The sequence below is a fragment of the Limnothrix redekei LRLZ20PSL1 genome, assembly GCF_043235035.1.
GTDB lineage: Bacteria > Cyanobacteriota > Cyanobacteriia > CACIAM-69d > CACIAM-69d > CACIAM-69d.
This window is the reverse complement of sequence record NZ_JAZAQF010000088.1, coordinates 107,849-165,519: the sequence shown is the minus strand read 5'-3', so window position 1 is coordinate 165,519 and position 57,671 is coordinate 107,849. Positions and strand designations below refer to the sequence as shown.

Annotated in this window: 39 protein-coding genes and 1 other RNA gene (1 of these 40 cut by a window edge); 18 read left to right on the top strand and 22 right to left on the bottom strand. The window is 55.3% G+C overall.

Translation table 11 applies throughout. The features are described from left to right. On the top strand, positions 1-70 hold the end of the coding sequence (locus VPK24_RS17150) for a penicillin-binding transpeptidase domain-containing protein (protein WP_393015199.1). Its footprint begins 1,775 nt before the window's first position; only the last 70 of its 1,845 coding nucleotides appear in the window; the start codon falls outside the window, past its left edge; the stop codon is at positions 68-70. On the opposite strand, the gene VPK24_RS17145 is transcribed toward VPK24_RS17150, so the two are convergent. The 3 genes from VPK24_RS17145 to VPK24_RS17135 form a co-directional block, all read right to left on the bottom strand. Beyond that, complete coding sequence (locus VPK24_RS17145; RefSeq protein WP_393015197.1) at positions 67-411, bottom strand: hypothetical protein; 345 nt, start codon at positions 409-411, stop codon at positions 67-69. The genes VPK24_RS17150 and VPK24_RS17145 overlap by 4 nt on opposite strands. A 244-nt stretch (positions 412-655) precedes the next feature. Next, on the bottom strand, positions 656-1,111 hold the full coding sequence (locus tag VPK24_RS17140) for a hypothetical protein (protein ID WP_393015195.1): 456 nt from the start codon (positions 1,109-1,111) through the stop codon (positions 656-658). 449 nt (positions 1,112-1,560) lie between these two features. Further along, positions 1,561-2,826, bottom strand: coding sequence for an aspartate aminotransferase family protein (locus tag VPK24_RS17135; RefSeq protein ID WP_393015193.1), 1,266 nt, complete (start codon positions 2,824-2,826; stop codon positions 1,561-1,563). 455 nt (positions 2,827-3,281) lie between these two features. On the opposite strand from VPK24_RS17135, the gene rsmH reads away from it, so the two are divergent. The 3 genes from rsmH (at position 3,282) to VPK24_RS17120 (ending at position 6,977) form a co-directional block, all read left to right on the top strand. Continuing rightward, positions 3,282-4,190, top strand: a complete 909-nt coding sequence (rsmH, locus tag VPK24_RS17130; RefSeq protein WP_393015223.1) for a 16S rRNA (cytosine(1402)-N(4))-methyltransferase RsmH — start codon at positions 3,282-3,284, stop codon at positions 4,188-4,190. A gap of 617 nt (positions 4,191-4,807) precedes the next feature. Continuing rightward, entirely contained in the window at positions 4,808-6,532 is a 1,725-nt protein-coding gene (locus tag VPK24_RS17125) for a SpoIIE family protein phosphatase (RefSeq protein WP_393015191.1), read from the top strand. A 4-nt stretch (positions 6,533-6,536) separates the two neighbouring features. After that, on the top strand, positions 6,537-6,977 hold the full coding sequence (locus VPK24_RS17120) for an ATP-binding protein (RefSeq protein ID WP_099534557.1): 441 nt from the start codon (positions 6,537-6,539) through the stop codon (positions 6,975-6,977). 147 nt (positions 6,978-7,124) lie between these two features. Here VPK24_RS17120 and VPK24_RS17115 read toward each other — a convergent pair whose 3' ends face one another. Continuing rightward, entirely contained in the window at positions 7,125-7,907 is a 783-nt protein-coding gene (locus tag VPK24_RS17115) for a YebC/PmpR family DNA-binding transcriptional regulator (protein WP_393015189.1), read from the bottom strand. A 220-nt stretch (positions 7,908-8,127) separates the two neighbouring features. Between VPK24_RS17115 and cobN the strand changes: the two genes are divergently transcribed. The 3 genes from cobN to VPK24_RS17100 all read left to right on the top strand — a co-directional run bounded on the left by cobN (position 8,128) and on the right by VPK24_RS17100 (position 14,548). After that, entirely contained in the window at positions 8,128-12,042 is a 3,915-nt protein-coding gene (gene cobN, locus VPK24_RS17110) for a cobaltochelatase subunit CobN (protein WP_393015187.1), read from the top strand. Positions 12,043-12,604: 562 nt separating this feature from the next. Continuing rightward, the gene (locus VPK24_RS17105) at positions 12,605-13,126 is read left to right on the top strand and encodes a universal stress protein (RefSeq protein WP_393015186.1); all 522 of its coding nucleotides are present in this window, start codon (positions 12,605-12,607) and stop codon (positions 13,124-13,126) included. Between the two features lie 567 nt (positions 13,127-13,693). Continuing rightward, positions 13,694-14,548 (top strand): MBL fold metallo-hydrolase, encoded by an 855-nt coding sequence (locus VPK24_RS17100; protein ID WP_393015184.1) that lies wholly within the window; start codon positions 13,694-13,696, stop codon positions 14,546-14,548. A gap of 106 nt (positions 14,549-14,654) precedes the next feature. Here the strand turns inward: VPK24_RS17100 and VPK24_RS17095 are convergent, their stop codons facing one another. Next, positions 14,655-15,491: a 5-formyltetrahydrofolate cyclo-ligase gene (locus tag VPK24_RS17095; RefSeq protein WP_393015182.1), complete on the bottom strand. Its 837-nt coding sequence runs from the start codon at positions 15,489-15,491 to the stop codon at positions 14,655-14,657. Positions 15,492-15,626: 135 nt separating this feature from the next. On the opposite strand from VPK24_RS17095, the gene VPK24_RS17090 reads away from it, so the two are divergent. The 3 genes from VPK24_RS17090 (at position 15,627) to ssrA (ending at position 18,387) form a co-directional block, all read left to right on the top strand. Beyond that, positions 15,627-17,162 (top strand): flavin monoamine oxidase family protein, encoded by a 1,536-nt coding sequence (locus VPK24_RS17090; protein ID WP_393015180.1) that lies wholly within the window; start codon positions 15,627-15,629, stop codon positions 17,160-17,162. A gap of 162 nt (positions 17,163-17,324) precedes the next feature. Further along, positions 17,325-17,711 carry a DUF423 domain-containing protein gene (locus VPK24_RS17085; protein ID WP_393015179.1) on the top strand — a complete coding sequence of 129 codons (387 nt, stop codon included), beginning with the start codon at positions 17,325-17,327 and terminating at the stop codon, positions 17,709-17,711. A 277-nt stretch (positions 17,712-17,988) separates the two neighbouring features. Further along, positions 17,989-18,387: a transfer-messenger RNA gene (ssrA, locus tag VPK24_RS17080) on the top strand. Between the two features lie 162 nt (positions 18,388-18,549). Here ssrA and VPK24_RS17075 read toward each other — a convergent pair. The 9 genes from VPK24_RS17075 to VPK24_RS17035 all read right to left on the bottom strand — a co-directional run bounded on the left by VPK24_RS17075 (position 18,550) and on the right by VPK24_RS17035 (position 32,297). Continuing rightward, positions 18,550-19,614: a low-complexity tail membrane protein gene (locus VPK24_RS17075; protein WP_393015177.1), complete on the bottom strand. Its 1,065-nt coding sequence runs from the start codon at positions 19,612-19,614 to the stop codon at positions 18,550-18,552. Between the two features lie 195 nt (positions 19,615-19,809). After that, the gene (locus VPK24_RS17070; RefSeq protein WP_393015175.1) at positions 19,810-20,637 is read right to left on the bottom strand and encodes a glutathione S-transferase family protein; all 828 of its coding nucleotides are present in this window, start codon (positions 20,635-20,637) and stop codon (positions 19,810-19,812) included. 320 nt (positions 20,638-20,957) lie between these two features. Then, the gene (infB, locus tag VPK24_RS17065; protein WP_393015173.1) at positions 20,958-24,092 is read right to left on the bottom strand and encodes a translation initiation factor IF-2; all 3,135 of its coding nucleotides are present in this window, start codon (positions 24,090-24,092) and stop codon (positions 20,958-20,960) included. 109 nt (positions 24,093-24,201) lie between these two features. Then, positions 24,202-24,495 carry a YlxR family protein gene (locus VPK24_RS17060; RefSeq protein ID WP_393015171.1) on the bottom strand — a complete coding sequence of 98 codons (294 nt, stop codon included), beginning with the start codon at positions 24,493-24,495 and terminating at the stop codon, positions 24,202-24,204. Positions 24,496-24,499: 4 nt separating this feature from the next. Then, positions 24,500-26,047, bottom strand: coding sequence for a transcription termination factor NusA (gene nusA, locus VPK24_RS17055; protein WP_393015169.1), 1,548 nt, complete (start codon positions 26,045-26,047; stop codon positions 24,500-24,502). A gap of 116 nt (positions 26,048-26,163) precedes the next feature. After that, positions 26,164-26,628, bottom strand: coding sequence for a ribosome maturation factor RimP (gene rimP, locus VPK24_RS17050; RefSeq protein ID WP_099532892.1), 465 nt, complete (start codon positions 26,626-26,628; stop codon positions 26,164-26,166). Positions 26,629-27,330: 702 nt separating this feature from the next. Further along, the gene (locus tag VPK24_RS17045; RefSeq protein ID WP_393015167.1) at positions 27,331-28,896 is read right to left on the bottom strand and encodes an anthranilate synthase component I; all 1,566 of its coding nucleotides are present in this window, start codon (positions 28,894-28,896) and stop codon (positions 27,331-27,333) included. 385 nt (positions 28,897-29,281) lie between these two features. Further along, complete coding sequence (locus VPK24_RS17040; RefSeq protein WP_393015165.1) at positions 29,282-30,190, bottom strand: XDD3 family exosortase-dependent surface protein; 909 nt, start codon at positions 30,188-30,190, stop codon at positions 29,282-29,284. A gap of 1,207 nt (positions 30,191-31,397) precedes the next feature. Beyond that, positions 31,398-32,297 carry an XDD3 family exosortase-dependent surface protein gene (locus VPK24_RS17035; RefSeq protein ID WP_393015163.1) on the bottom strand — a complete coding sequence of 300 codons (900 nt, stop codon included), beginning with the start codon at positions 32,295-32,297 and terminating at the stop codon, positions 31,398-31,400. 665 nt (positions 32,298-32,962) lie between these two features. Here VPK24_RS17035 and csaB point away from each other — a divergent pair. Beyond that, positions 32,963-34,081: a polysaccharide pyruvyl transferase CsaB gene (csaB, locus tag VPK24_RS17030; RefSeq protein ID WP_449283923.1), complete on the top strand. Its 1,119-nt coding sequence runs from the start codon at positions 32,963-32,965 to the stop codon at positions 34,079-34,081. Between the two features lie 121 nt (positions 34,082-34,202). Here csaB and VPK24_RS17025 read toward each other — a convergent pair whose 3' ends face one another. Together VPK24_RS17025 and VPK24_RS17020 are read right to left on the bottom strand one after the other, a co-directional pair. Next, positions 34,203-35,921 (bottom strand): diguanylate cyclase domain-containing protein, encoded by a 1,719-nt coding sequence (locus VPK24_RS17025; protein ID WP_393015159.1) that lies wholly within the window; start codon positions 35,919-35,921, stop codon positions 34,203-34,205. A 595-nt stretch (positions 35,922-36,516) separates the two neighbouring features. Further along, the gene (locus tag VPK24_RS17020) at positions 36,517-36,882 is read right to left on the bottom strand and encodes a phage holin family protein (protein ID WP_099532886.1); all 366 of its coding nucleotides are present in this window, start codon (positions 36,880-36,882) and stop codon (positions 36,517-36,519) included. 3 nt (positions 36,883-36,885) lie between these two features. Between VPK24_RS17020 and VPK24_RS17015 the strand changes: the two genes are divergently transcribed. Genes VPK24_RS17015 through VPK24_RS17005 form a run of 3 tightly spaced genes read left to right on the top strand, consistent with a single transcriptional unit; the run spans position 36,886 to position 38,987 of the window. Beyond that, positions 36,886-37,035: a hypothetical protein gene (locus VPK24_RS17015; RefSeq protein WP_190528286.1), complete on the top strand. Its 150-nt coding sequence runs from the start codon at positions 36,886-36,888 to the stop codon at positions 37,033-37,035. A 41-nt stretch (positions 37,036-37,076) separates the two neighbouring features. Continuing rightward, positions 37,077-37,721: a pentapeptide repeat-containing protein gene (locus VPK24_RS17010; protein WP_190528288.1), complete on the top strand. Its 645-nt coding sequence runs from the start codon at positions 37,077-37,079 to the stop codon at positions 37,719-37,721. Positions 37,722-37,781: 60 nt separating this feature from the next. After that, positions 37,782-38,987 carry a 5-(carboxyamino)imidazole ribonucleotide synthase gene (locus VPK24_RS17005; RefSeq protein ID WP_393015156.1) on the top strand — a complete coding sequence of 402 codons (1,206 nt, stop codon included), beginning with the start codon at positions 37,782-37,784 and terminating at the stop codon, positions 38,985-38,987. 9 nt (positions 38,988-38,996) lie between these two features. Here the strand turns inward: VPK24_RS17005 and uvrB are convergent, their stop codons facing one another. Beyond that, a complete protein-coding gene (uvrB, locus tag VPK24_RS17000; RefSeq protein ID WP_190528292.1) occupies positions 38,997-41,000 on the bottom strand; it encodes an excinuclease ABC subunit UvrB in 2,004 nt (667 codons plus the stop codon). A gap of 469 nt (positions 41,001-41,469) precedes the next feature. On the opposite strand from uvrB, the gene VPK24_RS16995 reads away from it, so the two are divergent. Next, positions 41,470-41,952, top strand: a complete 483-nt coding sequence (locus VPK24_RS16995; RefSeq protein ID WP_190355651.1) for a hypothetical protein — start codon at positions 41,470-41,472, stop codon at positions 41,950-41,952. 290 nt (positions 41,953-42,242) lie between these two features. On the opposite strand, the gene gyrA is transcribed toward VPK24_RS16995, so the two are convergent. The 3 genes from gyrA to VPK24_RS16980 form a co-directional block, all read right to left on the bottom strand. Next, positions 42,243-44,864 (bottom strand): DNA topoisomerase (ATP-hydrolyzing) subunit A, encoded by a 2,622-nt coding sequence (gene gyrA / locus VPK24_RS16990; RefSeq protein ID WP_393015154.1) that lies wholly within the window; start codon positions 44,862-44,864, stop codon positions 42,243-42,245. A gap of 375 nt (positions 44,865-45,239) precedes the next feature. After that, complete coding sequence (locus VPK24_RS16985; protein WP_393015152.1) at positions 45,240-46,817, bottom strand: M10 family metallopeptidase; 1,578 nt, start codon at positions 46,815-46,817, stop codon at positions 45,240-45,242. A gap of 1,229 nt (positions 46,818-48,046) precedes the next feature. Continuing rightward, a complete protein-coding gene (locus VPK24_RS16980; protein ID WP_393015150.1) occupies positions 48,047-49,108 on the bottom strand; it encodes a HEAT repeat domain-containing protein in 1,062 nt (353 codons plus the stop codon). Between the two features lie 261 nt (positions 49,109-49,369). Here VPK24_RS16980 and VPK24_RS16975 point away from each other — a divergent pair, with 261 nt between their 5' ends. After that, a complete protein-coding gene (locus tag VPK24_RS16975) occupies positions 49,370-51,886 on the top strand; it encodes an HAD-IC family P-type ATPase (RefSeq protein ID WP_393015148.1) in 2,517 nt (838 codons plus the stop codon). 7 nt (positions 51,887-51,893) lie between these two features. On the opposite strand, the gene VPK24_RS16970 is transcribed toward VPK24_RS16975, so the two are convergent. Beyond that, positions 51,894-53,168 carry an acyltransferase family protein gene (locus tag VPK24_RS16970; RefSeq protein ID WP_393015146.1) on the bottom strand — a complete coding sequence of 425 codons (1,275 nt, stop codon included), beginning with the start codon at positions 53,166-53,168 and terminating at the stop codon, positions 51,894-51,896. A 133-nt stretch (positions 53,169-53,301) separates the two neighbouring features. Here VPK24_RS16970 and VPK24_RS16965 point away from each other — a divergent pair, with 133 nt between their 5' ends. Next, complete coding sequence (locus VPK24_RS16965) at positions 53,302-54,720, top strand: hypothetical protein (RefSeq protein WP_393015144.1); 1,419 nt, start codon at positions 53,302-53,304, stop codon at positions 54,718-54,720. 135 nt (positions 54,721-54,855) lie between these two features. On the opposite strand, the gene VPK24_RS16960 is transcribed toward VPK24_RS16965, so the two are convergent. Further along, positions 54,856-55,257 carry a CU044_2847 family protein gene (locus tag VPK24_RS16960; RefSeq protein WP_393015143.1) on the bottom strand — a complete coding sequence of 134 codons (402 nt, stop codon included), beginning with the start codon at positions 55,255-55,257 and terminating at the stop codon, positions 54,856-54,858. A gap of 68 nt (positions 55,258-55,325) precedes the next feature. Here VPK24_RS16960 and VPK24_RS16955 point away from each other — a divergent pair. Next, positions 55,326-57,671, top strand: a 2,346-nt coding sequence (locus VPK24_RS16955; protein WP_393015141.1) for a P-loop NTPase, incomplete at its 3' end; no start/stop codon positions are given.

Genomic DNA, 57,671 nt, shown 5'->3' with positions numbered 1-57,671 from the left:
AGCCGCCGAACAAATTGCCGGGGCAACGGTGGTTAACTATGTGCAATCGCTCGATCGCTGGCTTCCCTAGGGCGGACAGCTAATGCTCATCAGGTCTTCGCGGATCCAGGCCCGGCGATGAGGCGGCACGATCTCGCCCTGACCCGATCGGGACTTGGTGACCATGTGCCACTGATTGCCCTGGCCATCGGTGCGGGTCAGGGGATTGGGTTCCCACCGCTCATTTGCGTCGTTGAGCAAAATCACCGTACTGCTCGGATTGACCCGATCCACGATCGGGAATTGAGTGCCCGGGCCCGATCGCAAATTCACCGCTGAATTACCGCGAATCGTGCCGAAACAATTGGCTCCAAGGGATTGCCCTGAACTAGACGGGGCGATCGCAAGACTCAAAATTGTGGCAATGCCCATTGCTATTGGCAGAAGAAGACGTGATTGAACAAGAAGTTTCATAACCTGATTTTGGGTGGAATCTTGAATTTCTGAGGCTTCTAAAGGCTTAATCTAAGGAATCAGGCTCTGAAGAACCAGCAAAAAGCACAACGGAATTGGGCTAATTTTGGAACCTTGAATTCACCCCATAACCAACCATAATTTGAGATCTAGAATCTGAAATCTAGAATCTGAAATCTGGAATCTGAGATTAATTCTGAGATTAATGGTGACTGATCGGGAAAAAGTATCGCGTTTCTCCCTGCTGTCCAATCTGGTATTCTGCCCCAAATTCAATCGACATGCGATCGAGATAGGCGCGGGCTCGATCGGCCTCCAAACCCGATCGCATGGCAAATTCAAATAGGGTGACCTGGCCTTGTCCTTCAGCCAACAATTCCATCAGGCATTGGCGTAGCTGTTCCTGTTGTTGGCGCTCTTGATTTTTCTGTTGTGTTTGATGTTGTTTTTTAAGATCCCAAAGCAGCCAACCACCACCCGTCACAAAGGGCGCACCAAAAACAACACATCCCAAAATAGCGCTTTGGTTTTCGCGCTCCCGATCGGCAACAGTTTGCCCCGGTTCCAAGGGCGACAACGGAACCAAAAGAGCGACCAGCCAAAAGAAGCCGCCCAGGGTGAGAAAGCTGCCTGCCAGAATTTTCTTAATGATTTTCATGGGAACTTTTGCAAGATGCGATCGCGGAGGGGCTGGCCTGCTGGCAAAGGCAAATCACGACGGCTAAAAGGCCTCGCCCAAGGGGCTACCGCTGAATTTCGGCTGTTGAGTGATGGGCCGTTGAGTCAGGGGCTGCTTGAGCCTCCACACCTTGTTAGCAAATTTTATTGGCAGATTTCATCGGCAAATTTGGCGATAGACTTGGTAGCAAATTTTGGCGGGCAGTTCTAGCCACTTTAGCCACCAACTTGAGTTGCTGATCAGGCTCTGGGTTCGTTCAATCAAAAAATAAAAAACGGGATAAGCCATGCCTATCCCGTCAAATTGGGTTCTTGGGGATGGGCGAATCCAGCTTGTTTCCCGATCGCCCTGTTGAATCCAATCGATTAATCAAATCAACTAATCAAATTGACGCAATTCGCGCAATCACCATAGCCAGCCCGATCGCCCTAGGCCGCTTGCAAGGTGGCGATCGCTTGGGTGATGGCGGCCAGCGCTTCGTCAATTTCGGCAGCAGTGACGATCAGGGGCGGCACAAATCGCACCACCTGCGGCCCGGCCGGCACCAGCAGCAGGCCGGCGGCCATGGCGGTTTTGACCAGATCGATCGAGCTGAGGCCCGCATCTTCCTTCAGCACCAGGCCGTTAATTAGACCCCAACCGCGCACTTCCGCAATCAAGTTGGGATATTGAACCGCCAGGGCCTTCAGACCCGTCCGCAATTGCTCGCCCCGATCGCGCACATTGTCCAAAAAGCCCGGCGCGCCCACCGTTTGGCAAACAGCCATCGCCACCCCACAGGCAAAGGGATTGCCGCCGTAGGTGCTGGCGTGGTCACCCGGCTCAAACACATTGCACTTGGCCTTGCACAGCAGGGCCCCGATCGGGATGCCGCCGCCCAAGCCCTTGGCGGAAGTGAAAATATCCGGCTCAATGCCCAGGTTTTCGTAGCCCCAAAGCTGCCCCGTGCGGCCAACGCCCACTTGCACTTCATCAAGAATCAACAAAATGCCCCGATCGTCGCAAATTTCCCGAACCCGTTGGAAATAAGCCCGATCGCCCGGGCGCACGCCCCCTTCTCCCTGGAGCGCTTCCAGCATGATGGCAGCGACGCGGGGGCCGTTGGTTTCCAAGCGGGCGATCGTCGCTTCCAGGGCCGCAGTGTCGTTGTAGGGAATATATCCAAACCCCGGAACCAGAGGGCTGAAGTTCTTTTGATATTTGGGCTGGCCGGTGGCGGTGATGGTGGCCAGGGTGCGCCCGTGGAAACTGGCGTGGGCCGTGAGGATCACCGGTTCATCAATGCCCAACACCGTGTGGGCATATTTACGGGCCAGTTTGATTGCGCCCTCGTTGGCTTCGGCTCCGGAGTTACAGAAAAACGCCCGATCGGCGCAGGAATGTTCCACCAGCCAGGCCGCCAACGCCCCTTGTTCAGGGATGTAGTAAAGATTGGAAACGTGGTGCAGTTTTTGAATCTGCTGGCTCACGGCGCTGGTCATCACCGGGTGGGCATGGCCCAGGGTGCAGGTGGCAATGCCCGCCACAAAGTCCAAATAGCTGCGGCCCTCGGTGTCCCAAACGCGGCTACCTTCGCCACGCTCCAGGGCGATCGCAAAGCGGCCGTAGGTTTTCATGACGGCTGCGTCAAAGGCCTCGGTGGAAAAGGCAACTGGGGCGATCGAGGCGGGATCAGCGAGGGCTTGGGGACTCACGATGGTTGCTCCTAAACAATGGCTTTAACGGCAAATCCGATGAAGGGAACGGTAGGGATCGCCGTTAAAGGTTGGGTTGATTGTAGAGGAGGAAACCAAGGGCTTGCTAGATCTGATTTGGATCCCGAGGGTCGATCGGTCTGGAAATCTTGACTTGGGCCCGGCAACGGTTGACTAGGCGCGATCGACCCGCGATCGGCGAATTCCCACCCGGGCGGATAATGGAACTCCGTTGGTTGCCTTGGCCTCAGCCCGGTGGCTGCCAATGTTGCACCTTGCCAATGCTTGCCTCGCTGATGTTTGCCTCGCCGATGTTTGCTATGACCGCCGCTGCCATGAGTTCCGCGAGTTCTTCCCCTGAGCCTAGTCCCGTTGAGTCTGACCCTGTGGAGTCTGACCCTGTGGGGTCTGATCCTGTGGGGTCTGATCCTGCGGAGTCCGACCCTGATGAATCAATGAGCGGGAGCCGATCGGGGGCGGAGGTGCTTCCCGCTGGGCCGATCGACTGGGGCCACTTGTCCGTGCTCCGAGATGAATGTGTCGCGGGTTTGCAACCCCGATCGGGCGGGTGCTATCTGGATGCCACGCTGGGTGCTGGGGGCCACACAGCGGCCCTGCTGGCGGCCGATCCAGAGGTGCGGGTGGTGGGCCTTGACTGTGACGATCGCGCCTTGGCGATCGCGCAGGAACGGTTGGCCCCCTGGGGCGCTCGCGTCACCTTCGTGCGCAGCAACTTTGCGCAGTTCAACCCCGGCGATCAGCAATTTGACGGCATTTTGGCAGACTTGGGCGTTAGCTCCATGCAGTTTGACCAGCCCGATCGGGGTTTCAGCTTTCGCCACGACGGCCCCTTGGACATGCGCATGGACGATCGGCTCACGGAATCCGCCGCCGACGTGGTGAACCATTGGCAAGAAGTGCCCCTGGCCAACGCGATCTATACCTATGGTGAAGAACGATTATCTCGGCGGATTGCTCGGGCGATCGTGGAGCAACGGCAAACGCAGCCTTTCCAAACCACCCTCGAGCTGGCCAACGCGATCGCCCGCTGTGTGCCCGGTAAATATCGCCATGGGCGCATCCATCCCGCCACCCGCACCTTTCAGGCCCTGCGGATTGTGGTGAACCAAGAATTGGCGGTTTTGGAAACCCTGCTCGATCGGGCCCCCAATTGGCTCGCCCCCCAAGGCCGCCTCGCCGTCATCAGCTTCCACAGCCTTGAGGATCGAATTGTGAAGCACCGACTGCGAGAATCAACCCAACTCAAAGTCATCACCAAAAAGCCCATTTGTCCCAGCGACACTGAAATGGGTCAAAATTCCCGATCTCGATCCGCAAAATTGCGAATTGCAGAAAAAATCTAGCCGAATCAATGCCAATGAGTTTCTTTTGAACTTTTCCTGTATTTTTCTTTTATTTTTCTTTGGGGGCTGCTGAAACTTCTCGGCTACTGAAGGATTGATGAGCGGGATGATTCAAAACTCAGTGATTCCCTCCGTCCCAATGATTCCTCAAGCCAAAACTGAGTAAAAACTAGTCAGTTGCTCGGCCAGTCGCTTAGCCAGCGGATCTAGTCATTGGTTCGTCAACGGCCAGGGCATGGGCTGAATCAGTTGGTTTGTGTCTAGGATTTCACGCCCAGTGTTTCAGCACATCGGGTAGGCTAGGGTAGAACGTGGGAATTCCCCCCTTATCCCGAGTGAGCCTTGGCCCACTTGTATCGATCGCTACACCAGCCCCGAGGATTAATTCTCTTCCCAGCTTGGAAGGGGCCCGTTCCTCACTCAGGGATGGTGCGATCAACCGGATCATGGTCGCCAGAATTGAAAAGGCTAAGTAATAAAAACTAGCCTCCTTTCTAGCCCCCTTTGTCGATCGGGTAACCTTGTTTGCAACAACCTAACCCGATGCCCATCCCCATCCCTGGGGTCACCCCCACGACCCCAGCCAACCCTGTCCAGCAGTGCAAGTGGAGCACGCGATGAGCTTAGTCGTCCAAACCACACCAAGAGCAGAAACAAAACTCAAATTGATGGTGGTTGATGACGAACCGGATAACCTCGATTTGTTGTATCGAACCTTCCGTCGCGACTTCGCGGTTTATAAGGCTGACAGTGGTTTCAATGCCTTGGAAGTGCTCGATCGCGACGGGGAAATGGCCGTGATCGTCTCAGACCAGCGGATGCCGGGCATGAACGGCACTGAGTTTTTGAGCAAAACCGTCGATCGATTCCCCGACACGATCCGCATTATTCTGACCGGCTACACCGACGTAGAAGACCTCGTAGGAGCCATCAACTCCGGTAAAGTTTTCCGATATCTTACAAAGCCTTGGAGTCCCGACGAACTCAAATCCGTCGTGAACCAAGCGGCCGAAACCTATCGTGTGGTTAAGCGCCGCACGAACGAGTTAAACCGGGCCCTGCGCCGCGAATCCCTGTTCAACGCCATGATGAGCGCAATTCGGGAATCCCTGAATTACGACAGCATGTTGCCCACCATTGCCCAGACCATCACCACCACCCTGAATGCCCATTGCGCCTTGTTGCAGCCCGTGGAAGGGGGACAAGCCAAAGGGGAACCCCTGCGCTACCCACTCGATCGGGATGACTGGAGCCTGACCCACGAAGACGGGAAATTGCGGGATCCGGTGCAGGCGGCCCTGGAACACTTGACCATTCAGCAAACCCAAGTCAACACCGATGGCAGCGACAGCCCAGGGGGATCCATCGATGAGTTGCTCATCCCTTTGGTCTATCAGCAAGAATGTTTGGCCCTGTTGTCCCTGGTGCGCCAAGGACAACCCGGCTGGCAAACCGATGAAGTGGCGTTGATTTCGGAGCTGACGGAACAGGCGGCCTTGGCCCTTTCCCAAGCCCGTCTGTATCAGCGCACCGAAGCCCAAACCCAGCAGTTCCGCATGGAATTGGAAGTGGCGCGGCAGGTACAGGCGGACTTGTTGCGCCAACATTGGCCAGAAGTACCCGGGGTGCGTGTGCAAGCGGAATGTCAGCCCGCGCGCGAGGTGGGGGGCGACTTTTTTGAAGTCTTTATCCATCCTCAGGGGGATGTGTGGTTAGCGGTTGGGGATGTGTCCGGAAAGGGGGTTCCGGCGGCCCTATTTATGGCCAGTTCGATCTCTGTCTTGCGTCAAGAGCTGGCTCGGGCGGAGTCTCCGGAGCCAGATGAAGCGATTCGGCGGCTGAATCGGGCCCTGTTTGAAAATTTGTTTAATAGCAACCGATTCATTACGATTGCCCTAGCACGTTACACTCCCAGCACGAGACGCTTGAGCTATGCCAACGCGGGTCACGTCTACCCCGTGGTTTGGTCGCCCCAGATGGTTCAGGAAAAAGTCCTGGCCGGTGGCGATCTCAAGGAAATTGAGCCAACCTATCTCAAGGCTCGGGGAGTGCCGCTGGGTATCTTGCCGGAGTGGAAAGGTACGGGGGGGGAACAGACTCTAGAGCCAGGGGAGGCTCTGCTGATGGCCAGTGACGGAATTACGGAAGCAACAGTGGCGAACATACAACTCCTGGGAACAAGTGTGGTGAACGGTTCAATGTTGCAACAGGAGGGCCTGTGGGAACTGTTGAAGCAACAAGGAAGCCCGTTTGATCTCAAGCGCTTGTTGGCGACCTTGCAACAGGTTGCGCCCGACGAGCAAGAAGACGACCAGACCCTACTGCTGCTGGAGGTTCTGTAAACCGATGAGAACTGAAATCCAAGTCCCAAGCAACTTGAAGTTTCTAACCATTGTTGAGCAGTGGTTACTCGGTTCCCTGGAAATTGAGCTAGGCGATCGAGTGGATTGGGCCCGCCAGTCGAACCGTCTGCGACTGGTGCTGGCGGAGGCCTATTCCAATGTGGTGCGCCATGCCCACAAGGATCGCCCCCACTTGCCGGTGGAGATGTCGGTGGAGGTGCAGGATCGGGAGCTGGCGATCGAGATTTGGGATCGCGGCCAGGGCTTCAGTTTGGATAATTACCTGCCGCCAGTGCCGGAAGCCAAGCAGGAAAATGGCTATGGCTGGTTGATTTTGAACCGGCTGATGGATCGGGTGGAATATCGGTTGCAGGTGGATGGCAAAAACTGCCTGGTGCTGTTGGCGACGTTGCCCCCTCGGGAAGAGTCCCAATCCAAAAACTAGGTAGGACTACAGGCTATAGGGCTACAGGCCAGTGGACTACAGGTTAGTGGATCGAGCAGTCCGATCGGGTCAGCTATGGGGGCTAGTCTGACTCCTTGATGATCGCCCATGCTCGCCTGCGATCACCCCGGTTGTGGGGCCGATCGCCTAAGCCATCACTTCCGCCATCAGGTCGTCGGCCATTTCAAAGTTGGTGGCGACGCTTTGTACGTCGTCTAAGTCTTCGATCGCGTCCATCATTTTGATCAGGGCTTTGGCTTGATCGCGATCGGTCACGGCGACGGTGTTGGTGGGAAACCAACGAGTTTCCGATTGCCACACCCGAAAGCCACGCGCCTTCAGCACCGATTCCAAATTTTCCAAGTTATCTGGGGCCGTTTTGACTTCAAACCCCACGAGGTCAAATCCCTTTTGGTCTTGGCCAGAGAAGGGATCATAGGATTCTCCTTCCCCCTCGATCGAGGCTTCCAGCAGCGCATCTTCCTCGATCGCCTCGCCCACGATGGTGACTATGCCCTTGTTTTCAAACATCCAACCCACGCAGCCGGTTTCCCCCAGGTTGCCGCCGTTTTTGCTGAAGGCCACGCGCAGGTCAGCAGCGGTGCGGTTGCGGTTATCCGTGAGGGCTTCAATCAGCACGGCCACGCCACCGGGGCCATAGCCCTCATAGCGAATGGCTTCCAGTTCCGCCCCTTCCCCCGCCAGCCGACCGGCTCCCTTGGCGATCGCCCGATCGATGTTGGCATTGGGCACGCCGGCCGCCTTGGCCTTGTCGATCGCTGTCCGCAGTTGGAAATTGCCGGCAGGATCCGCACCGCCGCGCGCCGCCACAATAATTTCCCGCGACAGCTTGGTAAAGACACTGCCGCGCACCGCATCCACCCGGGCCTTTTGGCGTTTAATATTTGCCCATTTACTATGTCCGGCCATAGCTCCAGCTAAATCGATGAAAGATTGAACAAACTCAGGACTAAGATCGGTCTTTGGCGAGACGAATCAAAGATCGCCTTGAAATTTTAAAGGCCGATGCGATCGAACGGGATTAAGTTGCCCAATTTTCTAAACGCTCTTGCCTAAACGCTCTTGTCTAAACGCTCTTGCCTAAACGCTGCTCATTGTTCCACTAGCGCTCACGACGATCAAAAGACCAATGCATAGGATTGCTGCGTTGCCCGGTGGCTGGGAACCGAATACAGAAGGCGTTATTTTTGTTGAGCAAACTCCGGCTCCGATCATTGTTTTGACGGCCAAAGATACGGATATTCAAACGCTGTCGATCGCCCGTCGATCGTTGCCGGAAAATTTTCCAGCCATCCGCGCCACTAACCTCTTGCAACTGCAACAGCAACTGACGATCGATACCTATGCTGAGGACGTTTTGTCGCAAGTGCAGGTGATTGTTTTGCGCTTGTTGGGGGGCCGTGCCTATTGGAGCTATGGGCTAGAGGTGGTGCGAGATCTCGCCGAGCGATCGGGCATTGGGCTGTTGGTTTTGCCCGGAGACGATCGCCCAGATCCTGACTTGGTTTCCCATTCAACGGCTCCCTTAAGTTTGTGTGACCAGATTTGGCGCTATTTGAACGAAGGAGGCGTGGAGAATGTTCAAAATGCGCTCTTGAAATTATCAGATACCTATTTTCAAACGCAATATCAACCTCCCAATCCTCAGCCGATCGAACGTTGGGGCTTTTACCAATATCCTAAAAATAATGCTCTTGAAAGCTCATCAGTTTCTAAACCGATTGGAACCGTTGGAATTGTTGGAATTTTATTTTATCGAGCCTATTATCAAGCGGGAAACTTAGCGGCGATCGATCAACTATGCCATGCCCTGTTGGCGGTGAATTTACAACCAGTGCCCGTCTACGTGGCTTCGTTGCAAGATTCAGATATTCAGGAAGAGGTGGGTTCCGCCTTGGAATCTCAGGCGATCGACCTGTTATTGGCTTCAACGGGATTTGCAATCACTAAGGCCCAATCTACCCTTGGCCAGGCGCAACCCCATTCCCTTTGGCAGCGGTTAAATGTGCCTGTTTTGCAAATTATTTTAAGCAGCGGAACCCAAGATCAATGGGTTGCCAATCAGCAAGGATTATCCCCTCGAGATATGGCAATGCAGGTGGCGCTGCCGGAGGTGGACGGTCGGGTGGCAACTCGGCTGGTGGCTTGCAAATCGGTGCAACAGCGCGATCGGGATTTAGAAACAGAAACGATCGCGCTTGAACCCATTCCCGATCGCTTGGATTTTGTGGCAAAACTGGCGGCTAATTGGGTGAAGTTGCGGCGATCGGCTCCTGGCGATCGCCCGATCGCCATTGTGTTGGCCAATTATCCAAATCGAGATGGGCGCTTGGCCAATGGCGTTGGCTTAGATACGCCCCAAAGTTGTGTTGATTTTCTGTGGGCGTTGGCGCGATCGGGCTATGACTTGGGTGATTTAGAACAATTGCCAACAACCGGTGACCAACTCATTCAGCAACTGACCCAAGGAACGACCAATGATCCTGAGGGCTGGACGGGGCGATCCATTCGCCAACATCTATCATTCACGAACTACCAAATCTGGTTTGAAACCTTGCCGATCGAGGTGCAAGAGGCCATCAATCAGCGCTGGGGATCCCTGACCAACCCGAAACCAGATCATGAACAATGGTTCCCCAAAACGGCGATTGAAAAAGAGCCGGTGATTCCCATTTCAGGGTTGCAATGGGGCAAGGTTTTCGTGGGTATTCAACCGGCCCGAGGATACGATCGGGATCCTAGTTTGAACTATCACGCGCCAGACTTGGAACCCACCCATGAATATTTAGCGTTTTATGAGTGGTTGCGATCGCAATTTGCCGCTCAAGCGATCATCCATTTTGGGAAGCATGGCAATTTAGAATGGTTGCCCGGAAAAGGCATTGCTCTCTCAGAGAATTGTTTCCCGGAAATTGCCCTTGGGCCGGTTCCTCATTTCTATCCATTTATTGTGAATGATCCCGGTGAAGGCTCGCAAGCCAAACGACGGGCCCAAGCGGTAATTTTAGATCACCTAACCCCACCGTTAACTAGGGCAGAACTGTATGGCAATTTGAGCTTAATTGAGGGCCTGATTGATGAATATTATGAAGCACAAAGTTTAGATCCCAAGCGAACTCGGGTGATTGCTCCTAAATTATTGAAACTGATTGAAGATAATCAGCTCGATCGGGATCTCAAAACCAAACTAGGAGCTGCTAATTATTCCTTAACTCAGGAATCAAACTCAGCTCAGACCGTTCTCGAAAACCAATCAGCCATTGAAGATCTGATCGCTGCCCTGGATGGCTATCTTTGCGAACTAAAGGAAGCCCAAATTCGGGATGGCTTGCATATTTTTGGGCATTGTCCCACGGGTGATCAATTGCGTGATTTGACCGTGGCGATCGCCCGTTCTGCCCAAGGCAGCCAAGGGGGACTGACGCGGGCGATCGCCCAAGATTGGCAACTGAGTTTCGATCCCCTCACGGCCGATTGGGGCGATTCGTTGCCGGAGGTCGATCGCTGGCCCCACTTAGCCACCTGCCGCACCTTGGGAGACGCGATCGCCGTTCTGGAAACCCAGGCCAGCGAAGCCGTGGCGGCCCTTATTGCCGATCGCCCCTGGCCGTCCGTGGGATCCCACACGAATCAGGCTTTGGCTTGGGTGCGCGATCGGCTCCTGCCCGCCCTGCGCCAAACTCCCCAGGAAATTGATCGGCTCTTGCAGGGACTTAATGGCGAATTTGTGCCGCCGGGGCCATCGGGGGCCCCCAGCCGGGGCCGCGCGGACGTGTTGCCCACCGGCCGCAATTTCTACTCGGTGGATTTGCGATCCCTGCCCACGGAAAGCGCTTGGGAAGTGGGGCGCAAGGCCGCCAACACCCTGATCGAACGCTATGTTCAGGAAAATGGCGATTATCCAACCACCCTCGGGTTGTCGGTTTGGGGCACTTCCACCATGCGCACCGGAGGCGATGACTTGGCTGAAGCGTTGGCGCTGTTGGGGGTGCGGCCCCGCTGGGACGGGGCGGCGCGGCGGGTAGTGGGTGTGGAGGTGTTGCCCCTGTCCGTGATCGGGCGGCCCAGGGTGGATGTGACCCTGCGAATTTCTGGATTCTTTCGGGATGCCTTCCCCAACCTAATTGAACTGTTCGATCGGGCGGTTTACCTAGTTGCCGCGTTGGATGAAGCCGTTGCCGACAACCCGATCGCCCAGCGCGTGCGTCAGGAAACCGCCCAATGGCAAGCCAGCGGCCTGACCCAGGAGCAGGCCAGCACCCGCGCCCACTACCGCATCTTTGGTTCCAAGCCCGGAGCCTACGGCGCAGGCCTTCAGGGCCTGATTGAGGCTCAAAACTGGCAAAGCGACCAGGACTTGGCCCGGGCCTATCTGAACTGGAGCAGCTATGCCTACAGTTGCGCGGGTCGTTCGGGCCCCGTCAGTGGCGATGCGCCCAGCAATGGCCTGGCGGCCCCAATCGGGCGATCGGCCCCGGAAGCCTTTGAGCAGCGATTACGGGAAATGCAAGTGGTTTTGCAGAACCAAGATAACCGCGAGCATGACCTTTTAGACTCCGACGATTACTATCAATTTCAAGGGGGCTTAACGGCCGCCGTGCGCGTCATTTCCGGGCAACAACCCACCGTCTATTTTGGAGACCATGCGCAACCCGATCGCCCCCGCACCCGATCACTCGCGGAAGAAATTGCCCGAGTGTATCGATCGCGCGTTGTGAACCCCAAATGGATTGCCTCTGCCATGCGCCATGGCTACAAAGGAGCCTTTGAGATGGCCGCCACCCTCGATTATCTGTTTGCCTACGATGCCACGGCCCGCTGTGTCGAAGACTTCATGTATGACGGCGTGGCAGAGGCCTATCTGCTCGATCGCACCGTTCAGGACTTTGTGCGCCAAAAAAATCCCTGGGCCCTGCGGGATATGGCAGAGCGTTTGCTAGAAGCCCATCAACGCGGTTTATGGATCCCTGCCGATCCCCAGCGGTTAGATCAACTGCAAGCGATCGCCCTGGAAGCGGAAGCCGATCTAGAAGCTCGCTCATAGTACGAGGGCGATCGACTGTTGCATCGCCCAAAAAGTCCCATGATTCTTGCTGATCCCTACTATTTTAGGAGTTCCGAATCACCATAAATCTTCATAAAATGCCATATTTTTCTTGAGGCAGAAATTCAATAAAATGAAAATTTTTTGTTAAAATCAAACCCTTGCATCAAATGCTGATTTGAATTTTTGCTGAAAAGTGATTAAAGCAAAAAATAAAATATATGCCAATAACTAAAAAGCGAAACTACGATCCAAATAATGAACTTATTGATGAGTTTATTGATGAATTTAATTGACTACAAAATAATAAGACTTGTTGCTCACAGAATTATCAATAAATATGGCAATTTCTAGACATTAAATTGAAAATCAGAGATGCTAGAGATAATCTTTAATTCAGCATGAAACTTAACAAGCACTTAACTATTTTTTGGTATGACTAAATTCGGCGATCACTAATCATTCTGGGGCTGCCCCTGTTTTGATTTGTAGCGATCCCTCATTAACTCTGGCTGACGCGGCCCGCTTTTTTGATCCCAGCCAGCCTTCAAGGAGCCTAGCCATGTATCACAAAATTTTGATTGCCATTGAAGATCCTTCCGTTGACCATGCTCCTTTTCGTCAGGGGATTGACCTGGCTGAAAAACTAGGCGCATCGGTCATGTTGCTGCATGTGCTGTTTCCCGGCGAAGGCAGCGCCCCCATGCCCCCCGGCGACGATTTATTTTTTGTGCCGGCTTTTCTGCCTGATGATGCTTTGCTGCAGCGCTATCACGAAGCTTGGCAATCCTATATTGACGAAAACCTGAAACAGCTCAAAGTCTTGGCCGATGTGGCCGCGGAACGCCAAATTCCTACCGAGTGGTCTCAAAACCACGGTTCGCCCGGTAAGGTCATTTGTCAGCTTGCCCACACCTGGGAAGCGGATTTGGTGGTAGTGGGGCATCGTCGCCAATCAACCCTGAGTGAGCTATTCATGGGCAGTGTCAGTAACTATGTGCTGCACCATTGTCCCTGTGCGGTTTTGGTGACCCAGGATGTGTCGGAGGAAGCGAACCCCAGCGAACCGGTGGCTAATCCGTAGGCTTTTGCAGCGCCAGAAGAAGCGCGGAACCAGCGCCCGATCGGAACGTTAGGGTTTCGTTGTCTCAGGGGCTTGAATTTTCGACTTCTGCGATCGAGCCAATTTTGGGTTGAAGGTTAGGGTGGGATGGCCAAAATCTGAGCCTTGGTGCAAACATGCGCTAGATTTTGGCCCGCTCCCGATAATTTGCACGGAACAGCGCGATCGGGAATGGAACTAGGTAGTTAGTGCCCATCCTCGCGGTCTATGCTAGGCTCAACAGGAGGTGTTCTGGGGCCATAAGTTTGCCTCATAGCATCGGGCAATTTGCGTTAAGCATTCTCAGCAAACCCTCGATCCGCACGATCAGTCACGATCAGCTCAGTGATCAACTTAGTGTTAGTGATCAACTCAGATCCGCAGCGATTAGGCTTTTCAACCGATCGCGCAGCTCGATAACCCTGGCTAGAGAATACTCAGTTGCTCGATTGGGTCAGTGCCTTGGTGCTGCACTCACTAAGAGAATTGCGATCACCTAGCCCGTCCAATCCGGATCTGCTTGCTCCGGTCTTGTTTGATGTAGGCAATATGGAGATTGCGCTTTCACCCGATTTTCTAGTCCGTTTCTGGGGCGTGCGAGGCAGCATTCCTGCACCGGGCAAGTCCACCGTGCGGTATGGCGGCAACACGTCCTGCGTGGAGTTGTGTGTTGGCGGGCGGCGCTTAATCTTTGATGGCGGTACGGGCCTGCGGTCTTTAGCTGAGTCAATGGCTCCTGGCGAAACGCTGGATGCCTTTCTGTTCTTCACGCATTACCACTGGGATCATATTCAGGGTGTGCCGTTTTTCACGCCCCTGTTCACGTCGGGCAATCGGCTGACGGTATATGGGTGTCAAACGAATACGGGCGAGCCGCTGAAACATCATTTTTGCGATCGAATTCTGAATCCCCATTCCCCAATTCCCGTGGGACAAATCAAGGCAGAGGTCGATTTCTATGACCTAACGGCTGGGGATCAGTTTGTGGTGGATGGGGATATTGAAATTGAGACGGGGCTGCTCAACCATCCCAACGGAGCCATGGGCTACCGGATTACCTGGAATGGAAAAACGGTGGTCTATGCCACGGATACGGAACATTTGCCCGATCGGATGGATGAGCACGTGGTGCAACTGTCTCGTGAGGCAGATGTGCTGATTTACGATGCCATGTACACCGACGAGGAATACAACAACCCCCGATCGTCCAAGGTGGGTTGGGGTCACTCCACTTGGCAAGAGGGAGTCAAGGTGGCGGAAGTGGCGGGCGTAAAGCATCTGGCGGTCTTTCACCACGAGCCAAACCACAGTGATGATTTTCTGGATGAAGTGGAACGGCAATTGAAGGAGCGATCGCCCGATTCTTTCCTGGCTCGTGAAGGGATGGAGTTCAAAATTCCCTGACTCGAAGCAGATCAAGAATTTCAGACGCATCAATCGCATCAATACTGCGCCTGACCCAGCATGACTGAGTCAGGTGCGATCCAACTTGGAAATTGCAACTAAAACCTTAACCGCCGCTGACCGGTGGAATTAAAACCAGTTCATCCCCATCCCGCAGCAGGGTACTATCGGGCACAAACTGAAAGTTAATGCCGAAGCGGGTCATGTTTCGCCAATGTTCCAGGTTGGGGTGTTTTTGGATCATCAGATCGCAAACTTCACCGGCCGTGATGCCAGCAGGCAATTCCCAAATCAGCTCTGATTTGCCGAATGTTTCTTGATAGACGGCAAAAAGTTTGATCGTGATCCGAATTTGGGTGGGGCCGTGGGATTGGGGGTGAATCACCTGGCTTTCGGTGCAAAAGGCTTCAAATTGCCGATCCCAAGGATCCGTGGGTAGCGCGTCCAATAAGGCAAAGTCGAAACATACGCCGATCGTGTGGGTATTGGAGCGCACCTCCGCCAAGAGTCGATCGTAGTATCCTCCCCCGTAGCCTAGCCGATAGCCCAGGCGATCGGCCCCAACGCAGGGGGCCAAAACTAAATCCGCCGCCGTTGGTTCCACCACGGGCGCATCGCTAGCGGGTTCCTGAACCCCATAGGCCCCCGGTTCCAGCGGTTCGCCCGGTTGCCAGCGATGCCAAACCAGCAATTCCCCTTGGCAACGGGGCAACACCCAAATTTTGTTGCGTCCCAACTCCGTTTGCGCCAAGGGCAAAATATCCGGCTCCAAACGATGGCTCACATAGGCAAAAATCACCTGTGCCGTTTGCCACTCTGGGAGGGACTGGATCCGATCGCGCAGGGCCGTGCTGAGGTTGTGCCATTTGTTTTGCGGCATAACCTGGCGTTGCAGTAACAGCGCTCTACGTAGCGGCTTTTTTTCTGGATTGGGACGATACATGGCAGAGCGGACCCAATGCAAGCGCGGGTCTTCGATGGTAACCCAATTACCGGGCCCGAATCATGGGAATCAGTGGGTAATTCAGGAAGATTAACGGAGATGGCTAGAAGCTGCCGCTGATTAACCCTGGTCAACTTGGAGAGGGTTAATCAAGGGCTGGAGTTGGCGGCCTATCCTGGAAAAAAACAAGCGGCAAAGGGTGGCGCGTTGGCCATGAAGCGCGATCGATTCTTGCGGTTAATGCTGGGTGGTGCGGCCGGTGCTAGTTTGGTGAGTTGCGGTCAGGGATGGGGGCTGAATGCTCAACAATCGTCATCCAAACAAGTCCCATCACCACAATCTCCATCAATGACAGGGCTAACGCAGGCTGAATCGTCCCGCCGGGTCTTGATTATTGGGGCGGGAATTGCCGGGTTGGCCGCGGCCCGTCAGTTGCGATCGCGCGGGTGGGATCCGGTGGTGCTGGAGGGGCGCGATCGGGTTGGGGGGCGTTTGTGGTCTTTGCGACCCTCGGCCCTGAAGGGGGTGGCGCTGGACTTGGGAGCCAGTTGGATCCATGGCATCCAAGGCAACCCGATCGCCGCCTTGGCTCAGCAGTGGCAAATTCCCACCGTGGCCACGGATGTGGAAAATCAGTGGCTCTATGACTGGGAGAGCCGGTTAGTGGATGATGCCCGGCACGATCGCCTAGAGCAGGTGTTAGGGCAGGTGTTGGCTCAACAGAACCGGTTGCGAGAAAAGCGTTCCACCGATCGCCCGCTGTTGGCGGACTTGCAAGCCTTGGTTCAGCGGGCTAACCTCACGGCCGACGATGAACGGGCGGTGTGGATGTTGCTGAAGGGGTCGATCGAGCATGAATATGCTGGATCGATGGCGGAGCTATCGGCCAATGAGTGGGATGCGGGTGACGGTTTTGAGGGGGCAGATGTGCTGTTCCCCACCGGCTACGACTCGATCGCCCGTCGCCTATCCAGTGGTTTGACATTGCAGCTCAACCAGATGGTGCGCCGAATTGAGCATGATCAGCAGGGAGTCAAAATCACCACCGATCGCGGTGAATGGGTTGGGATCGCGGCCGTGGTGACCTTGCCGATCGGGGTGTTGCAGTCGGGTCAAGTGACCTTTGCCCCGGCCCTACCCGACACCCACCAAAGCGCCATCAATCGACTGGGAATGGGCATTTTGAACAAAATCTATTTAGAATTCCCTCGCTCCTTTTGGCCCTCAGAGCCAGATTGGATCGGGTTTGTTTCCGATCCGCCGGGTCTGTGGAATGAGTGGGTGAATTTCCAGCGGGTCAGCGATCGCCCCATTTTGTTGGGGTTTAATGCGGCGCAACAGGGCCGCGAGCTGGAAGCTCTCAGCGACGGGCAACAGGCCGCCAGTGCCCTTAAGGCTCTGCGACGAATGTTTGGCCCCAAAATTCCTGACCCAACGGCGGTTTGGGTGACTCGTTGGGGTCGCGATCCCTTTGCGGGCGGCTCCTATTCCTTCCTGCGAGTGGGGGCCACCCTGAGCGATCGCGGTCAACTGACCAAACCCGTGGCCGATCGCCTGTTTTTTGCTGGGGAAGCCACCTCTCGCAATCATGCGGCCACGGTTCACGGAGCCTATCGATCGGGTCAACGGGCTGCGGATCAGATCATGGCAATTCATCACGCTTCTGCCTAGGTTCTGCCTAGCAATTCACGGCCCTGAATCTGAATTGGTTAAATTGCGAGAGCCTTTGGCTGGCTTTCATCCCGATTTCTTTGTGCTTGGGTATGGCTTTCGGAATTAAGGGAAGGCCGAATTCATTAAAATTCGGTGTCAAGAAAATCTGGTGTGAATCAAATGGAACGCTGGTTTTTAGGTGGGGCTGGATTTTTAGGAGCAATGGCGGTGGCGGCTGGGGCCTTCGGTAGCCATGTGTTAGCGGAAAAACTGAGCGATCGCGCCTTGGCGATTTTTGAAACGGCTGCCCGCTATCAACTCATCCATGCGCTGCTGTTGGGTATGGTTGCGGTGGCGATGGGCGCGATGCCCAAACCCGTGGCCCCGAGCCTCCCGATCGCCGGGGTGTCTGCCCTGCTGGGGATGATGCTGTTCAGTGGCAGCCTTTACGCCCTCAGTTTCGGCGCGCCCAAAATTTTGGGTGTCATTACCCCGATCGGGGGCGTGGGTCTCATTGTCAGTTGGCTCGCGTTTGGGCTGGCAGCTTTCCAGGGCGCAAAACCGTAGCCACAAGTAGGGAAATTTCGCCCCGATCGCCCAATTGCCCTTGCCCGATCGCCCGCCAATCGCGATAGAATACAGGAGCATTCAACGATGGCTATCTACTCCCATAGCAGCCAGCTCAAGAGCACCTAGGAACAAATTAATTGGGAATGCACTAATTAATGCCTTGATTCCTGAAAGCTCAACTTAGTTTGCTGTTGCCCTCCTGGAATGGCCGTTGCCAAACCTAACCTGGGGCGATCGCAACCCTAAGAACGCTGGAAAACACTGCTAACACCACGGGGCTGTCACGGTTTCGACGTGCTGGGAACAGGTACTGAGTGATGCAGGCCGAGAGCGGGCTAACTCTCGTAAATCAATGGCTCAAAAAAGTAGATGCGAACAACATCGTTCCTTTCGCTCGCAAGACTGTGGCTGTTGCCTAAGTTTTGTAACACCTCTAACTAGACGGTTGAGCACTCGCTGTCCGACTCCGTTAAGGTCACCGAGTTTAACCCCAACGGATGCGCTGTCCGGTCTTCTTCGGTTGGCCTGCTAGCAAAGACTTTAATCGAGGCATCCTACCGCTAGGGATTAAGTAGCGGTTCCCGTCTCAAGGGTCAGCGAGACTAAGCCTGTGAATGAACAAGGTATAACTACTTGGTGCGGACGATGGGTTCGACTCCCTCCAGCTCCACTCCGTTACGGTTAATCACTGATCGCTAATCAGAAACTAGTGATCTAAAAGCTGGTGATCTGGTTAACAAGACAACGAATTAACTCACTCAAAACCCGACTTGGCATCGCGCTAGGTCGGGTTTTGCTTTTGTTCAATCAAATGGTTTAAACCGATGCTCTGAACCTAGTGGCCGTCGCCATCATTACCGCTATCGCTGTGGCTGTCACTATCGCTGACCATATCGCCCCAATCATCATCATCGGCGGCTTGGTTTGCTGTTTCGGGATTGCTGCTGGTTGCTTCGGTGGGCGCTGGTTCGGTGGAGTCTGGTTCCGTAGACTCGATCGCCTCAGATTCCGTAGACTCGATCGCCTCAGGCTCAGTAGGGTCGCTTGCGATCGGCTCAGATTCCGTAGATTCGATCGCCTCAGGAGACTCGCTCTCCTCAACAGCCGCCGAATCCGTCACCCATTCAGGGGTATCCAATGGCTCAGCCGTATTCACTGGCTCTGTGGCATCCAGTGGCTCGAGATCACCAGGAATCGGGGAATTCTCTGGGGCGATCGCGGCGGCTTCTTCCTGGGGTGCATTGGTGGCTGCTGGAGGGGCCGGGGGCGTTGCTGACTCTGGTTCAGGAACCTTGGCGGGCGCGACCACTGGAGCATTTTCCAAATCCGGTAAGACTTTGGTGAGCCGGACACTGAGGCGCAGGAAGCTGCTGGGAACGTTGCCAACGGGAAAAGGCTCGATCGCGCTGAAGGCGGTCTGCGGAGTGAGCAATACCCACAAAGACACGAGGGCGACGGTGAGCAGCAGGCTGCCCAAAAGCGCCCCCAACCACACCACCAACAGCCCGATCGCCCGTTGATCCAGAGGGGCAATTTCCGCCGCCAAGGGGGAGAGTTGATCCAGCCGTTGCAAAGCCCAAAGCACCAAAAGGGACGCAACCAGCGCGATCGCCTTGGTTTCCCAGCCGGCCCAGCGTTGCAAAATTCGTTGCTGCGTTTCGTTGAGGCGATCGGCCCGCAGGCTCACCAGCAAAACCGAAAAGGGATAAAACGGGCGCAACCACTGCATGGCCACAATCGGAGCAGTTCCCAACAGCCCCACCAACAGCCAGTCCCAGCCACCCGGCAGCAGAGGATCCCCCGCCGCCAACCCCAGTAAACACAACTCCGCACAGAGGGGCAGCGCTGCCAACCCCGCCAAATGCACCCAAAGATACGGATCGCGTTTTGGCCCCTGCACGATCGACCTCCTTCCCTCTCTGTTTGGTTTGTTCTGCGTGTTAGTTGCTCAGCCGGTTGCATGAAAGCCGGTTGAATGAAAGCCAGTTGAATCAAGGCCGGTTTAATTAAGGCCGGTTCAAGTAAGGCTAGTCCAGTCCAAATTTGTTGGGCTACGGCCGGTTGAATGACGGCTTGTTTAATCAAAGTTCATTCATCAAAGTTCATTCATGGACAACCCGATCGGCCCTGCTTCTTCGGCTAAGGCGCTATCCAACGGCTGGGCAAGCTTTGTAACCAGCATAGACGCTTTCTGCTCGGTCTCCTTGTCGGCAAAAAAGCGTGCTGACATGCGCTGGTAATGGTCGCAGAGGTTGGTTTTTTGGCGGGCAAAGTCCACGATCGGGCTGGAATAGGGTGGCTCAATGAAATTCCCGATGTGACCGTAGGCTGTGGCATCCAGCGTAGTTGGGCGATCGCCCATAAAAAAGGGCTTATCGGCCAGAAAATTCGAAAGGGCCTGCAAATCTGCCGTAATGAGTTGATATAAATCAGCGTCACTCAGTCGGCCCAGGCCCTGTTGCGTCATCTGTTGCAGAATGCTTTGGCGAAATTTCTCCGCAAAGGCCACGCTCTGGGCCTTGCTCCAATGACTGGGAACCAGGGTCAAGACTAAGTTTTGGTAGTCTTGCCAGTTTTCTTCATCGCGGTAGCGAATCGCAATTCCACCCCAGTAGAGATGTTCCTTAATCAGGCGACGAAAAGCTAAGGCGATCGCGCGATCGGCCTGGCTCAAACCGGCTTCTAAATCAACACCTTGGGTTTGGCGAAAGCGCTCAATAATTAACGCTGTGTCACCCCATTTTTGCCCTGCTTCTTCAATAAAAGGAATTTTGCCATAGGGGGCCTGAGCCAGATCCTGGGCAGTGGCTAAGGCTGTTTGGTAGGGCAACTCGGCAATGCGTAACCAAGTTTCCAATTCCATGCAAGCCGGACTGACGCTAGCCAGCCCCCAACGTGATGGAGCAGTGTAGAGCGTAATCATTCAAAGCAATCAAAAACAGCAAAAATAATCAGCAGGTTCAGAATGGCTCAATGACGATCCAGAACCACCTTGGGTTTCGGTTTCCCCACTGTACTATTCCGTCAGTTTTAACAGACCTGACGCGATCGGGTTGTGATGCCAGACAAAAGAATCAGCCCCGATTAGCACATGGTTGGTGACTAGTCGGGGCTGATCAAAACCCAGATCAAGGGTGATGGGCGATCGAATCAGAATCAGAATCGGAATCGATCGGGCTGTGAACTCGATCGCCCTCAACGAAGCAATCAGCTAACTCGCTGATTAACCTTTCGCAAAATGCCCTAGAGGGACAGGGTGCGACGCTTGGCCACCAGACGATAGGCCTCGATGATGTCGCCCATTTGCCAGTCGTTGAAGCCCGAGGAGTTCACACCGCACTCGTAGCCGCTGTTCACTTCCTTGGTGTCTTCCTTGAACCGCTTCAGCGAATCCATGCGACCTTGGAACACCAACTCCTTGCCACGGCGCACCCGCAGCAGACAATCGCGAATCAGCTTGCCCGACTGCACATAGCAACCGGCCACCGTGCCGCGACCCACCGGGAACACGCCCCGAACTTCCGCTTGACCCAGCGGTTCTTCCACCTCTTCCGGATCGAGCATCCCTTCCATGGCGGCTTGGATGTCGTCCAGCAGTTTATAGATCACGCTGTATTCGCGGACATCAATGCCCGCTTCATCGGCGGAGCGACGAGCACCAGGCGCGAGGGTGGTGTTAAAGCCCACAACCACGGCGCTACTGGCGGCAGCCAGATCAATATCCGTTTCGGAAATTTCACCCGGTGCAGCCAACAACACGCGTACTTGCACTTCGTCTTGGGGCAGTTGTTGCAAAGATCCCAGAATGGCTTCCAGGGAGCCTTGTACATCGGCCTTGAGCACGAGGTTCAGTTCCTTTAGCTCGCCCTCTTGAGCCTGGCCAGAGATGCTGGTGAGGCTGACGCGACGGGAAGCCATGGCCTGTTGCAGACGGCTTTGGCGCTGTTGGTCGCTGCGCTGAGAGGCGATCGCGCGGGCATCTTTTTCGTTGGCGAAGACTTCAAATTCTTCCCCAGCGGCCGGGACTTCGCTAAGACCCAACACCTCAACGGCGAAGGAAGGGGTGGCGGCATCAACGCGATTACCGCGATCGTCAATCATCGCCCGCACCTTACCCAGGGCTGGGCCGGCGAGGAGGATGTCGCCAACTCGCAGGGTTCCGTTTTGCACCAGCAGGGTGGCCACCGGACCACGGGCCCGATCGAGGTGGGCTTCAATGACCGTCCCGCGCGCTAGGCGATCGGGATTAGCCATCAAGTCTTCCACTTCTGCCACCAACAGCAGGTTCTCCAGCAGGTCATCCAAATAGAGACCCTTGAGGGCGCTCACGGGAACCATGATCGTGTCCCCACCCCACTCTTCCGGCACAAGGCCGCGCTCGGCCAGTTCCTGCTTCACCCGATCGGGGTTTGCGCCTTCCTTGTCAATCTTGTTAATGGCCACCACGATCGGCACTTCCGCCGCGCGGGCATGGCTGAGAGCCTCGATCGTTTGGGGTTGCACCCCGTCATCGGCCGCCACCACCAAAATGGCAATGTCTGTGACCCGCGCCCCCCGAGCACGCATGGCCGTGAAGGCTTCGTGACCCGGCGTATCCAAGAAGACCACCTTCTTGCTGCCGCCCTCTTGGTCTACCTGCACGTGGTAAGCCCCAATGTGCTGGGTAATGCCACCGGCTTCCCCTTGGGCCACCTTGGTTTTGCGGATCGAGTCGAGCAGGGTGGTTTTCCCGTGGTCTACGTGACCCATGATGGTGACAACCGGCGGTCGGCGCTGGAGGCTTTCCAGGTCGGCCACATCGAGCATTTCGGTGACCTTGCGGGCTTCCGATTCCTTCTCGGCGGTTTCCACCATCACCCCCAACTCCTCGGCCACCATGGTGGCCGTCGGAACATCGAGGGTTTGGGTAATGCTGACGGCCATCCCTTTCAGGAACAGGCGCTTCACCACTTCCGTTTCTGGAACGGCCAGCTTTTCGGCCAACTCGGCCACCGTCAGACCCTCCGTGAGGGTAATCAGCTCCGGTCGTTCCTTCTTGACCTGTTGTTCCCGACGTTCCCGTTGAGGCGGGCGCGAGGCCCCCTTCTTGGTAACCGGTTTGGGCTGCGGAGCTGGCTTCGGCGGGGTAACACCCTTGGGCTTCGGCGGCCGGGCGATCGATAGGCTGACCTGGAAGGGAGCCGGCTGACCGTCCACCCCTTCCATCATCAGTTCATCATCTTCTTCGAAGTCGTCCTCGTCTTCGAATTCCACCTGGTTACGGCGCTTGTTCTTGCCAGCCTTGTCCTTGGCAATTCTGGCCCGCTCTTCCTCTTCCGCTTCCCAATCTTTGCCCTTCTTGGTGGGGCGATTCAGGGTTGGTCGATTTAGCTTGTTTTCATAATCTTCGCCGCTGCTGGCCGGACGTGTGGGTTTTTCCAGCAGTTTGGCCGTGGGGGCTGCGGCCGCGCCGTCAGCGTTACCGTCGGCTGTTGCTTCGGCGGGGCGCACGGGCTTGGGCCGGCGCAACTCCACAATGGTTGGTGGGGCCCCTTTGCCAGGGCCGCCGGCTGCGGGGCCTTTGGCCTCGCCGGGTCGGGTGGGACGGGATGGACGACTGGGCGCACCCGCGCGAGGTTCAGCGGGTTTATTTTCGGCGGGCTTTGCCGGCCGCGACGGCGGCCCTACCAGCTCGGGTTTCTTGACCGGGCGCGGCGTGGCGGCAGTGCCGGGACGGGGTGGGGTTTTCAGTTCGGCTTTCTTTTCGGCAATGGGTTCCGGAGTTGCTGAGGCGGCGGGGCGATCGCCCGTGGCAGCGGGCCGGCGAGGGGCACTGGGTTCAGCCAGATCCAGGTCAATCGAGTCCGTGGGGGGCACTGCGGGCGGATCGGGCGGCTGGGCAGGTGCATTCACAGGAGTAACGGTTTCGGGCTTGGCCGCCTCAGGCTTGGCTGCTTCGGGGCGAGCGGGTTCGGCCCGCTTGGGCGAAACGAGTTTCGGGGGGGCAGGACGGCTGACGGGGGGCGTGGCTTCGGGGGCTGCTCCTTCGGTGTTGGGGCGTAGCTTTGGTTTGCGAATCTCGAGAATTTGCTGCTTTTTTTGCATAGCCGGTGCTGAATCGCGCCCTTCTGTGGGCGTATCGGAGGGGGACAAGTCAGGAGGGTTGGAGGAGGCTGGATTCACCGAGGGGGCAGAGGATTGGCCAGGACTGGAGGGCGCAGGACGATTCGCAAACTGTTGACGAGCGGCTGCGCGGATTTGAGCGGCTTCAGATTCGGTGATGGTGCTGCTGTGGCTTTTGAAGGGAATGTTTAGTTGCTCGCAGATCACCAAGATCTCGCGATTTTCCAGATGTAGTTCTCTCGCTAAATCGTAAATTCTCACGCGGCCTGTGCTCATCCAGTTTCCTCGAATCCTATTGCGTCACGACATCATAGCCCACCGTCATTTGAAACATTTCGATCGAGCCGTCTAGTCCCCTCCTATTATGACGTGCGATGGGGGCGGTTCACTCTGGTGGGGTTGGATTTCCCGGAGAGTCCGGGGGGGGAGCCAGGGGGATTAACCGTTGCCAAAGCAGGTCATAAAGGGGGTCTGGGACAGGGGCCTTGAGCGATCGCCCGATTCGATCCTTGCGCTGGGCTGCTCGGAGGCAGTCTGCACAGGGGCAAAGATAGGCCGATCGCCCCATGCCTTGGTCGAGTTGCACCGAACCGGAGTGGGCCACCCGCACGATGCGCCAAAACTCCGATCGATGGGCCACCCGACGACAAATCAAACAACGGCGATAGTTGGGCGGCAAGGGATCAATTGGCCTCCTGATCCAGCGCCTCGCTATCCGGATCGTCGCTGTCGAAGTCCTCGTCTGTGGAGTCGTTCTCGGTTAGATCATCAGGGTCTTGATCGTCGCTGTCTTGATCATCATCAGCATCTTGATCATCGTCGTCAGCATCCGCCGCCGAGTCCAGAGGAGCGTGCTCTTGATCGTCTTCAAGATCATCGTCTTCAAGATCATCGCCATCAAATTCATCATCTGTTTCATCATCTGCGGCTGCCGATGGGTCGATCTCCCCAGGGCTGAACTCAGCGTCCTCGTCTGCAAAGTCATCGGTTTCCGGTTCCTCCTCTGCAAAGTCGTCGGCCGCTTCGGCCGCTGCCAGGGCGAGGGCTGCCTCCCGTTCCGCCAGATAGCTGGCCATCTTGGCATCTTCTTCGTCGCGATCGTACTTAGCCACATCGCGAATATCGATTTTCCAGCCCGTGAGTCGAGCGGCCAGGCGCACATTTTGCCCTTCTTTCCCGATCGCCAAACTGAGCTGATCATCACCCACCAGCACGTGGGCTTGGCGTTCCTCGGGATTCATCAGACGCACTTCCACCACCCGGGCCGGGCTGAGGGCGTTGGCGATGTAGGTGGCCGGATCCGGTGACCAGCGAATCACATCGATTTTTTCGCCCCGCAGCTCGTTCACAACCACCTGAATTCGCGACCCCCGGGCCCCAATGCAAGCCCCCACAGGATCCACATCTCGCTCCACCGTGTCAACGGCAATCTTGGTGCGCGGGCCCACATGGCGCGAGGGCGGGTTGGCTTCCCGGGCCACGGCCACAATTCGCACAATGTCATCTTCAATTTCCGGCACTTCGTTGGCGAACAGGTAAACCACCAACCCCGCATCGGCCCGGGAAACCAAGAGCTGCGGCCCCCGCTGGGATCCTTCGCAAACTTTTTTGAGGTAGACCTTGATGGTTCCGTTGGCGCGGTAAGTGTCGTTGGGCAACTGTTCCCGTTTGGGCAGTTCCGCTTCCACTTCCGGCTGGCTGTAGCCGCTGGTGACGGCCACAATGACCGATTGGCGCTCGAACCGTAGGATGCGCCCTTGGAGCACCGTGCTCTCTAGCTCTTGGAATTCCTCTTGAATCAGCTTGCGCTGTTGGTCGCGCAGCTTTTGGGCCAGCACTTGCTTGGTTTGGATGGCGGCCATGCGCCCAAAGTCATCCCGATCGGGGGTGACATCCAAAATCACCGTGTCGCCCAGTTGAGCTTCGGCGGCCACTTCTTGCACATCGCTGAGGGCAATTTCGTGGTCTGGGTCGGCCACTTCTTCCACAATGCTCTTGGTGGCCAAAACCCGAAAGCCTTCTTCTTCCGTATCCAACTCCACATCGAAGTTGTCGAAGTAGGTTTCGTCAAAAATATTGCGCACATCCAAGCTTTGGGTGCGGCGATAACGCTCATAGCCCTTGAGCAGGGCCTCACGCAGGGCGGCTTCAACGGCGGTTTTCGGCAAGTTGCGTTCGCGGCTGATGCCGTCGATCATTTCTTGCAGGCCGGTTAGGCGAACCATGGACATGGGTGTGGGGTTCCTAAGGATTCGTAAGGGTGAATGGGGAGTGGTGAAGCATTCGGCGCAATCGCGGGCGTGGGGATGGGCAATGGGGCGATCGCGCAGGATAGCCGGCCGCTGAGCTACTCGGCTCCGTCGGCCAGGCGCACCCGTTCCACCAAATCGCGCGGAATGCTAATCACTCGGCCTTTTTGGTTGATGCGCAGGGTTTCCGCGTCGCGATCGAGCAAACTGCCCTGCCAAAGGGATTTGCCCTTGTGTGGCTCGCGGGTGGTGACGGTGACTTCAAACCCCTTGAAGGAGGTGAACTCCCGATCGGTCTCCAAAAACTCCGACAGACCAGGGCTAGACACTTCCAGCACGTAAGCTCCGGGGATGGCATCCGCCTCATCGAGCACCGGCTCCAAGGCCCGGCTCAACCGTTCGCAGTCGTCCAGACTGGTATCGGCGATCGGGTTGCGGAGTTCGAGGCGCAAAACAGGGGGGCTTTCGTTGGTGTGGAAGGTTGCCCCCACGATCTCCAGTCCCAAATCGGTGGCGATCGGGGTGGCAAGTTCCAAAATGCGGGGAATTGCGGGATGAGCCATGAAACCAAACGATAGAGCGGGCAATGGCCCCCAACCGCATGATCAGTGATCCGGCCCGAAGGGAAACAGGGCCGATCGCGCTTGCGGATCTGTTCCCAGAATCGTGCCTAAGTATCGTGCCTAAGTAACGACGCTCTGAGATGAATCCGGCAAGATCACCGTTGGGGACATTGCCCTTGAGTGAGGGCATGGGGCGTGGTCAGACAGAGCGTAAAGCAATCAAAGTGCAAAGCAATGCTGATCACGACCCACGGAGGGAGCTGATCCCCATTGGGCCATAAAAAAAGCCGGTTCACTGTACCGACTTGCAACGCGCCAATTGACCTTTCCTTGCCGCTGGCCGGGAAAGGCTGGTGGGCAAAGGCTGGAGGCGATGGGTCTAGACACCCGCACAGCAGCCGCAACCGAACGCAATGGAGGTTGAGATGCTGCTGTGGTGGGGCCTGGGGCCCAAGCGTTTGCGGTTGCCGCACTGTTACCCCAAGCCCAAAGCGGGAAGCTAAGGCTCAAAGCCGGGGACTTGGGGAAGAGCTAGGCAGCGCTTGCCTCAGTCTATCACGGAAGAATTTGGGTCTAAAACTCCGCCCTGTTGGGGCATGCCAAATTCGCCCAACGGGATTGGCTGAACGGGATTGGCTGAACGGGATTTGGAACTAAACCCAGTAAGCCTGCATGATTTAGCCGGCATTAATTTAGCCTGTATTAATTGGGCTGATTAGGATCAGGGAACGGCACCGGCTCGGCTCGGCCAGCCCCATCCAACCCCAACACCCGTCGCAGGGCCGCCAATTGGGCATGGGCCTTCGAGAGCGATTCCCACCACTCCCGATCGGGGTCGGAGTCGGCCACAATCCCCGCGCCCACCTGGCCCCAAACCAGTCGATCGCCCAATTGCGAATCCCCCGATCGCGCCGTGCGGGGAATCAACAGTGTCCGAATCAGAATATTCAGATCCAAATTACCGCCCGCATCCAGGTAACCACAGGAGCCATAGAACAGACTGCGGCGCACCGGCTCCAGAGCTTCAATGATCTCCATGCAGCGCACCTTGGGACAACCGGTGATTGTGCCGCCGGGGAAGGTGGCCCGAATCAGGTCGATCGCCGTGCGATTGGGTGCAAGTTGTCCCACCACATTGCTCACCAAGTGCATCACGTGGCTGTAGCGCTCCACGGTCAAGAACTCATCCACCTGCACGCTGCCCCAATCGCAAACCCGCCCCAGATCATTGCGCTCCAAATCTACCAACATGGCATGTTCAGCCCGTTCCTTGGGGTGATTCAGCAATTCCGCCTCGTTGGCCAAATCAGTGGGGCGATCGATCCCTCGGGGGCGAGTTCCCGCGATCGGGCGAGTGCTGGCCTGGCGATCGCGCAATTGCACCAACCGTTCCGGCGAACAGCTCACTACCTCGCCCCAAGGGGTTTGCCAGTAGCTGGCGAAGGGAGAGGGATTAATTTGGCGCAGGGCCTGATAAAGCGTCCAACCGCTGGCGGGGCAAGGAACCGAAAACCGCAGGGACAAATTAGCCTGGAAAATATCCCCCGCGCGGATGTGCTCTTGGGCTTGGCGAACAGCGGCGGTATAGGCGGTTTGGTCGCTGGTGAATTGAGGAGTGAGGGTGCTGGTTGGTTTGATCGCCCCCGACGATTCCGCCAGCGGGGGCGCTGCGGTAGCTTTGTCTAGTTGGGCCACGAGCCGATCGAGATCCGCCGCCACCGTCGCCGCCAGCCACAATCGATTGCCCCCGTGATCCAACACCGCAAAGCAATCTGGTTCATACCAAAAGGCCACGGGAAACGGCAACTCATCCGATCTCAATTGGGGCAACTGCTCCACCTCCCAGGCCAGGTCATAGCCCAGCCAACCCAGCCAACCTCCCCGAAACGGCAACGCTGGCCCCGGCTCATCCCGGGAATCATTCAGCCGCTCCGCTGCCCCACCTTCCGCCAGTCGATCGCCCAACATGGGCAAAATGTCCCCCACTGCCGGAGTCCAAATTCTTCCCGATCGGGGACGACCCGCACAAATCGAATAGCGAGCCAACTCCTGGGCCGCCGCACACCACTGCTCCGGCGCAGGGGGACTTTCCAACAAAACTGCAATTTCCCCCTGGGCCAGCTCTTCCGCAAACAGGGCCGCAAACACCGTCGCCCCCGAGCGATCGGCCAGCGGGAGCGATCGCCAGTGCCAGGGAGCCAACGGCCGGGCCGTTAATTTCGCCAAGCCAGAATTCACCGTTGCGATCACTGAAGCCGCCGAATTCATCCAGTTGATACCTGTCGATTTTTGTGGAATCGCTCTATTTTGAAAGACTTTACCGATACTTTTCGGCAATTTTTGGGTTCGCCATTCCCCAGTTTCTGCGACTCTCTGCCCCGATCGCCCCAGAATCCGCCCCGATCGGCACTTTCCTGGCCCAAGCAAAAACGGAGGATTCCTCCAGGGAAACCCTCCGTTCTGAGTTGGTTAAGCTCACCGAATCAACTAATCTAAAGCTCCCGAATCTAAAGCTCCAACGCGCAACTCAGCCCAGTCAGCAGGCAAATCAGCAGGCAAATCAGCAGGCAAGATTTAGCGATGGACTGGCAATGGATTCGCCATCAACGAACTGATAAACCGTTGAACCGTTGAACCGTTCTTTGGCCGACCTTTAGCCGACTTTCACCGTAGCCCGTTGCCGACGGCTGGCCACCGCAGCGCCCACAGCCGCCAAACCCAGCAGGGAAACCGGTTCCGGCGTGGATGCTTCCTTCTTCGGAGCCAAGTTGCCGCGCACGGCCATTCCGTCGTTCAGGCATTCTGCAAAGACGTGGGCCACAAAGTCACCCACCATTCCTTCGCCACGGGTGAACTTAAAGCCAAATGTCTGGCGAGTTGCGCCATTCGCACTGCTTTGGGGCGGTGTTGCACCACCCAGCGCACCATTCAGGTTGAAGCCCAAAGCCGACAAAGCCGCGCTATCAAGTGCTTCAAACACTGACCCCACCACCTGTTGCCCTTGGGTCATCACACCCAAAGAAGCGTCTTTGAAGTAGGTCTTGGCTTCCGCATCGGTCAGCTCACCCGCACCGGGCAAACCACCCCGATCGCTCACATGCTTCGATTGCTCGGCGTAGGAACCAAACCCTTGGTTACTCAGACCAACGTTTTGGCCCGAAACGGCACTGTACAGACCCAAAGGCTTCACCGATGCATCGTTGTTACTGGCAAAGCGCACGCCGAACAGGCTGCCCTGAGCGTTCAGTAGCGGGCTGCCGGTGAAGTTAAAGAACAGGTCTCCCCAGGCGATCGAACCGTTGGTGACTCCCCCGGTTGCCATACCCGTCAGCGGCAGGCGGGCATCAATTCCCACATAGATGGTCTCGCCATCTTGCTTGATCCCCAGACCATACATTTCAAACATGCCGCCGACATTACCGTCGCTCACGCCATCTTTGAAGGAGTCAATCCCATAATTCCAGCCGTTGTAGACCGTGCCGGCATGGGCTGCTTGTAGGCCCATTCCGAAGGTGCAGAGGGTGGCAGTGGCAACACCGGCAAAAATCTGCTGAATTTTCATGGTCTTTAGTGCTCCCAAAAGACGCTGTAGTGGAGTGAAGTACGGTTAATCATCCTGCTCAATTAAATTTTGAGCCTGCTTTGCGCTGGTTAGATGCTCAACATCGGATGTGCTTGTTATGTCCATTAAAGTCATAACTTCCGGAAAAGTTTTTAAAGATTCTGTGAATTCAATTTTTACTTAATGAAGCTTCCATGAAAAGCCGATTTAGTTATCTGTCTTGTCTCTAATCCTTTGCGGAGTAAGAGCTTGAGCAATTTTTAAAGATCATAGCCAGTAAAAAAGATGACATTCAAATCTACACATTTGTCAAGGTTGCCAGGCGAATAATTTGAAATCTAGTAACTTGAAATCCTGAAGCCTGCAAAAGAATTTTAGGCGAGATTTATTTATGTGTGATCACTTGAATTAAGCTGAAAATTTATTTCAAGGTGACTTGCTTAAAATTTGAATGAGATGGCTAAAAGACTAAATTGGAATGAGATTGTTTTAGATGAAAATCAAGATTTTCTTGATTTAGGTTTTTTTGAGTTTGATTCTTAAGAATACATTAAATTATCTCAAAAATAAATTCAAGAGAAAAACAAATCGCTTTAAGATAATTTTGGATATTTTTGTATATTCTTTAATAAAGATTTGATCAGGCTTTTGATCAAAATATATCAAGCATTTCAAATAATCCAAAGCCAAAAATAATCAATCTCTAATTGAACCAGTGTTTCGGAAGGCATGAAACTTTGGAGCGATCGAGCTGTGATTGTTGATTGAGTTCATGGGAGCAAGTGATCTCGATCATTGTCTTTTTGTTAGAGGCACATAACTAAAATTGATACTTGCCAAGATGAGCTGATCTTGGCCGGGGCGATCGAGTCAGCAAGCAACAAAACAGTATTCATTAATAAATGAACAGACTTTCATTAATCTTTTTGACGATGCCTTTACGTAAAACTTCGGAGATAGTCGCCCTAATTACCCGTTCCGAACTTCCGCTCCCAAGCCTCAAGACCAAGACGCTCAGGGGGCAATTTCCAGTTCAAAATGCTCCGCTTAAATCAACGAGGGCGATGAGCTGGCTTTTGGGAAACTGCCGCTCGATCGCCCCGGGTTGATGAATTGCTGAACTTTGTCGGGTATGGCTCAGGCTCAAACTAAGCCAATGTTGCCAATATCAGCCCATTAGATTGGCCCTTTCGACCAGTCAGTTAAATTAGCCAACCTTGGCCGCACGGTAGCGACGAGTAGCCACCGCAGCGCCCACAGCCGCCAAGCCCAACAGGGAAACGGGTTCCGGCGTGGGTTCCGGCTTCGGTGCAAAGTTGCCCCGCACAGCCATCCCATCGTTCAAACATTCTGCGAAGACGTGGGCCACAAAGTCACCCACCATCCCTTCGCCACGGGTGAACTTAAAGCCAAAGGTTTGCCGTTTTGCGCCATTGGCATTGCTTTCCGGGGGCTTGGCACCGTTCAACGCGCCATTCAGGTTAAAGCCCAATGCCGACAGGGTGGCGCTGTCGAGGGATTCAAACACTGATTCCACTACCTGTTGTCCTTTGCTGATCACGTTCAGCGACGCGTCTTTGAAATAAGCCTTGGCTTCTGCGTCGGTCAGTTCGCCCATGCCAGCGATGCCCTTGGCACCGGTCACGTATTTCGACTGATCCGCATAGGATGCAAACCCACGGTTTTGGCTGGCAACATTCTTGCCGCTGACTTGGCTGTAGAGGCCCAAGGGCTTCACGGCTGAATCGTTGGTGCTGGCAAAGCGAACGCCGAACAGATTTCCTTGGGCATTCAGCAGCGGGTTGCCACTGAAGTTAAAGAACATGTCGCCCCAAGTGATGGATTTGTTGAGTGCGCCGTTATCGAGCTGGCCGGTAATGGGCAACCGTGCATCGATGCCGACGTAGATGGTTTCGCCATCTTGCTTAATTCCGAAACCATACATTTCAAACATTCCACCCAAAGAGCCGCTCACGCCGTCTTTGAAGGAATCAATGCCATAATTCCAGCCGTTGTAAACCGTGCCTGCGTTGGCTGCTTGCAAACCAACACCCAGGGTGCAGAGGGTGGCGGTTGCGATGCTGGCTAAAAGTTGTTGGGGTTTCATGGGGTCTCACTCCTAAGAAGCAGTTGATGAAACGGTGTCGGTTTATTTGGGTTGCACCCTGGTTACTGGCTGAGTAACTGGCTCATCAATCTAGCTCTATTAAAGAACTAATCTCTTGGTTTGACGTTGAAGATTGAATGAACTGTGGTTGTAGTTGATGAAGCTGCGATAAAAACTTGCAAATCCTTGAAAAATAAGGAGTTCAGCAATGTTGGACTAAATAATTAAAGATTTGAAGAAGCGGTGTAAAAAATGTAACCTCTTCTGAGGAAGCTAGGATTGGGGTAATTCTGAAATAATTTGCTTAATGATGATGAATGGACTTCAAAGGGGCTTATTGAAATAAATTATTGATATGAAATTAATGGGAACTATTGCGATGAGTCGTTGCAGCCAATTAATGGCTGATAATGGCTGAAATTATTGCTTTAAGTTGCAAAGAACTTCTTAGGATGATTTTAAGCTTTTCAAGAAAATTATTCTTGGAATGATTCGGGATTTTTATTGCATTATTCTTGCAAATGGACGAATGGAAAAAATTGACTAGGTTTTATCAAATTTGGATAGGTTTGCCGGCTATGGAGACTGGAAGTAGAAAAATTGTGGTTTTGCCTTGACGCTGGGGGCTGGAATCTCGGTATTTTAAGCTCGACGCGATCGAAGGGATGGGGTCTGTGCAGCGAGTTGTTTTGTGTGGCTATTACGGTCAAGGGAATGGGGGCGATGAGGCCTTGTTGGCGACGCTGTTGCAATTTCTGCCGATCGGGGTGGAGCCGCTGGTGCTGTCGGGGAACCCTGTGGAAACCCGCGATCGCTATGGGGTGATGGCGGTGGATCGGATGGATCGATCGGCTCTCTGGGGTGCGTTGCGATCGAGTCAGGCCTTGGTTTGGGGCGGGGGCAGCCTGATGCAAGATGCCACCAGTTGGGCTAGCCCGCTTTATTACGCAGGGTTGATGGGGGCGGCGCGTCAGTGGGGACTGCGGCGGGTGGCTTGGGCCCAGGGAATTGGCCCGTTGCGGCGCGGGTGGGTGAAGGGCATTGCGCGATCGACCTTTCGGGCCTGCGATGGGGTGACGGTGCGCGATCGGGAGTCGGCCCAATTGCTCAAAACCTGGCAAGTCAAGGGGTTTGAGTTAGCCCCGGATCCGGTTTGGGCCTTGGCCAGCGTGCCGGTGCCGGAGATTGCGCCGGGCCCCAAGGTGGCGGTGGCCTTGCGATCGCACCCCAGCCTCACGCCCGATCGCCTGGAAAAATTAGCTGTAGCGCTCGATCGCTTCCAAAGCCAAACCGATGCTCTGATTGTGTTTGTGCCCTTCCAGCCGATCGCCGATGGCGCAATTGCCCAGCGCCTGGCCCAACATCTCGGGCCCGCTCGATCGCGCATTGTTAGCTACAGCGATCCCCGACAACTGAAGGGCCTATTTCAGCAAATGAACCTCACGATCGGGATGCGACTCCATGCCCTGATTATGGCGGCGGCGGAGGGGTCTCGCTGTTGGGGTCTCAGCTATGACCCCAAGGTGCGGGTGTTGCTGGAGTCGGTGGGTGCGCCGGGGTGGACTCTCTGCGACGAATCGGTTGGTGGCATTGAAGTGAACAAGAAAGTTGGCGCAACACCGCCAGCGCCCCTTGCATCCTTGCCGACGAATCCTGAAGCGATCGCCGCTGCTTGGCTAACGGCCTATGAACAACCCAACCCGATCGCCCCGGCCCAAGTGGCGCAGTTGTGCGATCGGGCCCAACTGCACGGGCTGATGTTGGCCCGCATTCTGCGCGATTAATTTTGCGCGATTAGATTAATTTTGCGCGATTAATTTTGCGCAATTAGTTGATCCCTGAATTGTTTATTTGCAAGTTTTTGCTGGATTGTTGGCTAGCAAGAAACTCGTCAGGGGTGGGCCATTAACTGGCACTAATTTTGAGTTCACAGATGCCTGGATATACTTCCTGGCATCTTGCTTGGCCAGTCTCCTGACCAATTTCATGACCAATTTCCTGATCGATTTCCTGACCAATGTTTTGACTGATGTCCTGATCAACCTTGTTGCCCAATTCCTCGCAACCTTCGCAGACGGCCCGGGACAGGGCCGCAACCCGAAACTGATTGCGACCGGCATATTTTGCTTGATAAAGAGCTTGATCAGCCCATCGCAATAGCTCATCTGGGGAACTGTCGGGCAAATGGGGCGAGGCGATCGCAAAACCCATGCTCAGGGTGATGTGCTCGCTGACGGAGGATTGGGCATGAGCCAACGCTAATTGGGCGATCGCCTGCTGGATTGTTTGGGCGATCGCCTTGACCTGCTCCAAGTTGGTGTCTGAAAAAACGATCGCGAACTCCTCGCCCCCATAACGGGCCACCAAGTTGGCTGATTCTGAGACCGCGTGGCTTAAGGCCCGGGCAACCTGCACCAAACATTCATCTCCCGCTTGGTGGCCATAGGCATCGTTATATTGCTTAAAGTGATCCACATCACACAGCCCTACGCCAATCAGGCGGCGATTTTGGGCTAGGCGTTGCCACTCGCGCAACAGGTAGTGATCAAAGCAGCGACGATTGGGGATTTGCGTCAGCCCATCCAGCTTGGCCAGCACTTCCAGTTGCAGGTTGGCCCGTCGTAATTCTAATTCCGCTTTTTTGCGCTGAAGCAAAACCCCCATTTGGGCCGCCACGGCTCCCATGAGCTTAATCAGGCGACCATCGCAGGGCATGGCCACGCGGTGAAACAAACAGAGCACCGCCAAAATTTGCCCATTGGCAATGATCGGCACGCTCAAGTTGGTGCGCAGCCCCGCCCGCAGCACGAGTTCTTGTCGCACGAAAAAGGCATCTTGAATTTTGGTGGCATCCTCAATCCAAAGGGGGCGGCCCGTTTGCCATACACGACCCACCACACCGCGATCGCGCTCAAAAACAAAAGATTGGCTTGCGTCATCAAATTCACTGAGGGCCAAGTCTGAGATGGCATAGTGCGATCGCGTCATCACCAGGTGGTTGCGGTTGGGGTCGGGCATCCAAATTTCGCCATAGTCCCACCCGATCGTGTGATAAACACAGTCCAAAACCGCATGAAACGCCCCTTCAATCTCCGTGGCTTCCGTAATGGCCTGGGTCAGGGCCAGCAAAAGCTGCATCTCCATCTCAACGCGATGGTAGTCCCGCATATCCCGCTGAAGCTGTTGGATTTGCGTTTTCAGTTCTGCTCGTTGCCGCTGAAGGATTAATTGCCGCTCTAGCCGAACGATCGCCTCATGCAAGTGGAGAGGACATTCCAAATAGTCCGCACCACCCAGCCGAAAGAACGCAATTCGCTGCTCTGGTTGGCTGACTTGCCCGATCGCTACCCAAGGACAGCCCAGATTTCCCAATCGTTGGAGCGAGGGGCCCCAAACTCCCGTGGTCAGGTTGGGCCAAAGGCCGGGCCCAATCACCAACAGATCCAATGGTTGGAACTGGGGATGGTGCGAACCGTTGTGTAAGACGCTGGACAATGCCGAGTGTCCAGTCTGAAACCGCACCTGATAGCCCCGGTGGGTCAGGGTTTGGCACAGTTCCCGGAGTGGCTCCGGATGTTCATCAACAATCCAAATTGCCGCCGATAGCCCAGAACAAAACGACATTGGCTCATTACAACGGTGGGTTGAGGAAGGCAGGATTGGGAAATCGCAGTGAGAGATGGGGATCACTCGGCAGGGCCAAGCAGCTTCCTAAGTTCAAACACAGTCTGAAAAACCGAATGAAACCCCGAAAAAGTCCCCAGAAAACTCTTAGTCAGCCCTAGGAAAATTCCGAGAAAATGTCAAAAAAACGCCAGAAAGACTCTAAAAATGCCTAAAATATCAAACTAGCGCCATTCGCCTGCTGACCGAAAAAGGACGATCGCGCGGCGGATCTTCACAATAGCAATTAATCCCGATGAGTCACCCAAGGGCTTGATCCATCGGGATTAATGTTGGGATTGCTCAGGAATCGACGAAAATCGATCCACTGAAGTTCTAAGATAACCGGCTCTTTGGCTGTTGGGCCTTCAGGGCATGTCTGGAAAGCGCAATCTGAAAAACCCAACCTAATTGAGGCCCGCTTTAGAGGATGCTTAAAAAGTATTCTTTGACACGGGCAAGCACCAATAGTCGTGGGGACAAGGGGCTTAAGCCCCTTGTCTAAGTCGATCACTGGGGCGTACAGAATAGCAATTTTGGCTTTTCAGACATCCTCTTAAGATTCAGGTTCCAGACCCAAGATGCCAAAGAGGCTGTGCAGGCCGCTAGAGGCGATCGCGAGGACGATCGAACCAATCAGGGCGGGAATGAAGCCCTCGATCGCAAAACCAGTGGGGCTGAAATAGGCCACCAGCATCAGGCAAAAGGCATTAATCACCAAGGAAAAGAGGCCCAAGGACAGAATGTTCAGCGGCAAGGTGAACAAGAACAGAATGGGGCGCACGGTGGCGTTAATTAGCCCAAAAATCAGAGCGGCGATCGCGGCGGTGGTCCAGCCTGCCAAATGAATGCCGGGGACGAGTTGCGCCGTCAGGGCCAGGGCCAGGGCCGAAATGATCCAAGTGATGATGAAGCGTTGCATGATGTGAGTTCTAACTCCTCTGCGGTCTCCGGGGCGACCCTGAGCGAGGCCATGGCAGCACTGGCGGGGCGATCGGGGCCGGCCGTTTGTGCTTCCATCCTAGTGGCTTGGTTGGGGTTGGCGAGCGTTGGGATTGGTCGCAAAGACCGCTAATCTGATAGGGAGAATCCCGCCATAGGCAGGGCCTGGAAGCCATGATTGTTCAGAAGAAATTTTTGATCGGCCAGTCGATCGCCCGGTTGGTTCCCGTTGGGCTGCGCGCCAAAGTCGGCACTGCCTCCGGTTCCCCAGCGGCGATTCAACCGGACGGTCGGAGGCAATTGGGCGGGCAGGGTCTGGGCCTGTGGGCGGTGTTGTTGTTGATTGGAACGTGGGTGATAGGTTTAGCGATCGCCCCGTCAGCGGCCTGGGCCCAATTCAAGGAATATGCGCCGCCGGTTTCCTACAGCAATGCGGAATTGTCTGGGCAAGATTTTTCCAATCAACGGTTGCAATCGGCGGAATTTTCCAACGCCAACCTAACGGATGTGACCTTTGAAAATACGGAAATGCCCGGTGCATCCTTTAGTGGATCCTTCCTCAAAGACACGAATTTGCATGGAGCCGATTTAACCAATGCATTCATGGATTCCGTGAAGTTCATTGGCACCGATCTGAGCGATGCCATTTTGGTTGAGGCCATTTTGTTGGGATCCAGTTTTCAGGATGTGAACATTCAGGGGGCTGATTTTGAGCTGGCCATTCTGGATGGGGCACAGGTCAAACAGCTCTGCGCGATCGCCCGGGGGACGAATCCTCGCACGGGCATCGACACCAAAGAATCGCTCGGCTGTCCTTGAAGGTTAATCAATGGATTGCTGAAGCGCTGATCGAGAGATGTTCCTTTGGGAGTAAGAAAAATGACCCTCGTAGAGGTTGCAGCGGCGGCGGAACCCATCCAGCGGCCGGTGCGGACAATTGGTGTGATTGGCGGTGGCCAATTGGCTTGGATGATGGCGGAAGCGGCCCCGAAATTGGGCTTGTCGTTGGTGGTGCAAACTCCGAAATTGGATGACCCGGCGGTGGCGCGGGTGGGATCGGCGGCGGTGGTGCAAGGGGCAGTTGGGGATGCTGCCGTGACGCGCCAATTGCTCGATCGGGTGGATTTGGTCACCTTTGAAAATGAGTTTGTGGATTTGGCGGCGTTGGGGGAATTAGCCCGATCAGGAGCCTGTTTTCGCCCCAGCCTCAAGAGCTTGGAACCCTTGCTGGATAAGTATGATCAGCGCTGTTTTTTGCAGCAAATTGGCTTGCCGGTTCCGGCCTTTGCGGCCATTGCCGATCGGGCGCAGGCGATGCAGATCGATCGGTGGGAAAACGGTCAGCCCTTAACCTTTCCGGCCGTGCTGAAAACCCGTCGCCATGGCTATGACGGCCAAGGTACAAGGGTGGTGGCCGATCGGGCGGCATTGCTGGCGGTTGGGGATCAGTGGCAATGGCAGCCGCTGATTTTGGAAGCCTTTGTGCCCTTCGAGCGAGAATTGGCGGCGGTGGCGGCCCGATCGGCGACGGGCGAGGTGGCCATTTACCCGATTGTGGAAACCCAGCAGGTGAACCAGGTTTGTCGGCGGGTGATTGCGCCGGCCCCCATTCCGCCAACCGTGGCCACCCACTGCCAAGAAATCGCCCATCGCCTGTTGTCGCAAATTGGGGCGATCGGGATTTTTGGGATTGAGCTGTTTGTGACCGCCGAGGGTCAGGTGTCGGTGAATGAAGTGGCTCCCCGCACGCACAATTCCGGCCACTTCTCGATCGATGCCTGCCACACCTCCCAATTCGAGCAACATTTGCGGGCCGTGGCGGGGTTGCCCCTTGGGCCGGTGGGTTTGCACTGTGCCTGTGCGGCGATGGTGAATTTGTTGGGCTTTGAGGTGGCCACCAGTGACTATCAGGAGCAGCGCGATCGCTTGGCCGCGGTTCCCCACAGCCGAGTGCATTGGTATGGCAAAACCAGCGCCACCCCGGGCCGCAAGCTCGGCCATGTGACCGTGTTGGCGGATAGCTTGGCGGAATTGCAACGGGCGATCGATCGCCTGGAATCGATTTGGTATGGATCAGACGATTAAGCAGCCCGCTTAATGCCGTTGTCCCAGCAGTCGATCGCGCAAATGCTTGATTCGATCGCGATATTTGGCGGCCTCTTCAAACTCCAAATTTTTGGCCGCCTCCTTCATTTGGGCCTCCAATTTTTCAATCAACATCGGCACATCATCCAAGGACAAATCCGCCGCATGTTCGTAGGCTTGCTCCAAATCTTTGGCACTGAGCCGCCGGGACAAATCCAAGAATTCCAGAATTGAATTACCGGATTTCTTGATGATCGGTTGGGGCGTAATGCCGTGTTTTTGGTTGTAGTCGATTTGGATTTTGCGTCGCCGCTCCGTTTCGGAAATCGCCTTGTCCATACTGTCGGTCAGCCGATCGGCATAAAGAATCGCTTGACCTCGCACATGGCGCGCCGCCCGGCCAATGGTTTGAATCAGCGATCGCTCTGCCCGCAAAAACCCTTCCTTGTCCGCATCCAAAATGGCGACTAGGGAAACTTCCGGCAAGTCCAATCCTTCTCGCAACAAATTCACCCCGATCAACACATCAAACTTGCCCGCTCGCAAAGCTTGCAAAATTTCAATGCGTTCGATCGACTGAATTTCCGAATGGAGATATTGCACCCGCACCCCGCGCTCTTGGAAATAATCCGCCAAATCCTCCGCCATTCGCTTGGTTAAGGTGGTGATCAGGGTGCGTTCTTGGCGATCGACTCGCTGGACAATTTCCGCCAACAAATCATCCACCTGTCCTTCCGTGGGACGCACAAAAATTTCCGGATCAATCACGCCCGTGGGCCGAATGACTTGCTCCACAATTTGCCCTTGGGAAATTTCCAACTCCCAATCTCCCGGCGTGGCAGAAACAAAGATGCATTGATTCACCTTGTTCCAAAATTCTTCGGCCTTGAGGGGGCGATTGTCGGCCGCACTGGGCAAGCGAAATCCATGATCAATCAGCACCTTTTTGCGAGCCTGGTCACCGTTATACATCCCCCTTAATTGGGGAACGGTCACATGGGACTCATCAACAATCAGCAACCAATCTTCCGGAAAATAATCAATTAAACATTCCGGAGGTTCGCCCGCTTGTCGTCCGGCCAAATGACGTGAGTAGTTTTCTACGCCGTTGCAGTAGCCCACCTGCGCCAGCATTTCCAAATCGTATCGAGTGCGTTGGTCAATGCGTTGGGCTTCTAGGAGTTTTCCTTCCGCTTCTAAGGCGATTTTCTGTGCAGCCAATTCCCGCGCGATGGCTTGAATTGCCTCCTCCAGGCGATCTTCTGGGGTCACAAAGTGGCGAGCGGGATAAAGATTCACCGCCTCTAGGCTCTGCAAAATTTCCCCAGTTAAGGGATCCACATAGCGAATCGCTTCCACTTCATCGCCAAAGAACTCAATCCGAATAATTCGATCTTCATAGGCGGGGCCAATTTCCAACACATCGCCCTTGACGCGGAATTTTCCTCGGCCAATTTCCACATCATTGCGCTCGTACTGCACAGAGGCCAGGTCTCGCAATGTTTGCCGCAAATTTAATTCATGGCCCACCCGAAAGGGAATCGCCGCATTTAAATATTCCGTGGGAATTCCCAACCCGTAAATGCAGCTAATGGAGGCAACCACAATCACATCCCGTCGTTCAAAGAGCGATCGAGTGGCTGAGTGCCGCAACATATCAATTTCTTCGTTAATGGAAGCCGTTTTTTGAATGTAAGTATCGGTGACGGGAATATAGGCTTCCGGTTGGTAATAGTCGTAGTAGGAAATGAAATATTCAACGGCATTATTTGGGAAAAATTCTCGCAATTCGTTGCACAACTGGGCCGCGAGGGTTTTGTTGTGGGCCAAAACCAGGGCCGGGCGATCGAGCTGGGCAATGGTGCTGGCGATGGTGAAGGTTTTGCCGGTGCCGGTGGCTCCCAACAGGGTTTGGTATCGCTGACCCGATCGCGCGGCTTCCACCAAACGGGCGATCGCCTTCGGTTGGTCACCCGTGGGCTCAAATGGTGCTTGCAGTTCAAAGGTGGTCATGGGTTGTCCTTCGCCAACAGGGGATCTGGCGCTAGTTTCTGGAGTCGGTGGGGAGATTTGAGAGAATGCTGAATCGCACAGCGGCTCCTGGATTCCATGAATGGCCATGGTTTTGCAGGGAAAGGGCGGTGCTTTGCTTTAAAGCTGCTTATAAGAGCAATGATTTTTTTAATAATCTTTTTATAGCTCCGCTAAAATATAACTGTAGAGACAACGCAATCTACCCGCCCGAACGCGCTCGAATTGGCAGCGCGGCATTTCCGCATTGGGCCAGTTCGCGCCGTCCGTTCGCCAGCCCTGTCTCCCTTGCTCGATCGCCCTTGTCGATCGAAGCCACCGCGATCCACGCGCATTTGATAGGATGACCTGGGTTTGACAGTTCAATTTATAAAACTGGTTATCAAACTGGGCTTCGGCTCCTATCAGCCCCTTCCAACGGCACTAGTATCGGCATCTGAGGTACGTTTTCATGAGCAACCGCAACGTCACCGACACCAACAACCGCGCCCGCGACGATCGCGATGAAGTGCGCCTCGACGATCGCGACGATCGCGAGCAACGGGCCCTGCCTGCGGTTGTCCGCAAGCGCCCCCTCGCCCCCACCTATGGCCACCGTCCCGTCGGCGAAGATACTGTTAAGTTCATCGAAAGCGACCTGCCCAACAATCGCCCCGTTGAAGTCAGCCACCTGTCCTTGGTTCAAAGCAATCTACCGAAGCATCGCCCCGTGGAAACGAGCGAGCTGAAGGTGGTGGGCACGGTGGCCGCCTACGGTGCGCGCCCAGTGTCGGCCAGCAACTTGGAAGTGGTGGAAACCATCACTCTGTCGGGCCATCGCCCGGTGACGGCTAACACGCTGGACATTACGACCAGTGATTGGCTGCCCAGCAACCGGCCAATGGCTTCCAATGATTTGGGCGAAGATTCCAATCTGATGGGCTATCTCGACTAGGTTTGGTTCCGGGCGATCGCCCAGCCTGATGCGCCGGTTGATGTTGGCTCTGATCAAATTGAATCAAATTAATCAATTTGGTCAACCGGAGCGCCGGTTCAAACTTGTACGGTCAGCGTTTAGCCGTTAAGCCAAGGTTTGGCAAAGCGAAATGGGGGTGTGGTTTTTGGCCATACCCCCATTTTGTTGATGGAATTTGTTGATGGGATTGGTTGATGGGATTTATGGGATCGATTGGGGATCAATTTTGGCCTAGGTTGCCCTAGGCGCATTTGCCCAGCAGCAATTGCCTAGGAATTTTCGTCCGGTTGAGCAACTTGATCCTCAGAGTCGGTGTTGCTATCGAGGCTGTCGCCGCTTGTGTCTTCCGGCGGCACGAGGGCCACGGCGGCGATCGAGTCATCCACAATTCGCTGCACCATCACACCCGTTGCGCCCCGCGATTGAATCGGGATCGCGTTCACCGACTGCCGAACGATCGTGGCACGTTTCGTGGCAATCGTGATTTCGTCGGAGTCATTCACCACCAACAGCCCCGCCAAAGAATCGTCAATGCCCTTGGCGGATTTGAACTTGGTGGCAATTTTGCCCTTGGTGGCGCGGTTATAGAGCTTGAATTGCTCCACGGGGACGCGCTTGCCGTAGCCGCGAGCGGTGATCACCAACACCCAGGGGCCGGGGCTGCTGGTTTCGGTGCTGTCGTCGCTGGTTTCCTCGATCGGTTCGTTGTCGTCGGCCGCATCATCGCCGGCCTGACCGACCCGCGAGGCGATCGCGGCGGGCAAAATATCAAGCGCCACCAACTCATCACCACTGCGAAGGCTCATGGCTCGCACGCCGCGTGCTGTCCGCCCCAGGGGCCGCAGTTGATCCCGATCGGCTCGGAAGTGAATCGCCATACCCGATCGAGAGCCGATCAAAATACTGTCTTCCTCGCGGGTTAGGCGTACCCAGCGCAGTTGGTCGCCTTCTTCGAGGGAAATGGCGATTAGGCCGTTGGCGCGGATGTTGCCAAAGGCCGAGAGCACGGTTTTTTTGATGTAGCCCTGTTGGGTCAACATCACCAGGTACAGGTCTTCCGAGAATTCCGAAACGGCGATCACCGAGGTGATTTTTTCGTCGTGGGGAATCGGCAGCAACTGGACGATCGCCGTGCCTCGGGCAGCGCGGGAGCTGGCGGGAATTTGATAGGCGCTGAGGGCATAAACCACGCCCCGATCGCTGAAGAACAGGACTCGATCGCGATCGCAGCAAGTCAGGAAATGCTGTACCTCGTCGTCATCCTTCATCTTCGCGCCGGTTTTGCCCCGGGTGGCGCGGTTTTGGGTCTCGAAGGTGCTCACGGGCATCCGTTTGATGTAGCCCTGCTCCGTAATCACGATCGTGGCGCGATCGTTGGCGATCAGGTCAATTTCTTCCAGTTGGGCGCTGTCGCGGGAAATGGTGGTGCGGCGCGGCGTGGCAAAGCGAGCCTTCAGGTGGCTCACTTCCTCTTCAATGATCGTCAACACCCGATCGCGCCGGGCCAGGATGTCTTGCAAATCCGTGATTTTGGCTTGCAATTCCTGGTGTTCTTGCTCGATCTTGTCCGCTTCCAAGGCCGTCAGGCGGCGCAGTTGCATCTGCAAAATCGCGTCCGCTTGGGCTTCCGAGAGGCTGTAATCGCTCATTAGCCCCTGCTTGGCGGTGGGGGTGTCCGCCGCGTGGCGAATCAGGGCGATGATCGTGTCCATGTTGCTGAGGGCGATCAGGTAGCCTTGCAGGATGTGGTCGCGCTCTTCGGCCTTGCGCAGTTCGTAGCGGGTGCGCCGTTCGATCGCCTCCACCCGGAAGTCCAAAAAGACCTGCAAAAAGTCCTTCAGGGTCAGGGTGCGCGGCTCGCCGTTCACCAGCGCCAACATGTTGGCCCCAAAGTTCGCTTGGATCGGTGTGTGCTTGTAGAGGTTGTTCAGCACCACCTGCGCCCGGGCATCGCGCTTCAGCTCAATCACGATCCGCATTCCGTCGCGATCGCTCTCGTCGCGAATGTCGGAAATGCCTTCTAACTTCTTGTCGTTCACCAACTCCGCGATCCGCTCAATCAGGGCCGCCTTGTTGGTTTGGTAGGGCAGCTCCGTGATGATGATCGCCTCGCGATCGGGTGCGCCGCGCCGCTCGATCGTCTCCACACTGGCCACACCGCGCATGGTGATCGAGCCACGCCCGGTTAAATAGGCTTCCCGAATCCCCGACGTACCAAAAATCTGTGCCCCCGTGGGGAAGTCCGGCCCCGGAATCCAACGAATCAGTTCCTGATTGGTAATTTCGGGATTGTGGATCAGAGCGCAAAGACCATCCACCAATTCCCCCAAGTTGTGGGGGGGGATGTTGGTGGCCATACCGACCGCAATCCCGGAAGAACCATTCAGCAACAGTTGTGGCAGCCGCGCGGGCATCACCGTTGGCTCTTGCTGGGAACCATCGAAGTTGTCGATGAAATCAACGGTTTCCGACTCAATGTCTTGCAACAGCGACTCGCTGGTCAGGGCTTGCAGCCGACATTCCGTGTACCGCATGGCGGCGGGCGGATCGTTGTCGATCGAACCGAAGTTGCCGTGACCGTTAATCAACGGGTGGCGCATCGAAAAATCTTGGGCCATCCGCACCAGCGCGTCATAGACCGCCGTGTCGCCGTGGGGGTGATATTTCCCCAGCACTTCCCCCACCACCCGGGCGCATTTCCGGAAGGGGCGATCGGCCGCTAACCCCAACTCATGCATGGCGTAGAGAATCCGGCGGTGTACCGGCTTCAGACCGTCGCGGGCATCCGGCAGCGCCCGCCCCACGATCACGCTCATGGCGTACTCCAGGTACGATCGCGACATTTCCTGGCGTAGGTCGGTCGCGACAATCCGGTCTTCGGCAGTACTCATAGGTCTCTGGTGCAGAAAGTGCCTGAAAATTTATGGCCTAAAAACAAGTGCCTAAAAACGGCACGACCCCAAACGAAAGACCTAAGGGGGCCAATGACCCGGCTTTCATTCGGGATCAGATACACATCAAGGGCTAGTACACATCAAGGGCTAGCAAATCGTTCGCATCGTGGTGGCGCAAAAGCCCCAAAGGACAGACCGACGGCAAGCCTCATTTAGAACGGCCTCGGTTGGGCGAAATTGCCGTGAAATCGAGATTTCAGCCTCCCATTTTACCACGGGCAGCCAGAGGAACTGTGGCATGGGCCCCGGGTCGGGATCGGATGGTGCTTGGCCAGTGCCGCAAGCGACTGCTCAGACATTCCCCTAGAGCGCTCAGGCTAGGTGAAAGTCAGCGATCGAGAGTGCGCCGGCCACGATCGCCAAAGTCTCATTGCTGTTGGCCACTTGCACCAACGTGTTCGTTCCCTGGGGGCGCAGGGCGATCGCGCTGGGGGTCAACCCATTGACCAGATAAATGCCATCAATGCCCGACTGAAAATCCTGAATCGTGTCTTGGCCCATGCCCGTGCCCAACACGAATCGATCGGCTCCGTCGCCCCCCAACAACAGGTCATTTCCAAACTCACCAAACAGCACATCATCGCCCGCGTCCCCCTGCAGCCAGTCGGCATCGCGGCCGCCGTTGAGCTGGTCGTTGCCCAAACCGCCAATGAGGGTATCGAGGCCCGCGTTGCCCTGGAGTTGGTCGTTGCCCGCTTCGCCGCTCAGCCAATCATCGGCCAACCCGCCCCAGAGGGTGTCTTGGCCGAGGCCGCCGCTGAGGCTGTCGTTGCCCCCGCGCCCCAAAATCACGTTGTCGGTATCGTTGCCAAGCACCTCGTCGGCTCCATCAGTGCCATTGAGATTTTCCAGGGTGACCCCAAAGGCGATCGACTTGCCCCGATCAAACATTGGATAGAGAGGTTGGTAACTGGGATAAATATCAAAAAAGCGACCCTTCCGTCCCGTTTGGGTGGTTAACAAGCCGCCGGGTTTCAGATCGAAATAGTAGCGATCGGAGGCTGGCAGCGATCCCATTTCCAAGGTGTCAGTTCCGCCCCCATCCCAAATGGCTTCCACCCCTAAAAACGAAGTGGCATTCCAGGTGTACAAATCATTGCCCGATCGCCAACTGGTATTGGCCCCGTAGAGATATTGCAGGGACTGAATGTCGTAGTTCATCAGGGTGCGGGAGTTTTGAAAGCTACTAAAATCCCGCCCGTTGTAGGACATCACCGTGTTGTGGCGATGATCCAATTCCGGAGCCAAAACCGCCACATTAGAAGGCGCTTTACCGGGCACATCCCCCGCTTCGCTGCCATATTCCCGAGGATGTTTCAGCCCCATGGCATGGCCCAATTCATGAATTAAAGTGCCATAGCCAGCGCTGCCGGGCCCCTTCGTAAAAAAGTTGGGGTCAAACATTCCATTGGCCGACAAAAACACCTGTCCCCCATAGGCACTTCCTGGAACATAGGCACAGGCCAAGGCATCGGGCAATTGCGGACTCTTGCCCAAGGTAACGCGCAGCGTTCCGCCCACTTCGTCCGGTACTTCTTGAAACTGAACCGGAATCACTTGGGAGTAGTTTTGCAACACTTGCCGCACGGCCTGTTTCACCGGCTCGGGAATTTCTGCCGGGCTGGTGATGGCCCCTTGAGCAACCGATGTCAAATGATTGACCGTGTTGGCATTGGGAAAACTGTAGGTAATCACCCCGCCAGGGGGCACATTCCACGCTTGGGTGATTGTCGGATTATTAATACGCACCGTCAGCAACGCATCAATGTTGTTGTTGCCACTGAGGGGAATGGCTTTGGTGCTGGCAGCGGTTCGCCAACGGAGGGTGGAAACTTCCGGAGCGATCGCGCTGTTTTGGTCGATCCCGGCCGGGGACATCTGAAGAGCCATAGGAGTTCTGTCCAACGCTGATAGGTCAAAGAAAGGCAGCCACCCTGCATGACGGCTACGACGGTTTTCAGCACCAGACTTGAGAGGTCAATGATTCGTGAATGACCTCAATCGGGGTTGTGAAATGCAACTGAAGGTCAAGAATTTGAATGCACTATTAGCACGCAAGACTTAACCGCGCGATCGGGCAGAAAATGCAAAGTGATGCGAAGGCTATTCTTCGTTCCCAGCGAAGACAACCTGACAATCAATGGAGGCTCAAGGGTTAATGGCAATCAAGTCTCAATTGATCGGAGCGATCCCGGCAGACGTAAAACTTGGTGAGGCGTTGAAAGGATTCACGTTGTTGGTGTTTTTTCCCTCAGCATTCCCTCAGTGCATTGTCCTGCAACGCTGTGAAACGGAGGACAGGGTTCATTCTGTTGAGTCTATTAAGTGGATGAATCAAGATTGATGAATCCGAATCAATGGATCCGAGCGAGCGGATCATGCAGATCTCATAAATCTGCCTTGATTTTGACGAATTGGCTCTGATGAGTCTGACGAATTTTGAATTTTGATCAATCGCTGGGGGTTGTTCTTCAGCACTTTGAAGAAATTGATGCTCTCAATTAAGGCTAATCAAATGAATTGAATTAGCCCATAGAAGCGATCTAACTAGAGCGACCCCAAAAGACGTTAAGAGTTTTTGTAGAGGACTTTTTGAAATCCTTGTAATTAGTTTAAGGGACTCTGAATAAAATTGACAAGCTTAAATTTAAGTTACAACAATTTTTTTAATAAACAGACCAAGCAAAGAGCAAGAATGTGCAAAATGAAACATGAATAAACGAATTTTAAAAGCTTTCAGGCAATGAAGTCCGAAATCGAACATTCATTCCAAAACGATGTATGAAATAAAACACAGGGCAGAGGAGAAAATTTTCCGCCCTGTGAGTTCAGTTAGTTCTGGAATGAATCCGGATTTTTGGGAAATTCTTTACAATTGATTTTCCTGTTTTTCATCCTTCAATGATTAAGGGGTTTGACCCATGGGGGCGATCGCACTGAAGGGAAATCATGCGTTGGCTTCCGGATCGATAGACCTAGTAGCGCGACAGGCTTAATACATTGGGTCAAAGTTGCGGAGCCAGTCGTGGCAACAAGGGGCTTGAGCATCTTGCTACTTAACGATCAGGTGACGGTAACAGCCATGTCATTTAACCCAGCGAATTAAGGCAGCCACGCTACTAGGGCTGTTTGGGGCCGCCGTTGGGAGGCAGCGGTGATTCTTCAAGCGGTTGGGCGATCGGGGCTTGGCTTTTGAAGCGCTCCAATCCTTTGGCAGCCGCTCGCACCACGATCGGGGCCGCATCATGGAGGGCTTTTTCAAGGCAGCTCGCCACTTCAGGGCTGTGGATGGCGCTGAGGGCCTCGATCGCAGCGGCACGCACGGTGGCATCGGGGCTGCTGGTGAAGGTCAACAGATCGTTGATCAGTTTTTGGCCCTCAGCTCGCTGGCCGATTGCCCGAACTTTGGTGGCGAGTTGGGTCACTTGCTCGATCGGGCTGGGTTGGTTGCTGGGCGCGATTGGGGCGATCGGCTCAGGAGTTGTGATCGGCTCAGTGACCGGTTCAGTGACTGGTTCCGCAGCTTGCTCCGCGATCGGCTCGGCCACGGGTTCCGGCGTGGGTTCCGAGGCGGGTTCTGGCTCCGCGATCGGCTCCGGTGCGGGTTCCACAACGGTTTCCGTAACGGGTTCCATTGAGGCCGCCGTTGAGGCCGCTGTTGGCTCTGGCGTAGGTTCCGGGGCAGGTTCCGGGGCAGGTTCCGGCGTGGGTTCCGGTGTGGGTTCTGCAACTGGCTCCGCGACGGGTTCCGGGGCAGGCGTTGGCGCGGGCGCACCGGTTCCACCCCAAGGATCCGGGAGCTGGGCCGCCGGTTGACCGGTTGCCGCCGGACGCGGAGCAGAGCGTGCAGGATCGGGAGCGGGCGGTGCGGCGGTGGGAGCGGTTTGTGCTTTCAGTTGGGCAATTTCCGCTTGCAGGGCTTGCAATTCCCGATCAAAATTTTTGCGAGCCGTCTGCTTTTGTACCTCAAAATCTTGCTCCAGGGTTTGCCGTTGCCGATCGAGATATTGCTTTTGCTGGCGTTCCAGGTCGGCCACTCGCTGTTGCATCAAATACCAGGCGATCGCACCGCCGATCACGACACCCAAAATCAACCCGACAAAGATCATGACTTGGTTCTCGCTGCCAAACAGTTCGAGACCATTTAACCAAGGATTCTCGTCCGTAGGCTGATTAGCCAATCCCGATCGGGAGAATTAGGGCCTGTCGCTATTTCCTGGCATCCAGTGAAGATGGTTGATCTGCCATACCCAAATCATCGCAACAAGGGGCTTAGTCCCCTTGCCCCCCACGGTCTGCTCACGGTGGAATCGGGGTTTCAGGCGATTTGACGACAAGCCCTAGACCCGCAAAACAACTCCCCACTCCCCGATCAAGCCAGACCCAATCGGGCCGGGTATGATGGCCTGCTAGTTCGATCGCCCGTCCATCGCCTGCCACCCGTGAATCAGCCGAATCTTCCGCCCCATCTCCAAGGTCTGACCCGCAGCGAAGTGCTGGAGCGCCGAGCCGCCGGCCAGGGTAATGATGCTCCCCTGAAAACCAGTCGTTCCTATGCGCAAATTCTCCGGGAAAACATTTTTACCTTTATTAATTTTGTTTTTGTTGCCATTAGTGTTGTTTTCTTATTTTTAGGTAGTTTTAGTGATGCCATCTTGGTGGCAGCGGTCATTTTGAGCAGCGTGGTGATTAATGCCATTCAAGAAGTGGCTGCCAAGCGCAAACTCGATGAAATTGCCCTTCTAACCCGGCCCAAGGCCACCGTGGTGCGCGAAGGACGGGAGCAGGATATTGACCCGAGCGAAATCGTGGCGGGCGATGTTTTAGTGCTGCGATCGGGCGATCAAATTCTGGTGGATGGGGAACTGATGGCCGGGGAAATCGCCGCCGATGAATCGCTCTTGACAGGAGAATCAGATCCCATCGAAAAGGAAACCGGCAGCCCTGTTTTTTCGGGAACCATTTGTTTAAGTGGCAGTGGCTATTATGTAGCCCAAAAAGTGGGCCGCAACAGCTTGGCCCACCAACTCACCGAAAGTGCCCGCACCTTTCGCCAAATGCTCACGCCCTTGCAATCGGAAGTGAATTTGGTGATTCGGATTTTTATGATCATCGCCTGCTTTTTTTGGGCCCTGGTGGCGATCGGATTCATTGCCAAGGCCATTTCTTTCAATGAAACGGTGCAGCGATCGGCCGTGATTGCCGGACTGGTTCCCAGCGGTTTGTACTTAACCGTCACCCTGTCCTATGCCCTGGCGGCGGTGCGAATGGTGGGCAAGCGGGTGCTGATTCAACAGGCCAACGCCGTGGAATCCCTGAGCAATATAGATGTGCTCTGTGTGGACAAGACCGGAACCTTGACGGCGAACCGAATTCAGCTCACGGAACTGTGGCCGATCGCCCCCGGCCAGGACTTGGCCACCCTGACCCAACAGGTGGGAATCTATGCCGCCAGCACCCGTTCCGGCAACGCCACCAGCGAAGCGATCGCCCTCGGTTGCCCCGCTCCCGGCCAAGAACCGCTCTATGAAATTCCCTTTTCATCAGCCCGCAAGTGGAGCGCAATCGCCTTTGGGGCTGACCCGATCGCCCTGCCAGCCGCCGGGCCCGTGGCGGGATATTACGTCCTGGGTGCGCCGGAAATGGTGAGCGCGGGCCTGGCGGAACCGCTGCTTCCGGAATGGCGCGATCGGGCCCAGACCCTGGCTCGCCAAGGATTCCGGGTGTTGCTGTTTGCCGTCAGTCCCACCATTCCGCCCAAACCCGCCAAACGCGACAGCGCCCCCCTGCCCCAGGATTTGCAACCCCTGGGCCTGTTGGTCTTTAGCGACGAGCTGCGCCCCAGCGTGACGGAAACGCTCCAAGGATTTGCCGAGGCGGGCATTCGGCTGAAGATTATTTCTGGCGACAACCCCGACACCGTGCGGGCGATCGCGGCTCGGGTGGGTTTGGGCGAAAATTTGTCGGCCGTGTCCGGAGCCGACCTGGCCGCCATGACTGAGACGGAATTTGCCCAAGCCGCGATCGAGCATCAAATCTTTGGGCGGATCGTTCCGGAACAAAAAGCCCGCTTAGTCACGGCCCTGCGACGCGCGGGCAACTATGTGGCCATGATTGGCGATGGCGTAAACGATGTGTTGTCCCTGAAGCAAGCCAACCTGGGCATTGCCATGGAAAGTGGCAGCAAAGCCACCCGCAGCGCCGCCGACATTGTGTTGCTGGGCGACTCCTTCGAGACCCTGCCCTATACCTTTTTGGAGGGGCAACGGATCGGCAACGGCATCCGCGATGTGCTGAAGTTGTTTATGGTGCGGGTGTTTTGCGTCACCCTGTTGATTCTTTGCACGGGGCAAGTGCTGGGAACTTTTCCGCTGCTGAATAAACACAGCGCTGTGGTGACGATTGTGGCGGTGGGGCTGCCCACCTTTGGATTTCCCCTGTGGGCCCGGCCCGGGAAACCGCGCCAAAAGAGCGTCCTCAAGTCCATGCTGAATTTCACCTTGCCCGCGACCTTGACCCTCACCCCGATCGCGGTGGCGGTTTACTTGGGCTATTTGGTCACCACCATTTGGAACGCTACCCAAACGGGCGAAGAGTTGGTGGTTTTGAACGATGCGCTCTTGGCTGTGCCCCGCAGCGCCCTGGTGACGCTGTTGGTGAGCTGTGGCCTGTTGCTTGTGCCGTTTTTGAAGCCGCCAGCGGGGCCTTGGGTGGCGGCGGAACCCCTCTGTGGTGATCGCCGCTATTCCCTGCTGGCCTTGGGCCTGTTGGGGGTCTATGCCGGTTTGGTGGCCCTGCCGGGAACGCGCGAGTTTTTTGAATTGGTGCTGTTGCAACCGGTGGACTATTTGCTGATTGGGGCGATTGCCCTAAGTTGGTGTTTGCTGTTGCGATATATCTGGCGATCGGGATTGTTCGATCGATTTTTGGGCTTCAAACTCAGCGATTGGAATCATTAACGGATCCCTAGGGCGATCGCTGGGCTTTTTTGCGCCAACGGATTGCCGGAATTTCGATCGCCCAGTAGGTGAAGCTGGCCAGGGCGATCGATCCCAAAAACACCAACCCCAACCGTTCGCCATAGGCCACCAAAGGCGATCGATTCGTGATCAACGGGCCGATCACTTTCAGTAAGGGATAGTGCCAAACATAAAGACCAAAAGACAACAACCCGAGCAATTCCCAAGCCCTGAACGGATTAGCCGCCATGGCCGATCGCGAGAGAGGCCGGTTGCGCCCGGAGCTGAAATAAACCCGTCGTTCAAAGGCAAAAATAAACAGCCCCGTTGCCAACACCGTCAGCCCCGGAGCCACCAACAACACCCGATCGCTCCCTTGATATTTCCACCAGGCGGCCAACCCATAAAGCAACACCATTGCCCCGATCGCCCAGCCTTTCCAGGGCAACCCCAGAATCGATCGGCCCCAAGCCAGGGCCACCCAGGGCCGAACTTGCAACCATCGCCCTGGCTCGATCGGGTCTGTTTGGCCCTCCACTGGGTCGATCGTTGGGGGTCGGTTTCGGTGCAGCTTTTGCATCAGCGGATTCAGCCAAAAGCCCACCAGAAAGGCATCTAAATTGGCGGGCAAAAAGGTATAGATATAGCGAATAAAATAGGGATTCCCCTCTGTGCTGCCCAATAATTGTTCAATTAACTCAAAAACCCCGAACCGATAGAACATTAATCCACTGGTCACCGCTGCCATGGCCACCAACAAAGATCGCCCGGTTTTCAGCCACCGCTGACTTGCCCAAAAAATGAGAGGGGCGATCGCATAAAATTGCACTTCCGTGGAAAGCGACCATAGGGGTGCATTAAACTCAAAGGGCAAAGAATGCTCATAGGTAAAAGTCAGCAACCGCAGCAAATGACCCCAATGATTAGGTTGCCAACTGTGGGGATAAAACACCGCTGCCGATATCAAAATACAGGCATAGTAAAGCGGCAAAATTCGAGTGGCGCGGTTTTGAAAATATCGAATGATGCCAGGGCGATCGAGCCGATAGCGTTCGGTATAAAATCCCTTACCGATTAAGTAGCCCGACAAGCAAAAAAACACCCGCACTGCCACGCCCCCCGGCGCAAACAGCAGCCAACTCCAATCCTGTCCAGCCCAGGCCAAGCTTTGGGCCGGTGGGCCGCAGTGGGCCACAATCACCAAACAGCAAGCCACCCCCCGTAAGGTCAGCAATGCATCCCAACGGTTGGGCGGGCGCAAACCAGAACCATCAGCAACCATGGCCAAGTGCCGCCAGCAAAACACTACGGTAAAGTAACACTACGGTTCACCGCTGCTCGCCGGTTGCGTCCTGTGCAGTCTCTTTTTCATTCCAGTCTCTTTTTCATTCAGCTTTTTCGGGGACAATTCACCCATGCCTGCCCGTTGCGTTCCTTCCTGCGCTGAATTTTCCCTGAATGGACTGCTGCGATCGCTGCGGTGGGCAATGTCAGCGGGGGCGATCGCCCTGGTCTTGACCAGCGCTGGGGAAGTGGCTCGCGCCCAGTTACCTTTTCTGGATAACCTGCCGATTTTTGACATCTTTTCGCGGCCGGCCAAGGATGAATTTCCGCCCAGTCCGCTGGAACTGTTAGAGGCGGATCCGCTGCTGCCGGAGTTTCCTATGAAGCGGGAACTGTCGCCCACGGAGCGCGATCGGCTGCGTTTGGCCCTCGATGAATTGAACCTCCAGGCGGCGGCCACCCTGCGGGCCGGCAAAACCCTAGAAGCCTTCGCCCTTTGGAATCGAGAACTGCGATTGCGGCGGTTTTTGGGCGTATTTGCAGAATTGCCAGCCCTGGGACGGGTGGGCGAGCTGGCTTGGCGGGAAGGGGCCGTGGAAGAAACGCGGGTGGTGACCGATCGAATCAAGGCGATCCAAGCGGGGCAAACGGGCCCCAAGCCGGTTTTGCCCGACGAACAACCGCTGCCCATCCCTGAAGATCCGGCCCTGCTGGAGGCCCTGGGCTTGGCCTATTACCAAGTGCGTGCGCCCAAGTTGGCCTTGGCGGTGTTGGAACCGCGCCTGTTGATGGCCAGAGCGGCGGATGATCCCACGGAAATTGAAAAATATCTGGTGGCGATCGGCCAATTGCGAGCCAGCCTGTTTGAGGATGCGGCGGCTGTGGATGCCTACCGGGAGCTGCTGGCGATCGAGCGGGCCAAAATTGCTGCGGGTCGTTGGGTGGTGGTGCCCGTGCCGCCGGGCACAGAACCCACCATTCCGCTCCATCGCCAGGCCGAGGTGCGCTATGCGCGGGAATTGGTGATGTTGTTGAATCGATCGCGCCAATGGGATGAGGCGATCGCCGCCCAGCGCGACTTGTTGGGGGTCTATCAGGAATTGGGGATTGTGCGGCTCATTCCGCCCTTGATGAGCGAGTTGGCTGCCAATTTTGACCGGGCCGATCGTGTGGAAGAGGCGGTGTTGCAATATCGCGAAACGGCCGCCGCCGCCCGCTCCATCAAGCAGTTGGGCATTGCCCGAGAAGCGCTCGATCGCTTGGCCACTCTCTATCGCAGCCGCCCCGCCTTTGCCGACAAGCCCGATCTGCTCGCCAGTCTTTACATCAGCCTGTTGGAGTTGGCCCGCGAGGCGGCGGACGGCTACGGAATGATGGACACCTACGAAAAGTTGGGTGATTTGTTTGTCAGTTTGAATCAGCGCGATCGGGCCCGCATTGCCTACGAACAGGCGGTGATTTTGGCGAAGCAGTTGCAACACCGCGAAAGCTATTTCGCCCGCAAGCTCCAAGACCTGGGCCCCGCCCCAACACCCTTCAACCAACCGTAATTGTGGTGTTGCCTGGGTTGAACTTGGAAGTTGTCAGATTCAGAAGTTTGCGGGTTCTTCAAGGTGTTGAGTACAGCAGATTCTTCTCAGAAGTGTTGATTTACTTTGCCTAAATCTGGCAAGCAACTCAAAGGCTCAAGACTGTTTTGGCGGCGGGGTCGGTTTGTCGGGAAATTTGCATTTCACTTCGATCCCAAAGTCGTAGTCCATGGAGCCGCGCACCAAGAAGGGAATCCCACCTTGTCCACCAATTTTGACGTTGAATTTCACGGTCATTTCTTCAACGTTGGCCGCCGAGAACTGGCGAAAGGCTCCCATACAAAATAGGGCATAGCCCCGCAGTTGCTTGTGGGCTTCTTCAAGCTTGGCTTCCAAGAACGATGGACTGTCATCATCGCCGCCACGCCTTCCTCTGCCATCTTCTGAGCGGTCTGAGCGATCGGGAACTGTGGATTCCCCATCGGCTGACGCAAATAGGATGGTGTATTCTTCTCCAGTTTCGGGATCTTTGAAAAATAGTGGTTCGGGCACAGACATAGCCAACCTCGCAAACTTAGAAATATTCGGATATCCTAGGTAGAGCTTATCGTACTCCAAAATACCTCATGGCCAAGAAAGCCCTAGTCATTGGCATTTCAAAGTTTGATGATGTGGGCTTCCAATCGCTAACTTGTGATCGAGATTTAGAGCGAGTTAGTGCATGGTTTCAGGCACAAAATTATGACGTAAAAATCGCTCCTGAACTTTGTGATCAGGAGACACAAGAGACCTATCCTGACCCAAGAGGAAAGCTTAATTATAATTCCCTACGAAATGAGCTAAGGATATTCCTAACGGAAACAGCTAAGGGATCTGAATTGGCAGTGGTTTACATTGCTAGTCATGGCTACTTGAAAAAAGATGACAATGATGAGCCAATGGCTTGTCTGGTTGCATCCAACACACCTAAGGATAAGGAAAACAAAAATAATACTTATCAGTTGGCGAGCTTGGCTAGGCTATTTAAGGATGCTGATGTCGATAACTTAGTGGGGATTTTTGACTTTTGTCATTCAGGGGCAATTAATGAACTAATTGAAGAGATTGAAATATCTTTTAGACAGCAGAAAAATTATGTTTTATTGGCAGCTTGCCATGCCAGCCAATCTGCATTTGATACCCAAGAAGGTGGCGTTTTCACAACCGCATTGCTAGAAGGAATGTCTGCTCAAAACGCAGATGAAAAGGGACGAATAACTGCGGCAAAATTATGTGATTTTGTGCGAACGCGCCTAGGGAATAGCGGTCAAACGGCCCGATGTTTTCCGGGGAAAGAGCTTTTGGAGCTGGGGCGATACGATCGCGCTGACATCGAGGCGGCGCGGGTGGCTCATGGGACCACTGTTGATCCGCAGCCGGAGCGGGTGTTGGAGCCGCCTGGGGGGTTTCGGCGAGTGGCGAAGTTGGTGGATCAGGCTCAGTCGATTCAGCCGAGCCAAACGCAGTTTTATGAGGCGACGGCTCCCCACTGGAGCGACATCAAGGCGAACTGTGATGCGCCGCGTGATTTGTACGCTGAGGTGAAGCAATTTGCTGTCGAGCGGCTCGATCCGAAGCACTGGGCAATTGGTCTGCCGGATGAAAACTTGGGCTTCCGGCAGCCAAGTGTGCCCTTGGGAGTGATTGTGGGGCGGGGTGGCGAGGGCAAGAGCACTTTGTTGATGCGGGTGGCGGCAGATTTGGCGGCGGAGGGCTATGAGGTCTGGTGGCGGGAGGAGCGGCTGTCGGGGCTGAATGTGGCGGCGTTGGCGGCAATGCCACAGCCCGATCGGCCGGTGTTGGTTTGTGCGGATGAGTTGTTGCCTGGGGATGAGGAGGAGTTGCGAGCGGGCTTGATGCAGCTCTATCGGCAGACCGTTCCGTTGGTGTTGCTGGGAACAGTACGACAGGAATTATGGCGGGGACAAATCGAAGGGCGCACAAAGCGCGAGGCAGAAATTGTCCGCTTTGAGTTTGGAGACTTGAGCCAGCCAGAGTTAGGGGCAATTGTGGCCAAGCTGGAAGCGGCGGGCAGGCTGGGCCAGCTAGCAGAGCTGGAGCCGGACAAACGGGTAGAACAGTTGTTGACAAAGGCTGACGGTCAGTTGCTGATCCTGTTGTGTGAAGTTTTCGATCGGGAAGGTATCAAGGCGCTGGTACAGAAAAACCTAGATGCACTGAAGAAACAGCAGCCAGACGGAGCTTGCGTAGTCGATGCCTGCGAATATGTGGCCTTACTACATAGCTTTGGGTTAGAAATGCCCCACACTCGGATAGGGCAGTTGCTAGCACTCAAAACAGAGTTTGAATATATTGAGAAAGTTCTGGAGAAAACTCAAGGTTTTCTAGAAATTCGCCGTACCGCAGAAGCTGACTGGCTACGAACTCGCCATGCTGTTGTCGCTGATATCGTAGTTCAGCAGTTGGGGCATGGGATTTATGATCGGATTTCATATTTCCTAAAAACCGATCTTGATCACTTTTCAGGTGAATTAATTCGGCCTTTCCTTAAGGCTCTCTTCAGCCAGTGGCAAATTCGACAACTAGATATTGTGTTATTGCGGCGGATTTTAGCGAATCTAAACCGACCATCCCCAGTCCAGAAAATTATCCTAACAATTTGGGCTACGTTAGAAGCCTCGCTTGATGAATTTGGCACAGCACGAACATTATTCCAACAAGCAGCCGAGGCAGATCTGAGTGATGCTCGGGCATTGCAACAGTGGGCGCTGATGGAAAAAGAGCAAGGGCAAATCGAGCGCGCCCGCGAGCTGTTCGCCCAAGCCGCCCAAGCCGACCAGCGCGATGCTCCCACCTTGCAAGCCTGGGCGCTGATGGAAAAAGAGCAAGGGCAAATCGAGCGCGCCCGCGAGCTGTTCGCCCAAGCCGCCCAAGCCGACCAGCGCGATGCTCCCACCTTGCAAGCCTGGGCG

Coding starts and splice junctions, on each gene's coding strand:
- VPK24_RS17145 (WP_393015197.1), bottom strand. CDS start 411: ATGGGCATTGCCACAATTTTGAGTCTTGCGATCGCCCCGTCTAGTTCA.
- VPK24_RS17035 (WP_393015163.1), bottom strand. CDS start 32,297: ATGAAACCCCAACAACTTTTAGCCAGCATCGCAACCGCCACCCTCTGC.
- VPK24_RS17120 (WP_099534557.1), top strand. CDS start 6,537: ATGAGAACTGAAATCCAAGTCCCAAGCAACTTGAAGTTTCTAACCATT.
- VPK24_RS17105 (WP_393015186.1), top strand. CDS start 12,605: ATGTATCACAAAATTTTGATTGCCATTGAAGATCCTTCCGTTGACCAT.
- VPK24_RS17125 (WP_393015191.1), top strand. CDS start 4,808: ATGAGCTTAGTCGTCCAAACCACACCAAGAGCAGAAACAAAACTCAAA.
- rimP (WP_099532892.1), bottom strand. CDS start 26,628: ATGGCTCATCCCGCAATTCCCCGCATTTTGGAACTTGCCACCCCGATC.
- uvrB (WP_190528292.1), bottom strand. CDS start 41,000: ATGACCACCTTTGAACTGCAAGCACCATTTGAGCCCACGGGTGACCAA.
- cobN (WP_393015187.1), top strand. CDS start 8,128: ATGCATAGGATTGCTGCGTTGCCCGGTGGCTGGGAACCGAATACAGAA.
- VPK24_RS16995 (WP_190355651.1), top strand. CDS start 41,470: ATGAGCAACCGCAACGTCACCGACACCAACAACCGCGCCCGCGACGAT.
- VPK24_RS17140 (WP_393015195.1), bottom strand. CDS start 1,111: ATGAAAATCATTAAGAAAATTCTGGCAGGCAGCTTTCTCACCCTGGGC.
- nusA (WP_393015169.1), bottom strand. CDS start 26,047: ATGTCCATGGTTCGCCTAACCGGCCTGCAAGAAATGATCGACGGCATC.
- VPK24_RS16960 (WP_393015143.1), bottom strand. CDS start 55,257: ATGTCTGTGCCCGAACCACTATTTTTCAAAGATCCCGAAACTGGAGAA.
- VPK24_RS16965 (WP_393015144.1), top strand. CDS start 53,302: ATGCCTGCCCGTTGCGTTCCTTCCTGCGCTGAATTTTCCCTGAATGGA.
- VPK24_RS17025 (WP_393015159.1), bottom strand. CDS start 35,921: ATGTCGTTTTGTTCTGGGCTATCGGCGGCAATTTGGATTGTTGATGAA.
- VPK24_RS17115 (WP_393015189.1), bottom strand. CDS start 7,907: ATGGCCGGACATAGTAAATGGGCAAATATTAAACGCCAAAAGGCCCGG.
- VPK24_RS17070 (WP_393015175.1), bottom strand. CDS start 20,637: ATGATTACGCTCTACACTGCTCCATCACGTTGGGGGCTGGCTAGCGTC.
- infB (WP_393015173.1), bottom strand. CDS start 24,092: ATGAGCACAGGCCGCGTGAGAATTTACGATTTAGCGAGAGAACTACAT.
- VPK24_RS17100 (WP_393015184.1), top strand. CDS start 13,694: ATGGAGATTGCGCTTTCACCCGATTTTCTAGTCCGTTTCTGGGGCGTG.
- gyrA (WP_393015154.1), bottom strand. CDS start 44,864: ATGAGTACTGCCGAAGACCGGATTGTCGCGACCGACCTACGCCAGGAA.
- VPK24_RS17010 (WP_190528288.1), top strand. CDS start 37,077: ATGATTGTTCAGAAGAAATTTTTGATCGGCCAGTCGATCGCCCGGTTG.
- VPK24_RS17040 (WP_393015165.1), bottom strand. CDS start 30,190: ATGAAAATTCAGCAGATTTTTGCCGGTGTTGCCACTGCCACCCTCTGC.
- VPK24_RS16970 (WP_393015146.1), bottom strand. CDS start 53,168: ATGGTTGCTGATGGTTCTGGTTTGCGCCCGCCCAACCGTTGGGATGCA.
- VPK24_RS17005 (WP_393015156.1), top strand. CDS start 37,782: ATGACCCTCGTAGAGGTTGCAGCGGCGGCGGAACCCATCCAGCGGCCG.
- VPK24_RS17095 (WP_393015182.1), bottom strand. CDS start 15,491: ATGTATCGTCCCAATCCAGAAAAAAAGCCGCTACGTAGAGCGCTGTTA.
- VPK24_RS16985 (WP_393015152.1), bottom strand. CDS start 46,817: ATGGCTCTTCAGATGTCCCCGGCCGGGATCGACCAAAACAGCGCGATC.
- csaB (WP_449283923.1), top strand. CDS start 32,963: ATGGGGTCTGTGCAGCGAGTTGTTTTGTGTGGCTATTACGGTCAAGGG.
- VPK24_RS17085 (WP_393015179.1), top strand. CDS start 17,325: ATGGAACGCTGGTTTTTAGGTGGGGCTGGATTTTTAGGAGCAATGGCG.
- VPK24_RS17020 (WP_099532886.1), bottom strand. CDS start 36,882: ATGCAACGCTTCATCATCACTTGGATCATTTCGGCCCTGGCCCTGGCC.
- rsmH (WP_393015223.1), top strand. CDS start 3,282: ATGAGCGGGAGCCGATCGGGGGCGGAGGTGCTTCCCGCTGGGCCGATC.
- VPK24_RS17045 (WP_393015167.1), bottom strand. CDS start 28,896: ATGAATTCGGCGGCTTCAGTGATCGCAACGGTGAATTCTGGCTTGGCG.